The sequence below is a fragment of the Paenarthrobacter sp. NPDC089322 genome (genome assembly GCF_040684895.1).
Lineage (GTDB): Bacteria > Actinomycetota > Actinomycetes > Actinomycetales > Micrococcaceae > Arthrobacter.
Genome location: NZ_JBFBGW010000010.1, coordinates 55,750 through 113,420 on the forward strand (window position 1 = coordinate 55,750; position 57,671 = coordinate 113,420).

Below are 57,671 nucleotides of genomic sequence, written 5' to 3' on the forward strand. Positions count from 1 at the left end.
TCCGTTGCTTCGTTGTCCGCCGAGCCGCCCCGATTCACTTTCAACATGGCCAGGAGCTCCAGTTCCTGGCCTGCGGTAGCGAACGCGAAATACATCGGTGTCCACATGCTCGGCCTGGAAAACCAGGCCCTGGCTGATCGTTTCGCACGGACCCGCGACCGTTTCGAAGGAGACCACTGGGAGCCCGGTCCGCATGACGTCCCCATCCTGAAGGACGTTACGGGCTGGCTGGTCGGGAAGATCCAGATGCGGTTGTCCTTCGAGAACAACGCGGTGGTGGTCGTGGAGGTAGTCGACGGCCAGGTTGGCGGCGAGGGCGCTCCCCTGCTTTATCACAGCGGCGGATACAGCCAGCCTGCACCCCTGGACTACGAGATCTAGCCTCCCTAGTTGTCCAGGCAGGCCGGGCCCAGGAGGACTTTCAGGTCGCCGAAGAGCGAGGGACTCGGATTGACCCGCAGATGCACGGGAAGCGCCATCACCTCGATCTTGGTGTCGCCCATGAGCTTCAGCCGAACCTCGGAGTTGCCACGGTGCGTACGCAGGACATCACGGAGATCCGTGACGACCGCTTCCGTTGCCTTGAACGTCGGAATAGTGATCACCACCGGACCGTTCACGCTTTCGCTCAGGTCCGGAACCGAAAGCTCCATGCAGTTCAACGTCACCGCTCCGTCGTCCCTGCGTTGCAGGCGTCCCTTCACCACGACGATCAGGTCCTCGGCCAGCACTGAGGCGATCGGCCCGTACACCTGGCCGAAGAACATGACCTCCATGGAACCGCCAAGGTCTTCGATCTCGGCGCGGGCGTAGGCATTGCCACTTGCTTTGGCGATCCTACGGCTCAACGAGGTGATCATGCCCGCAATGGTGACGATCGCGCCGTCGTGCGGTCCGTCTTCAGCGATGATCGACGTAATGGACTGTTCGGCGTGCTGGCTCAAGACTCCCTCCAAACCCTGCAGGGGGTGGTCGGAGACGTAGAGTCCCAGCATGTCGCGTTCGAACGACAGCTTGTCTTTCTTCTCCCACTCCGGCAGGTCCGGGATCTCGGTGGTCAGGGAAGCCTCCGGCTCCTGGTCCTCAAAACCGGCAAAAAGGTCGAACTGCCCGATCGCCTCATTCCGCTTAAGCGTGATGACGGAGTCGATGGCCTCTTCATGGATCATGGCCAGCGCGCGCCGGTGGTGTCCCAGCGAGTCGAAGGCACCTGCCTTGATCAGTGACTCAATGGTGCGCTTGTTGCACACGATGGCGGGGACCTTCATCAGGAAGTCCTTGAAGGACGTGTAGCTCCCCTCAGAGGTCCGCGCAGCCACCATGGCCTCCACCGCGTTGACGCCCACGTTGCGGATCGCACCCATGCCGAAGCGGATGTCCTCACCCACCGGGGTGAAGTTCAGGGACGACTCATTTACATCCGGCGGGAGAACCGTGATGCCCATGCGGCGGCACTCGTTGAGGTAGATGGCGGACTTATCCTTGTCATCACCGACGGACGTGAGCAGCGCAGCCATATACTCCGGCGCGTAGTGCGCCTTCAGGTAAGCGGTCCAATAGGAGATGACGCCGTATGCCGCCGAGTGTGCTTTGTTGAAGGCGTAGTCGGAGAAGGGCAGCAGGATGTCCCAGAGCGTCTTCACGGCTTCCATGGAGTACCCGTTGTCCTGCATACCCTGGGAGAAGCCGGCGAACTGCTTATCCAGCTCTGATTTCTTCTTCTTGCCCATGGCGCGGCGGAGGATGTCTGCCTGGCCCAGGGAGTAGCCGGCAAGTTTCTGGGCCACGGCCATAACCTGTTCCTGGTACACGATCAGGCCGAAAGTGCCGCCGAGGATGTCTTCCAAAGGCTCCGCCAGTTCGGGATGGATGGGAATGACTTCCTGTATCCCGTTCTTGCGTAGGGCGTAGTCGGTGTGGGCGTTGGCACCCATCGGCCCCGGACGATACAACGCCAAGACAGCGGAGATGTCTTCGAAGTTGTCGGGTTTCATCAGCTTCAGGAGCGATCGCATGGGACCGCCGTCGAGCTGGAACACGCCCAGGGTGTCCCCGCGGGCCAACAGCTCGTAGGAAGGGGCGTCGTCAAGGGCGAGGTTCTCGAGGTCGAGGTCAACCCCGCGGTTCATTTTGATGTTTTCCAGGGCGTCCGAAATGATCGTCAGGTTTCGAAGGCCCAGGAAGTCCATCTTGATGAGGCCGAGGCCCTCGGACGTCGGATAATCGAACTGGGTGATGACCTGGCCGTCCTGGAAGCGGCGCATGATCGGAATGACATCGATGATGGGGTCCGAGGACATGATGACGCCGGCGGCATGGACACCCCACTGCCGCTTCAGGCCTTCGATGCCCAGTGCTGTTTCGAAGACCTTTGCTGCCTCGGGGTCCGTGGCGATGAGTTGGCGGAAGTCCCCGGCCTCGCTGTAGCGCTTGGACTCGGGGTTCTGGATGTCCGCAAGCGGGATATCCTTCGCCATGACGGCGGGTGGGAGTGCCTTGGTCAGCTGCTCGCCCATGCTGAAGGGGTAGCCGAGCACCCTCGAGGAGTCCTTGAGGGCCTGCTTGGTCTTGATGGTGCCGTACGTCACGATCATCGCCACGCGTTCGTCACCATACTTCCTGGTGACGTAATCAATGACTTCCGAGCGGCGACGATCATCGAAGTCGACGTCGAAGTCGGGCATGGACACACGGTCCGGGTTAAGGAAGCGTTCGAAGATCAGGCCGTGCTGCAAAGGATCGAGATCGGTAATACGCATGGCATAGGCCACCATGGATCCTGCACCGGAACCACGGCCCGGGCCTACCCGGATCCCGTTGTTCTTGGCCCAGTTGATGAAGTCCGCAACCACCAGGAAGTACCCGGGGAAGCCCATGGAGGTGATGACCTCGAGCTCGTAGTCCGCCTGCTTCCGGACTTTGTCCGGCACGCCCTGCGGATAACGGTAGGCCAGGCCCTTGTCCACTTCCTTCACCAGCCAGGAGGTCTCATCCTCACCGGGCGGGCAGGGGAAGCGAGGCATGTAGTTGGCATCCGTGTTGAAGGAAACCTCGCAGCGCTCGGCGATGAGCAGCGTGTTGTCACATGCCTCGGGGTGGTCGCGGAAGAGCTCACGCATCTCCTGCGGAGACTTCAGGTAGTAGCCGCTGCCGGAGAAGGCAAACCGGGAACCGCCGTTGTCGTACGTGGGTTCCAGGAGCGTGGAGCCCGACTGGATGGCCAGCAGGGCCTCGTGCGCCTTCGCATCGTGCTCGTGCGTGTAGTGAAGATCGTTGGTGGCCACCAAGGGAAGATTCAGTTCTTTGGCCAGCCGCAAGAGGTCGCCGGTGACGCGGCGTTCGATGTCCAGCCCGTGGTCCATCAGCTCGCAGAAGTAGTTCTCCGCGCCGAAAATATCCCTGAACTCGGCAGCCGCTTCCAGTGCCTCGCGGTATTGGCCCAGCCGCAGGCGGGTCTGCACTTCCCCGGACGGGCACCCGGTAGTGGCGATAAGCCCTTCGGAGTACGTATTGAGCAACTCCCGATCCAAGCGTGGCCATTTGCCGAACACCGAGTCCAGCGATGCGATCGAGGACGCCCGGAACAGGTTCCGCATGCCAACGTTGTTATAGCTCAGCAACGTCATGTGGGTGTAGGAACCACCACCGGAGACATCGTCCTTGCGCTGGCTCTCGTCGCCCCACCGGACGCGTTCCTTGTCCCCGCGGGCGGTGCCGGGAGTCACATAGGCTTCAACACCGATGATCGGTTTGATGCCTTTGTCCGTGGCCTTGCGCCAGAAATCAAACGCGCCGAAGAGGTAGCCATGGTCAGTGGTCGCCAGGGCCGGCATACCCAGCCGTTCGGTTTCGTCGAACAGTTCGCCCAGGCGGGCCGCTCCATCCAGCATGGAGTACTCGGTATGGGTGTGAAGATGGACGAACGAATCATTGCTGGAAGTCACCCCGATAGTCTACCGTCCGGTTCCGACGGAATTCGGAGCGGCCGGCCGAACCGCGGGACTATGCCGAGCCGCTCGCCAGCAGGTCCAAAGCGTACTGGAGGTCACCCGGATATTGGCTGGTGACCTCCACCCACTCCCCTGTGCGGGGGTGGTGAAAACCGAGCTGGCGGGCATGCAGCCACTGCCGGGTCAGGCCAAGGTTGGCGGCCAGCCGGGGATCAGCACCGTACGTGAGGTCACCTGCGCAAGGGTGGCGCAGCGCCGAGAAATGGACCCTGATTTGATGTGTGCGGCCCGTCTCCAGGTGCACCTCCACCAGCGTGGCCTTGCCGAAGGCTTCCAGAACCTCGTAGTGGGTCACGGAGGGCCGGCCATCCTTGATCACCGCAAAGCGCCAATCGTGGCCGGGGTGGCGGCCGATCGGTGCATCTATGGTGCCTTCCAAGGGGTCAGGGAGGCCTTGGACCACTGCGTGGTAGACCTTGTCCACAGTGCGTTCCTTAAAGGCCCGCTTGAGCGCTGTATAGGCGTTCTCCGTTTTGGCCACGACCATCACACCAGACGTGCCTACGTCGAGCCGGTGGACGATTCCCGCCCGTTCCGGGGCGCCCGACGTCGAAATCCGGTATCCGGCACCGGCGAGGCCACCGACCACGGTGGGACCAACCCAACCAGGAGAAGGATGTGCGGCCACTCCTACCGGTTTGTCGATGACGACGAAGTCCTCGTCATCCAGCAGGATCTTCAGGCCTTCCACAACTTCCTCCACGACTTCCAAGGGATCCGGTCGCTCAGGAACCGTGACATCCAACACTGAATTGGCAACCAGCTTTGCCGACTTGCCAAGGGCCACGCCGCCGCTGGTGACGTTGCCCTCGGCAATCAGCAAAGCAGCGGCCGATCGTGAAATATCCAACAGCTTGGCCAAACCCGCATCCGCACGGGCTCCTGCCAGTTCCTCCGGTACGACAACCGATTTACTCACCTGCAGGCTCCTGCGACGCACCATTGGCAGGCTTGGCAGGCTTCGCTGTACTTGCGTGCCGCGTACCGTCCATTCCGATCCCACGCAGCGTCAGGAGGCATATGATGACCACGCCGGAAACGACTGCCGAGTCTGCGATGTTGAAGATCGCGAAGTTGGGCAATTGGATGAAGTCCACTACATGCCCCATGGCGAAGGAAGGCTCGCGGAAGAGCCGGTCAGTGAGGTTGCCGAGGGCACCTCCGAGGAGCAAGCCCAGCGACAAGGACCACCACGCCGAGCCGAGCCGCCGCAGCTGGAACAGGATGGCCACGGAAACCACAGCCATGACGATCGTGAAAATCCACGTAACGTTCTCGCCGATGGAGAAGGCTGCGCCTGAATTACGGATGTAGTACCAATGCAGGAGGGGAGGCAGCACAGGAATGCGTTCGCCTTCCGTCATGGTACTGGTCACCCAAAGCTTGGTGAGCTGGTCAAAGACGTAGGCAAACACGGCGCAACCGGCAAAAAGCCAGAGCATGGCAGGGCGCCGGATGCGTCGCGGTGAAGGCGCCGGCTGGGATGAATCGCCGGTGAGGTCGTCGGTCATAGTGCTTTCATTCGTGGAGCCTGCTGGACTGAGGCGAAGGTTGTTAACAGCGAAAGCCGGTGGCCGAGGAGTCCTCAGCCACCGGCTTTCAGAATACTTGCTAAACGTCAGCGGTCGCTTCGCCAACCTCAGGGGCGGCAACAGAACCACGGGCGTCAAGATCGCGCAACTGGCCTTCGATGTAGGCCTTCAGGCGTGAACGGTAGTCACGCTCAAAGCCGCGGAGCTGCTCGACCTTGCGCTCAAGGACGGAACGCTGCTGCTCGAGGGCACCCAGGATCTTACGGGACTTCTCCTGGGCGTCGTTGACCAGGCTGGATGCCTCGATCTGCGCCTCGGCGATGATCTTTTCCTTCTGCTGTGCACCGTCGGCCACGTGCTTGTCGTGCATCTGCTGTGCCATGGCCAGCAGGCCCGCGGCAGATTCAGCGGAGGGGGTGAGGCCGTTGCTGGCAGCCGGCGCCTTTGCAGAGGCAGCTGCGGCTGCAGCCTGCTCGGCTTCCTTCTTCTTGGCGGCTTCGGCGGCCTTGGCTTCTGCTTCGGCCTTGGCCTCGGCTTCCTTGTCCACCTTGACCGGGGCCGGCACCTTCTCGACAACAGGAGCGGGAGCAGCGGCCGCAGGCACAGCCGTGCCGGCTTCCCCAAGCTTCTTGCGAAGTTCGTCGTTCTCCTGGTTCAGGCGACGCAGTTCAACCACGATCTCGTCGAGGAAGTCGTCCACCTCGTCCTGGTCGTAGCCTTCGCGGAACTTAGTCGGCTGAAAGCGCTTGTTGACAACGTCTTCTGGCGTCAAAGCCATCTGGTCACCTCGTTGGTCTAGTTAGTCAGTAGGCCTTCCGGCCGTTCAAAACTACGGTACCTGCATATCATCTGGTTCCTCCAATTCAACACCATCGTGTTGATTTGGAGAATTTACGGCCTGGAGGCCTTTCCCGCCCCCGGTTCCGTGCAGCAGCTACGCCAGGCTGTTGGTCACCGCCATAGCGATGCTGACGGCGATAATCAGGATCAGGAACCCCAGATCCAAAGAGATTCCACCAAGCTGCAGCGGCGGTATCAACCTCCGGAGCCTCCTGAGCGGAGGGTCCGTCACGGAGTACACCACATGGGCTGTTACCAGTGCCACACCCCGCGGGCGCCACTGACGGGCGAACATCTGCACCCATTCATAGATCAACCTGATGATCAGGGCAATGAAAAACAGCAACAACACAATATAGATAAGGCCGAAAACAATGCCCACGAGTTAGCTCAGATCTCCCAATTGTTCCGGAATGCCGGTTCGGCCACTACAGCAACGATGGCCGGCCCTGATGTTTTGCAGCGCCGATCCGTTCCTATTATTGCAACACAGATGCCAGGCGGGTTGTCCCGCCTGGCATCTGCGAAGGATCGTATTCAGCTTTGGTTGAAGAAGCTGGCCTGCGTCTCGCTGGCCTTTTTGTCATCGCCGATGACCTCGACATACGACGGCGACAACAGGAAGACTTTGTTCGTCACCCTCTCGATGCTGCCATGCAGGCCGAAGACAAGGCCCGCCGAGAAGTCCACGAGGCGCTTCGCATCGGCCTCACCCATGTCCGTGACGTTCATGATGACCGGGATGCCGTCCCGGAAACTCTCACCGATGAGCTTGGCATCGTTGTATGAACGGGGATGAACAGTGGTGATCTGCCTCAGGCCCGAGGCATCTTCGCGGCTCGACGCCGCACGCTTGATGGGTGTCACGGGTGCGCGGTATTCCTCTTCGGCATCAACAGTGGGCATTTCACGGACAACTTCCCGGACGGGAGCCGGTGCGCGGCGCTCTTCCCGTTCCTGTGCCTGGGGGCGTTCTTCGTCGTGGTGGGCGACAGCCTGCTCAGATTCGTAGTGTTCATCGCCGTCGGCGAGCCCAAGATAGATCATTGTCTTGCGCAGAGCGCCAGCCATGGTGCACTCCTATCGTTTCTGCAGTAGGCGGGCCGCCATGACTTGACTTTGTTGGAACCCCGGCCCGTCATTCCAATACTTTGACGCTACCGCACGGCCGGACGCGAACCGAGAATATCGGAGCCAATTCTCAGGTGTGTCGCTCCGAACTTGATGGCTGCCTCGAGGTCCTGGCTCATCCCGGCGGAAATCGCAGTCGCGTCCGGGTGATCAGCGCGCAGGGCCTCGGAAACAGCCGCCAACTTCTCAAACGCAGGCTCAGGCCGAGCACCAAGCGGCGCCACTGCCATCACACCAGCCAGCCGCAGGCCGGGGGCTGAAGCGATCCGTTCAGCGAGGTCTTGGACCTCCGTGGGGCGGGCACCGCCACGGTGCATTCCGGCGTCGTCATCCAGCCCTACCTGGATGAAGCACTCCAGTTCGCCTCGTCCCGTGGCTTCCTGCTCGCGGAGAAGGGACTTCTGCAGGGCGTCGACCAACGGGGACCGGTCAATGGACTGCACGGAGTGGGCGTACTTGGCAACGGACTTTGCCTTGTTGCTTTGCAACTGCCCCACAAAGTGCCACCTGAGGTGCAGGTCTCCAAGTTCCGTGGACTTCGCAGCAGCCTCCTGGTCGCGGTTCTCGCCCACGTCTTCTATGCCCAGCGACGCCAGCCTGCGGACATCCGCGGCGGGGTGGAACTTGGTGACCACAATCAGGGTGGGCGTGTCCGCACGATCCGCCGCATCCATCGCCGCCGCGATACGCTTCCGAACCATGTCCAGGCGGCCGGCCAGTTCGGCCATGCGGGTATCACCCGCCTGCGCTGCTGGCTGTTCGTCGCGTCCAGGGCTAATCATGCGTCCACACCAAACCTGCGAATCGACCGGTTCGGGAATCCCGCCGGTATGAATAGAGGGAGCCGGTCTCGAGCGTGCACTCACCGAAGTACTTCACCGGGACGTCGAGTTCCTCAAGTTGTGCCCGGACGCCGGCAGGCAAGTCCAGCGCCGGAGTGCCCCACGCGGTGGTGGACCAGGCCGAGGGTACGACTGCGGCAACATCGGCGCGCATCTGGTCAGGAACTTCGTAACAGGATCCGCAGATGGACGGCCCGAGCCACGCGCTGATATTCTCCGCGCCGACCGTCCGCATCTTCCGCACCGTCGCAGGAACAACCGCGGAGGCAACTCCGGGGCGTCCGGCATGCGCCACCGCGATCACAGGCGTGCCGCCCGCGGCCTCACCCACCAGGACCACAGGCACGCAGTCCGCAACCATGACCGCCAAAGGCTGGACAGTCCCCGGGCGGCCCGGTTCGGCCACCATGGCATCCGCAGTAGGTGCAGGTCCGTCAGCCGGGATCATCGCCACATTGTTACCGTGGACCTGATCCATGTAGTTGAAACTGAGGGCCCCAAGCTTGGCCGCCTCATCCAAACGGATGCGGCGGGCCTTCACTTCCCCGGGATCGTCCCCCACATGAAGGGCCAGGTTCCCGGCGCCTGTGTCCGTGAAGGCTACAGATACGCCGGGCCGAACTTCATCGCGCCACCAAAACACCGGGTAATAACTCTCCGGGCTCCGCTTACTTAAGGAAGTCGGGAACGTCGAGATCGTCCGAGCGGCTGCCGGTAAGGTCCGGCTCCACAACGGCCGGGAGGTCGACGTCGAACCCCGAGTCAGCGGGCAATGCGGACGGACGCTGCTGACCCCAGTTGCTCAGGCCGGCGGCGCCGACGCCTGCGGTTGCGTGTTGCGGCGCGGCAGCGCCTGACGGAGCAGCGCTGGGAGCAGCAGGACGATCGGCGGCAGGCACGGGGTTCTGTGCCGGACGGGACTGATCCATCGAGGGCGAGGTGGCCTTGACGTCGTCGAAGCCGGCGGCAATGACGGTGACGCGGGCTTCGTCGCCCAAGGCGTCGTCAATGACAGCACCGAAGATGATGTTCGCCTCGGGGTGGGCCACTTCCTGCACCAGGCGCGCGGCCTCGTTGATTTCGAAGAGGCCAAGGTCCGAACCGCCCTGGATGCTCAGCAGCACGCCATGGGCGCCATCGATGGAAGCCTCAAGGAGCGGAGAGGCGATGGCGAGTTCGGCGGCCTTGACTGCACGGTCCTCGCCACGGGCCGAACCGATGCCCATGAGCGCCGAACCGGCACCCTGCATGACGGACTTGACGTCGGCAAAGTCGAGGTTGATGAGGCCCGGCGTGGTGATGAGGTCGGTGATGCCCTGAACGCCCGACAGGAGTACCTGGTCAGCGGAGCGGAAAGCGTCCAGGACGGAGACGTTGCGGTCGCTGATGGACAAGAGGCGGTCGTTGGGGATGACGATGAGCGTGTCGACTTCGTCGCGAAGGGCATCGATGCCCGCCTCAGCCGAACCTGCGCGGCGGCGACCTTCGAACGTGAAGGGTCGCGTGACAACGCCGATTGTCAGCGCGCCCAGCGAACGTGCGATGCGTGCGACAACGGGTGCTCCGCCGGTACCGGTGCCACCGCCTTCGCCGGCAGTCACAAAGACCATGTCAGCGCCGCGGAGAACTTCTTCGATCTCGTCAGCGTGATCTTCGGCGGCCTGCTTGCCGACCTCCGGGTTGGCCCCTGCGCCGAGGCCACGGGTAAGCTCACGTCCGACGTCGAGCTTGACGTCGGCGTCACTCATGAGCAGCGCCTGCGCGTCAGTGTTGATGGCGATGAACTCGACGCCCCGGAGGCCGACCTCGATCATGCGATTGACTGCGTTCACGCCACCGCCGCCGATGCCGACGACCTTGATGACGGCCAAGTAATTCTGCGGTGCTGCCACGTTTCGTGCCCCTTGCTTGTGTCCTATTGCGAAACTGATCGAGTCCAACTTGAATCCTTGGACCTTAACCCTCTAGTTGAAGGTTATAGTTATGTCAAGTAACTCTACTGCGACGGTATTTCCTCCGCTTCTCACATGCAATGACCGCTTGCGCGTGTCGCTTGATTGTCGCGAAATAAGGCCATCAACCGCAGCAGGTTACCTCCTACTTTGTGAATGGATGCCGGGGCACGCTGACGTCGTAGACGCTCACGGGAACCTTGGGGTCCGGCGGCATCTTCAGCAGGGCTTCAAGGGCTTTCGCTTTCAGTTCCCTATCCTCGGCATTGCCCCACACTACCGTCTTTCCATCCGTGAGTTTTAGTTCAACGGCGTCCGGTGAAGCGGCCGAAGCGGTGGACATCCTGGCAAGGACGTCGGCCGGCAGAGTGTCCAGGACAGCGGCTATCGCTTTGAACAATTCCGTGTTGGTGGCACCGGCTCCGGCATCGATCAGTGGAAGCGCTACGGCCTCTTTGTCTTGCGTGACACCCAGTTGAACGCCGTCGACGTCCACCATGACAAAAGTGTCGCCTTGCTTGAGCAGGGCAACCGGCACACGCTCATTAACGTGAACCAGCAATTCCGACGGCGGCCGGGCCTCCATGGTGGCCGACCTCACCTGGACGAGGGGCTTCAAAAGCTCGTTGATCTCCTGCTCGCTGACTTGCGGGAGCGGTTTACCCTCGAGGTCGCCCAGCGCCTGCTGGACGGCGTCCGGAGTCAACAGCTTGGTGCCGTCCACCGTAATGGTCTTTACCGCCAGCACCGGCGAATAGACGGCCCCCGCGATGATGAGCGCAACCACGGCCGCGACGATGGAGAGGGTCCACACAACAATCCTGCGCTTCCGCCGGCCCTTGGGTTCGGGAAAGACAATGACGTTGTCAGCCTGTCCGGATTTTCCGGACTTCCCGGGCTTGGAACCTTTGTCCTTGCTCTTTGGGGCGGACGGTTTGCCCACATACTTGCCTGCGGTTGCAGGCGATTCCAGGTCCGGCACGATAGGGCGCTGGGCGCTGATAACGGCCTCGGCAGCAGGGCGGCCTCCACCGTTGGCGGGGCGCTTGGCATTCGGCCCGCCTGATGCCGCTCCCGGCTTGAACGTCGGCTTGCGGGTGCTAGCCACCCAAGGCCTCCACAATGACGGGTCCGTAGGCCGTCACGTCCCCCGCACCAACCGTCAGGACGATGTCCCCGTCCGATGCTGCCGTGACGAGCGCATCGACGGCGTCATCGGCGGAGACCAGTCGCCCGTGGGAAAGCTGATCGGATATCAACGCACTCGTTACCCCCGGAATCGGGTCTTCGCGGGCAGGGTAGATGTCCAGGACCAGAGCGGTGTCGGCCGCGTCCAGTGCAGCTGCGAAATCACCGGCGAACTCGCGCGTCCGTGAAAACAAGTGCGGCTGGAACAGTACGTGTACTTTTTTGCCGCCTGCGACCGAACGGGCTGCGGAGAGTGCTGCACGGACTTCCGTGGGGTGGTGCGCGTAATCGTCGTAGACGCGCACCCCCCTCCCCTGTCCCTTGAGTTCAAAACGCCTGGAAGCTCCCGTGAAGTGGGCCAGCGCAGCGGCAGCCTCAGCCGGCGCTACGCCGAGTTCAACCGCGACGCCGAACGCGGCTGCTGCGTTGAGGGCGTTGTGCCGTCCCGGTACTTGCAGATCGAGGGCGTACGGGACTCCGCCGCCCAAAGCGACCGAAACGGCACCGGGCCCGTCGTCCGTGAGCCGGATGTCGGCGTCGTCAACTGTTCCGTAAGTCAGCACCCGGGTGGCGCCCTTCGACAGCGTCCGCTCCGCAAGGGCCCGTGCCCCGGGGTCGTCGGCACACGCGAGCAGGACACCATCCGCCGGCAGAAGGGCGGCATAGTTGTCGAACGATGCGAAGACTGCGTCGGCCGTACCGTAATGGTCCAGGTGGTCGGCTTCCACGTTGGTGACCACGGCAATCAGCGGCCGGTAGTTGAGGAAGGAACCATCCGACTCGTCGGCCTCCGCCACAAAAATGTCCGATGCCCCGTGGGCGGCGTTGACGCCCAGTGCCGGGACGTTCGCGCCAATGGCGAAGGACGGGTCCAGGCCTGCTTCCTTCAGCAGGACGGCGACCATGGACGTCGTGGTCGACTTGCCGTGCGTGCCCGCGATAGTCACCACCCTGTGCCCGGCCATGGTGGCGGCCAAGGCTTCCGACCGGTGCAGCACCGGCAACCCCGCTTCCCGCGCCGCAGCCAGTTCCGGATTGTCTGCCCGGATGGCAGATCCGGCAACCACAGTCTGGGCATCGCCAAGGTTGAGGGCGTCGTAGCCCACCGCGATGCGGGCGCCGGCCGAGGCGAGATCGTGCATGACCGGCAGGTCCTTGGCATCCGTTCCACTGACCGGCACCCCACGCGCCACCATGATCCGGGCAACGGCAGACATGCCGACTCCCCCGATGCCAATGAAATGGACACGGCCAAGTGATTCAAGGGGCGCAATGGTGTGCGTCATGCGGATACCGCTTCCAGGACAAGATCAGCCATTCGCTGATCGGCGTTTCTGATGCCGAGGGCCTCGGACTTCCGGGACATGTCTTCAAGCCTGCGCCGGTCCGACAAGAGTGGGATGAGCTCGGCAGCGATCCACTCCGGACCAAGGGCCTTGTCTTCGACCAGGAGCGCGCCGCCGGCCTTGACCAAGGCGCCTGCGTTCAACGCCTGCTCACCGTTTCCGATCGGCAACGGCACGAACACCGCGGGTACACCCACCGCAGCAACTTCACTGACCGTAGCCGCGCCGGCACGCGCCAGGAGGACGTCGGCGGCTGCATAGACATTTTCCATGCCATCCACGTACTCAACCTGGCGATAGCCGTCAGCAGCGAGGACAGTGCCGTCGTCGTTCATGACGGCTTTACCGGCACCGGTGATGTGCAGCGTCTGGATCCCGGCGGCTTCCAAGGCAGGCAAGGCGGCTGTGATGGAGCGGTTAATGCTCAGGGCACCGGAAGATCCCCCGGTAACGATCAGGGCAGGACGGTCGGGGTCCAGGCCAAGCGACGCCTTCGCCGCAGGCGCCGCAGCGGCCCGGTCCAATCCAGAGATGGCCCGGCGCATGGGCATGCCTACGTGCCTGGCGCCGCGGAGCTGCGTCCCGGCAAAGGCGACGCCTACGTGGCTGCTGAACCGCGCACCTACACGGTTGGCGAGGCCCGGCCTCATGTTTGCCTCATGGATGACGATGGGGATTTTGCGCTTGCGTGCCGCCAAATATGCAGGAGTGCACACATAGCCGCCCACTCCCACCAGGACATCTGCCTTCGCATCGTCCAGAATGCGCCCTGCTTGCTTGACTGCCCCTGCAAGGCGGCCCGGAAGGCGCAGCAGGTCAGGTGAGGGCCTCCGGGGAAAAGGAACGCGGTCGATGGTCGCGAGATCGTAGCCTGCGGCCGGGACAAGCCGGGTTTCCAGGCCCGACGGCGTCCCTACAGCCAGGATGTCGGCCTCCGGACGCTGTGCCTTGATCGCGTCGGCGATGGCCAGCAACGGACTTACGTGGCCGGCCGTCCCGCCTCCGGCGAGAACGACGGACAACGGATTGGACGCTTGGGGGAAATCTGAAGTCATGAAGTGCTATTTACGCTTTCGTGCGGTCTTGGGAAAACGACGCGGCAGAAGCCTGGGGCGTTGCTGAGGCGGCAACTGGCCCCGGGCCAAGGACAACACTACGCCCACGCCGCAGAGCGACATCACCAAGGCCGAACCACCGGCCGAGATGAAGGGTAGTGGCACACCGATCACCGGGAGCAGCTGGGTTACCACAGCCATGTTCATGCTGGCCTGGCCAAGCAGCCACACCATGATGCCGCCCGCAAGCGTGCGCTGGAAGGGGTCTGTCTGCCGGATCACGACGCGGAAGATGGCGATGCCCAGGATCGCGAACAAAACCAACACCACGATGGTGCCAACGAGTCCGAGCTCCTCGCCAATGATGGCAAAAATGAAGTCGTTATGGGCTTCCGGAAGCCAGTTGTACTTTTGCCTGCTCTGGCCCAGCCCCAGGCCGGTCCAGCTGCCCTGCGCCAATCCGTACATACCGTTGGTCGACTGGTAGCTGAAGTCGGAGTCGGCCCTGCAGGAATCGCCGGCCATGCCCAACCAGACCGTGACACGGCACATCCGGTTGGGGCTGATGATGGTCATGGCCGTTGCACCGATTACGCCAATAATCCCGGCGATCGCCAGCATCTTGGTGGGGACGCCGGCAAAGTACAGGCCTGCTGCCACAATGGCCATGACAACGATACCCGTGCCGAGGTCGTTACCCGCCAGGATCAGGGCGAGCACCAGGCCTGCCCCGGGAATCACCGGGATGATGACGTGCATCCAGCGATTAAGGTATTTCTCCTTGCGTGCCAGTACTGCGGCAATCCAGACACAAAGCACCAGTTTGGAGATTTCCGAAGGCTGGATACTGATGCCGCCAATGTCGATCCAGTTCTGGTTGCCCAGAGTGCTGCGCCCAAACACCTGGACAAGCACCAGCAGCACGATGACGGCGCCGAGGCCCCACCACGACAACTTCTTCATCCAGCTGACGTTGGTGCGCGAAATGATGTACATCGCTATCAGCCCGACGACGCCAAACATTGCCTGCTTCAAGGCGTCGGCGTAGGGCGACTTGCCCACGGAGATGGCTTCCACGCTGGAGGCGGAGAGCACCATCATCACACCAATGGCCGTCAGGGCGAGGGCACAACCGAGGATGAGGTAATACGTGGAGCTGTTGGGAGCTTTGCCCTTGCCTTCCAGGCCCTCCCAGAAGCTCCGGACGTGTCCGCGGATACCCGAGGACTGCTTGCCGGCACCAGGCGGGACGCGGGGTTTCCCGTCCCGCGGCTCTTTGCCGCGGGTGCGGGTGGGCGTGCTGACCATTGTTACTCCTCGGTGGTCTTTGCCTGCCCTTCCACGAGCTCGCGAACTGCCTGGACGAATGCGTCGCCACGGTGAGCGTAGGAAGAGAACTGATCCATGGATGCAGCCGCGGGGGCCATGAGGACTGTGTCTCCCGGCCCCGCTACGCCTGCCGCCGCCGCCACGGCCTGGGCCATGATGGTCTCGCCAAAGATCGGCGACGAGGCGGTACCGGCTGCGGTCTGCACACTTTCAGTGTCGCCCTTGGGCTGCGCTATCACGGGGACATCCGGCGCGTGTCGCTGGAGGGAGCCTTCCAAGGCCGCGGTATCCGTGCCGATGAGCACCACCGACTTCAAGCGGCCTGCGTGTTCCTTGACGAGCTCGTCATAGTTGACGCCCTTGGAGAGGCCTCCGGCGATCCAGATGACGTTCTGGAAAGCTGCAAGTGCTGCTGACGCGGCATGCGGATTGGTGGCTTTGGAATCGTTGATCCACAGGACATCGTGGTGCTTGGCAACCACCTGGATGCGGTGCGCACCGGGCAGGTAGTTGACAAGCCCCTGCTTGACGGCTGCGGGTTCAACACCATAGGCCCGCACAAGTGCAGCTGCCGCCAGGGCATTGGCCACCATGTGGCGGGGGGCCACGGGACCGAGGTCCGACATTGCCGCGAGTTCCGCCGCCGAGTCCTTGCGCTCGGCAATGAAGGCCCGGTCTACCAACAGGCCGTCCACTACGCCCAGCATGCTGATGGCGGGCGTGTTGGTGGTGAAGCCGATCGCACGGCAGCCCTCTACGACATCCGCGTTCTCCACCATGCGTTCGGTTTCGATCTGATCGGCGTTGTAGATCGCCGCCTTCCGGGTGTTCTCATACACCTTGGCCTTGTCCGCCAGGTAGGAGGCGTAGGAACCGTGCCAATCCACGTGGTCCTCGGCGACATTCAGGCAAACGCTGGCCACGGGTGACAGGGAGTGGCTCCAGTGCAATTGGAAACTTGACAGTTCCACTGCGAAAGCGTCGTAATCCACGGGATCGCGAAGGGCGTCGAGGATGGGAGTGCCCACATTGCCCACAGCGATCGCTTTGAGCCCGGCCGCCTGCAGCATCGACTCGGTCATGCCCACAGTGGTGGTCTTGCCGTTGGTACCGGTGATCGCCAACCAGTCGGCAGTTTTCCGGCCTTCGCGTACCCTCAGGCGCCAGGCCAGTTCAACGTCGCCCCAGACCGGAATGTGCTTCCGTTTGGCGGCGGCGAGCAGAGCCTGGTCAGGGCGCCATCCTGGTGACGTGACCACGAGTTCCGGCTTTTCGCCGTCCACGAGCGGTAGGGAGTTGACGGCGTCGGCACCGAGCAGGACATCCGCTGCGCCGACGATTTTCAGCGTGTCGGCTTGGGCCTCGGCTTTGGCCGTGGTCGCAGCGTCCACCACAACCACCCTGGCACCGAGTTCAATGAGGGTATCGGCGGCGGCGAAGCCGGACACACCGATTCCGGTCACCACCACGCGGAGGCCGCTCCAGTCGGCGTCCCAGCTGGTGAGGTCCTTGAGCCGATCGTTGCTCGCCGGCGTTGTCTCGGGGCTTACGTTCACAGCAGCACCACCCATTCAGCGTAGAAGATTCCAAGGCCTGCGGCCACGAACAGTCCAGCGAGGATCCAGAAACGGACAACCACGGTGACTTCCGCCCAGCCCTTCAGCTCGAAGTGGTGCTGCAGTGGCGCCATCTTGAAGACCCGCTTGCCGCCGGTCAGCTTGAAATAGCCCACCTGGATGATCACGGAAAGTGTGATCAGGACAAACAGGCCGCCAATGAACGCCAGGAGAAGTTCGGTCCGGGAAAGGATGGCGAAGGCGGCGACGGCGCCACCGATCGCGAGGGATCCGGTGTCCCCCATGAAGATCTTGGCAGGCGAGGTGTTCCACCAGAGGAAACCAACCAAGGCAGCGCTGAGGATTGCGGCCAGCAGTGCGAGGTCCATGGGGTCGCGCACCTGGTAGCAACCGCTGCCGGCCTCGCGGGGTGAGCCGCAGGCCTGGTTGTTCTGCCAGATTCCCATGATGGTGTAGGCACCGAAAACCATGATGGACGCTCCCGCCGCCAGCCCGTCCAAACCGTCGGTCAGGTTAACGCCGTTAGTGGCGGCCGTGATGATCAGGTTCGACCAAACGACGAAAAGGATGGCGCCCAGGACGGTGCCGCCAAAGGCCAGGTCCAGCCAGGGGATATCGCGGACAAGCGAAATCTGCGTCGACGCGGGCCGAAGCCCGTCCTCGTTGGGGAACTGCAGCACGAGCACTGCAAAGATGATGCCCACGGCGGCCTGCAGAATCAGCTTGGCACGGGCGTTCAGGCCCAGGCTGCGCTTGTTCGAAATCTTGATGTAGTCATCCAGGAAGCCCACAAATCCCATGCCCACCATGAGGAACAGCAGGAGCAGGCCCGATGCGGAAGGCCCTGGAGACCGCGGATTCATCATCCACATGATCAAATGCGTCACAAAGTAGCTGATGAGGACGGCGGCAACCACCACAGTGCCACCCATCGTGGGCGTGCCGCGCTTGGTGTGGTGGGATGTCGGTCCGTCATCACGGATGAACTGTCCGTAGCTCTTGGCGACAAGGAGCCGGATGAAGAGCGGCGTCCCGATCAAGGCCACCAGGAGGGCGACACCTGCGCCGATCAAAAGTGCAATCACAGGAGCTCGTTCCCTTCGCCTGCGGCATGGTCAGCCGCTTCTTCCCCGCTGGGACGGGCCCGTGGAGGTAATGCTATCCGATCCCCCAAATGCCTCAGCCCAACCCCGTTGGAGGACTTGAACAAGACGAGGTCGCCGGGCTGCAGCTCCCGTTGCAGGAGCTCGTATGCTTCTTCGGCTGTTTCGGTGAACGAACATTCATCGCCCCAGGAACCTTCCTGGATGGCTGATACGTACAAGGCGCGCGCCTCGCGTCCCACCACCACAAGCCGTGAGATGTTGAGCCGAACCACCTGGGTACCCACCGCGGTGTGCTCGCGGATCGAGTCTTCCCCAAGCTCCAGCATTGCACCCAGGACTGCCCAGGTGCGGCGCCCCTGCCCCAGGTCCGCGAGCGTACGGAGCGCTGCCCGCATCGACTCCGGATTGGCGTTGTAGGCATCGTTGATGATGGTGACGCCGTCCGGCCGTTCAGTACGCTCCATGCGCCAGCGGCTGGCCGGCGACTGCGAACTCAGCGAGGAAGCGATATCGGCGGTGGGGATGCCGGCTGCAAAGGCTGCGGCAGCAGCTGCCAAGAGGTTGGTCACGTGGTGGCCGCCGATCAGGCGGCTCTTCACCTCGACGGCCGGACCGCCGTCGGGCATGACCAATTCGAAGTCCGGGTAGCCCTCGGAGTTGACCACGACGTTCCGGGCCTCTACATCCTCGTTGGTTCCGGGAGATGAGGTGAAACCCAGCACACGTGCAGTGGTCCGGGTCTTCATGGCGGCCACACGGGGGTCGTCCAGGTTAAGGACAGCGGTGCCGTGCTCACCCAGCGCTTCCACCAGCTCGCCCTTGGTTTTCGCAATGTTCTCGATGCCGCCGAATTCGCCGGCATGCGCCGTTCCCACTACGAGCACGACGCCGATATCCGGCTTGACCATGTCCGCGAGGTACTTGATGTGGCCAAGGCCGGTGGCACCCATCTCGATGACCAGGAACCGGGTATCCGTATCGGCAGTAAAGACAGTCAGGGGGACGCCGACCTCGCCGTTGTACGAACCCTGAGGAGCCACCGTCGGGCCTGCCGTGGACAGGACACCGGCGAGGAGGTCCTTGGTGGTGGTTTTGCCGGCTGAACCGGTGATACCTATCACGGTGAAATCCTCACCGCGTTCTCGGCGGGCAGCGCGGATGCGCCGGACCGCTTCGCCGGCCAGAGCACCCATCGCAAGCACGGCGTCATCAACGACGACGGCAGGGAACGGCCGTCCGGCGGCATCGGTGACATCACGCTCGGCCAGGACCAGGACGGCTCCACGTTCGACGGCGGCGTCGACGAAGTCGTGGCCATCGGCGTGCTCGCCGGGCTTGGCCACGTACAACGATCCAGGTACGGCTTCGCGTGAATCAGTGACCACGGAAGTGGGCACGATGCCACCGTCCCCGGTCAGTCGGCCATGGGTGATGTCGGCGATCTCCGCCGCTGTAAATGCAATCATCTCGGTTTAGGACTCTATCCGCTGGTCCGTTGAAACGCTGAATCCCTTGGATGTCAAGGCGGCCCGCAGTTCGACCCTGTCGTCAAGTGCGAGGTTGACGCCCTTGACCTCTTGCCACACTTCATGTCCACGCCCTGCGATGAGGATGGTGTCCTTCGTTGTGGCCATCTCCACGGCCAGCCGGATGGCTGCGTCCCGCGGATAGGACTCGATGATCTCGCTTCCGAGGTTTTCCGCGTCCCGGGCAGCGTAGGCGCCCGCCAGCACCTCGGAACGGATGGTGGCAGCGTCTTCATCGTGGGGGTCGTCATCGCTGATGATCACCACATCGGCGAGGCGGGCGGCGATGGCCCCCATCGTGGGACGTTTGCTTTGGTCACGCTGTCCTGTGGCACCAAAAACCACGATGACGCGGGAGCCTTCTTCCGGCGATCGCACGGCTTCCAGGGCACGGGCAAGGGCATCGGGATTGTGGGCAAAATCAACGACGGAGGCAGGAGCGGTAGAGACCAACTGCATCCGCCCCGGCACGGCAACAGTGAACGGATCATGCTCATCGAGTGCCGACTGCAACATCTCCGGATCAACGCCGGAGGCAAGGACCATGAGGGTGGCCAGGGCGGCATTGGCCACGTTGAAGTCGCCCGGCAAGCCTGTGTGGACGCGCAGGACGCTGCCGTCCCGGTGCCGCAGCTCGAAAGCAGTACCGAGCCCCCGCGCGGAGGTCGACTCGATGCGCCAGTCCGCGTCCGGGTGACCGGACGTGGCGGAAAGCGTTGTCAACGGAATGTCCACAAGGTGCGCAAGCTTCCGGCCCCACTCGTCGTCGACCGTCACCACCGCGTGGCGGGCACGTCCGGCAGTGAACAGTTCCGCTTTGGTGCTGAAGTACTCCTCCATGCTCCCGTGGAGGTCCAGATGGTCCTGTGTGAGGTTGGTGAATCCGGCCACATCGAACATCACGCCATCCACCCGGTGGTAAGAAATGGCATGAGAGGAAACTTCCATCGAGGCTGCGTCCAGCCCGCGCTCCCGCATCAGGGCAAGCAAAGCGTGGACGTCCGTGGACTCGGGCGTTGTGAGAAGGCTGGGGATGGGATCTCCGCCTGCCAGGATCTCGATGGTGCCGATGAGCCCCGTGGTCCGGCCCAGGGCGCGCAGCAGCGAATTGATGAAATAGGTGGTGGTGGTCTTCCCGTTGGTGCCGGTCACGCCGAAAAGCGTCGGGGACCCGCTGTCGTCCGGCTGGCTGCGGTAGATCAGGGCAGCCAAACGCCCGACGGCGGTACGCGGCTCTTCCACGATGAGCACCGGTACCGGCTGGTCACCTGCCAGCGCCAGCTGGCGTGCCCCGGCGTCGTCCGTCACGACGGCGACAGCACCGGCGTCGACGGCCTGCACGACGAAATCGGCACCATGGCGGGAGGCCCCGGGCAGTGCCATGTAGAGATCGCCGGATTCGATGGAACGGGAGTTCAGCGAAATGCCGGTGACTCCCCTGCTTTCCTCGCCAGCAGGCACGGCAACGCCCAGGGCTTCCCCGATGGTCGCCAATGGCACGGCAGCCACTGACCCTGGGCGGAAGCCGGACCTGCCGGCCTCCGGGGTGTGGACATTGGAAACGGCCTCATTGTGCTCTGACACGTGGTTCTCCGTTGGTGCTCGGTGGAACGGCCGGCCCGTGGCCAGCGCCGCCGGGTCGGTAGGGTGGATCGATTCTTTGGCCGAAACAGACGCCCAAGAAGCTTACTTGACGAACTGCGGCAAGCGCGCCGGGGTTCCGGTTGACGGAGCCACGTTGTAGGTCCGGAGGACCTGGGCCATCACGGAGCGGAACACAGGACCGTTGGTGATGCCGTAAATGCTCCCCTTGGGGCGTTGCAGGACGACTTCCACAATGAACCGGGGATCGTCCATGGGAGCCATACCCACCATGGACGCGGTGTAGCCGTCAAAGCCGGGAAGCCCGTCCTCGCGGGGTGCCTGCGAGGTTCCGGTTTTGGCGCCAACCCGGTAACCATCGATCGCGGCGTCCTTGATCTGTCCCTCGGTGACAGCGCTTTCGAGGATGTCCCGCACCTGCTGCGCGGTCTCCTTTGACACCACCTGGCGGGATTCCTTGGCGGGAACCTTTTGTTCTTCGCCTTCCGGGGTGATGTAGCTGTCGATAAGGCGGGGCTGAAGCATGACGCCGTCGTTGGCGATGCTCTGGTAGGCACGCACCGTCTGGAGCGTTGACTGGGACACGCCCTGTCCGAACAGCACCGTGTACTGCTGGCGGTCATCCCACTGCTCGGGTTTGGCGAGGATACCCGTCGCTTCCGCCGGCAGCCCGATATCCGTCTGCTCGCCGATTCCGAATTTCTTCAACCAGTCGTAGCGCTGTTCCTTTGTCAGCCTGCTGCCGGCCATTACGGTTCCGGTGTTCATGGACCAGCCAAGGATTCCGGCAAGAGTGCGTTCCTCGGTGCCGTGTTCAAAGGCGTCCGTGAAGGTTTGCCCGTCAATGGTGTAAGACGACGGAATGGTGAAGTGATCCAAGGGGCTCGACTTACCCTCCTCGATGACCGCTGCAGCCGTGATCATCTTCTCCACCGAGCCGGGCTCATAGGCGGCGGTCACAGCGCGCACCCCACGATCCTTGGCATCCACCTTCCCGGGATCGTTGGGGTCCGGGGCGTTGGTGTCCGCCAAGGCAATCAGGTTGCCTGTCTTGGTATCCATGACGACAATGACGCCCCACTCAGCATTGAGTTTGTTCACCTGGCTTTGGATCGCCTGCTGGGCAAAGTACTGGATGTCCGTGTTGATGGTCAGTTTGACGTCGGTCCCGTCCACAGCCGGCGTCAATTCGTCGGTGGCAACCGGAATTCGGAGGCCATCGGCCCCGATTTCGAACACACGCTTGCCGTCCACTCCCCGCAGGAGTTCGTCTTGGGTCTGTTCTATGCCGGCCTGGCCCGTGGTTCCGTCCTGGAGGAAGCCCACTACTCCACCCCCAACGCTGCCGTTCGGGTACACGCGCTTGCTGACGCCCTCCGCCGCAATGCCTGGGATGTGCAGTTTGGAGATGCGGTCCTCGAGTTCAGGCTTGACGTCCTTGGCCACAACGAAATACTTCTTGTCACCAGTCAGCGATTCACGGATTTTCGCGACGTCCACACCGAGGAGCGTGGCCAACTCGGAGATACCCTGGTCACGGGAGATGGTGTCCACTTCTTCGGTTTTGTCGTTGTACCGCTTGAACTCGGCCGTTCCCGTGTTCAAGACCTGGTCAACCACGATGTTGTACCGGATCACGCTGCTGGCCAGGACCGTGCCATTGGCGTCGACGATCTCGCCCCGTTCCGCGGGCAGGCTCTGCGGCCTCAGCCTGCTCTCCAGCGCCGCCTCTGCCATGCCCCCGACGTCCAGGCCTTGGACCATGAAGAGCTTGCCGCCCACAACAAGGAGCAAGGTCAGCATGATGCCAAGGCCGATCCGCAGCCGTTTCCTTGCCGCCGGCGCCTTCGTCTTTTTCGATTTGCCGGGGTTTTGCGCCACGTTGTTTCCTTGCTGCTGACCTTGTTTCAGTGGACGGTGGGCTACTGCCCTGGTTCCTTTTGCTGGGGACCCGGTACTGAGCCTCCATGCAGTTCCACCACGGGGGCGGCGGGTGTTGCTTCCGGCTTTGCGGCCGGGGCAGCGGGTGTTACCGGCTTACGGGTCTCCAACGGCTCCTTGGTGGTGGCTGGTGGAACGACGTCGAGCTGGCCGGCGACCGCCGGAGGGGCAATCAGCGCTGCAGGATTGTCTCCCTTGACCGCCGGTGTTGCCTTTCCGGTGACCGACATGGTGTCCAGATCGATCTGGCCCTTGACGGTGGACGCTACCATTCCCAATTCTGCGGCCTTTGCAGCCAAATTCTGTGGAGCCTCGAAGTTCTGCTTCTTTTGTGTCAGATCCTGGTTTTCCTTATTGAGCGTGGCAGCCTCAGCCTTGAGTTGCACCAACTGGTACTGGGCTGTGGACACGGAGATATTGAGGACCAACACCGTGAGGAGTGCGGCCGCCAGGACCACAAAGCAGAGCACTACGAAAGGGGTCCGTCGCTTGCCCGGGGCACTGCGGACGAGTGAAAGCGGCGTGCGGACCTTGCGTCCGGCGTCGGGCTTTCCGGCGGGAGCGGGCATCACGCGGGCGGTGTTGCCCACCACGGAGGGCAGTGTCTTCGCTGCGGCGTTACTCATGCGACTCTCCTTGGCTTGATGCGTTCCACGGCCCTGAGGCGGGCAGACGCCGCGCGTGGGTTCTCGGCTATTTCCAGTGCTGTGGGCACTTCCGTGCCCTTGGTCAGTGTTTTCAGTTCGGGCTTGTGTTCCTCGAGTTCCACCGGAAATCCAAGGGGTGCAGACGACTTGGATCCGGCCTGGAAAACGGACTTCACGATCTTGTCCTCCAGCGAGTGATAGGACATCACTACAACCCGCCCGCCCATGGCCGTGGCAGCAACCGCCGCCGGTACTGCCCGCTCCAAGACGTCGAGTTCCTCGTTGACCTCGATGCGTAAAGCCTGAAAGGTCCGTTTGGCAGGGTGCCCACCGCTCTTGGCTGCCGCCGCAGGAACCACTGCCCGGATTTGCTCGACCAACTCTCCCGTGGTGGCAAAGGGTTTTTCGTTCCTTGCGGCAACAATCCTGTTGGCGATCCTTCCGGCAAACTTCTCTTCGCCCCACTTGCGGATGATCCGAACGAGGTCCTCTTCGCTGTACGTGTTCACCACGTCCGCGGCGGTTTGTCCCCGGCTGGTGTCCATCCGCATATCCAGCGGAGCGTCGTAGGAGTAGGCGAAGCCGCGCTCCCTCTCATCCAGTTGCAGGGAAGACACACCCAAATCCATAAGGATGCCGTGAACTTCAGCTATGCCAAGATCCGCCAGGACGTCTTCGATTTCGTCATAGACGGCGTGGACGAGATCAGTCCGTGCAGAGAAGGGTTCCAGCCGCGCCCCGGCAAGAGCAAGGGCCTCTTCGTCACGGTCGATGCCCACCAGGTGGAGATCCGGGAAGCGCTGCAGCATGGCTTCCGAGTGGCCACCCATGCCAAGGGTCGCGTCGATGGCCACGGGAGTTTCACCGCGCTTCCTGGCAGCTTCGAAGCCGGGAGCGAGCAGGTTGATGCAGCGATCCTTGAGAACGGGCACGTGGCGTTCCGATGTGCGCTTTGCCGCGTCCTGCTCGTCCACGCTGCCTCCTCTTTCGTCAATCGCTTGCATGCTGTTCTTGGGTCGGATCCCCATCCGCGCCTATCGTCCTGCCGGCCTGGCTCCGGGGAAGGTGAGCCAGGAAGACAGTTCGATGGGCGGCTGGAGATCCCATCCAAGAACCGGGGCAGTGCCCCACCTGCGCTAGAAAAAACCAGGCAGATTGTCATCGTCGGTTTCCGAAAAGGCGGCTTCCTTCTCGGTGAGGTATTCGTTCCAAGCTTCGGCATCCCAGATCTCTGCACGGGTACCGGCACCAATGACTGCCAACTCCCGACCTAGTCCTGCATAGGCCCGGAGCGCCGGCGGAATGGTGACGCGCCCCTGCTTGTCAGGTACCTCATCAGAGGCTCCGGACAGAAAAACCCGGATGTAGTCACGAGCCTGTTTGGAAGACAGTGGTGCCTCCCGCATCGATTCGTGAATACGTTCGAATTCCTTCTGGCTGAAGACGTAAATACAGCGCTCCTGGCCCCTCGTGAGGACCAATCCCTCGGCAAGCTCCTCGCGGAACTTCGCGGGAAGTATGATCCTGCCCTTTTCATCGAGACGCGGCGAGTGGGTGCCAAGAAACACTGGCCCACCGCCCCTCGCTCAAGGTGCCCGCACATACCCAACGCTGCCATTAACCTCTTATGCGCTCCACTTTACTCCACATCGCCCCACAGTCAACGCACTGTCGCGCGTTTCTCCACCACTTTGAGTTTTAGGATCCCCGCCATTACGCGGATTTGGGCCAGTGGTGGGAAGTGGAGGACGGGGTGGGAAGTGGAGGGCTGGGTGGGAAGTGGAGGACGGGGTGGGAAGTGGAGGGCTGGGTGGGAAGTGGAGGACGGGGTGGGAAGTGGAGGGCTGGGTTGCACCTGTTCGTTGAATGTTCGTTAAATGCAAAAGACCCGCCAGGCGGGTCTATAAGAACATAGGTCGAAAAGGGCCATCCATGAGAGAGCGTCCGCCCCAAAAGGGCCAACCATGAGAGAGCGTCCGCCCCAAAGGGGCCAACCATGAGAGAGCGTCCGCCCCAAAAGGGCCATCCATGAGAGAGCGCCCGCCTGAGGGGGCTCAAGGCGGCATCAGCGACAACTTATAAGCCGGGACACCATCAACGGGAGACGTACAGCAGCACTGCGGCGCGGGGCACGGCCCTGCGCCGGAGGTGCTCAGGTGTGGTCAGTGCTCAGTTGTCGTCGCGGCGACGTTCGTCCCAGCGCTCTTCGAGATTGCTCATGAACGAGCTCTTGGACTTGGTTTTTCCAGGCTTGCCTTTGCGGGACTTACCGAATGACGAGCCGCGCAACGTAGCGAAGTACACGCCCGCCCCCATCACGACGAACCCCAGAACGCCTACGAAGATCTGTTGAAGCGAGACGCCAACGAGCAACAGCAGGATGCCGGCGATGGCGCCGAGCACACCGATTATCACGTGTCGGGTGGACCAACTGCGGATGGGATCCGACCCCATGGTGTTGGCAAACTTCGGATCGTCCTCATGAAGCTGCTTCTCGAGTTGCTCAAGCAGCTTCTGTTCGTGCTCCGAGAGGGGCATCGCGACCTCCTTTAGTCAGCCAGCGCCTGGACAAAACGCGGCGTATGCGTCTGTCTCCAAAACGATCGGGCCCGGAAAAGCGTTCCCGCAATTTCCACTGTTCTTAGTGGTCGTCCCGGGTCCGACTGCTCAGGAAACAACTGTCCAGACGATCTAAATATCTGTACTAATTAGGATAGTTTGTCGGACCCGGTTCTGAAAGACAGATAGAGGCCTCCGGAGGGTGCTACCAATCACTTCTCTCTCGGATGCTATTTCCCTTCTGAAGGCTTTCCGGGTTCAAGCAACCTCGCGGGAAGCAGCGTCTTTGATCCAAAACGTTCGGCGACCCTGTCCAGGGCCTGTTCGGCAGCACGCCAGTTATCGTCCCGGCGGTCGAGGCTGAGCTGCATGGACGTCTGGCCCGCCGGTTCCAATTGTTCCGCGCGGACGCCGACAAGCCTGACGCTCATGGGCCGGGGTCCGAGGGCTTCCACGAGCTGTACGGCGACCTGGTAAATGAGTTGGGCGCTGTCAATCGGCGTATGGAGCGTGCGGCTGCGCGTCACCGTGGAGAAGTCCGAGTAACGCAATTTCAGGGCGATGGTGCGGGTGAGCATCCCCGAGCTGCGCAGCCGGGAAGCCGTGCGGTGTGACAACCTCAGCAGCTCCCGATACACCAGGGCGTCATCAGCTGTGTCGGTAGCAAACGTCTCTTCCGCGCCGATGCTTTTCTCCAGCCGGGTGGGCGTGACAGGCCTGGGATCGATGCCCATGGACAACCGGTGCACGTGCGCTCCGCTCGCTCCGAGGACTTTCTTCAAGGACGCGACCGGAGTGGCAGCCACATCCGCCACCGTACGGATGCCAAGACGGGCGAGCACTTCCGCCGTTTTGCCGCCCACTCCCCACAACGCATTGACGGGAAGGCTGTGCAGATATGGAACGGTATCAGCGGCATCGATCTGCAGGATGCCATCGGGTTTGCAGCGCGTGGATGCGATCTTGGCCACGAACTTGGTGCCCGCGATACCAACCGACGCCGTGATGCCGAGTTCAGCCTGAACACGTCGGCGGATGAGGTGTCCAATGTCAAGAGGTGATCCGAGGCGCCTGATAGCGCCACCCACATCGAGGAAGGCCTCGTCAACGCTGAGGGGCTCCACGAGGTCCGTGACCGAGGCGAAGATCTCCATCAGCTGCCCGGATACTTCGTAGTAGAGCTTATGCCGGGGATGAATGATCACAGCGGCGGGGCACATCCGCATGGCAACAGCCATGGGCATGGCCGACTTGACGCCGGTTGCCCGGGCCTCATAGGAGGCCGACAACACTACCGAACGTTCCGCGGGAAACCCCACGATAACGGGCTTGCCCCGCAATTCGGGCCGCGTGCGCAATTCCACTGACACGAAAAAGGCATCCATGTCCACGTGCAGGATGCTGGTTCGCCTCAAATCCCGCAGGGCATCTTTAGCGCTGCGGGCCGGACCGCTGCCGCCCCCTTGGGCGCCACCAAATGCTTCCTGCCTCACAACGGCAATACTATGCCCGCCCACTGACTAAACTGGGAGCACAGTCCGGCGTCAGCCCAAGGAAGGATACCCCTGTGAAGCTCTTTGGAACTCCCCAAGCGCGAGGGTTTGCCCTGCTCGCAGTAGGTCTCGCTGTTGCGGCCACCGCCTGCACCCCATCATCCGACGGCTCAGCGGCCCCTTCCCCTTCCGTGGATTCCAGTGTTTCCTCCACCGAACCACCTGCGCCTTCGGCTTCCGCCACGTCCACGCCGCCTGCTACCGATGGCTCCCCTGCCTCGCCGGTCCCCGGAGCCACAGCGACCGTTGGCGCCCTTGTTCCGGGATTCCCACAGCAGCTCATTCCGGTGATGCCGAAGACATCCGTACGTTCCAGCAGCTTTGACAAAAACGTTTCCCCGGCCACGGTTGCCCTGGTAGGTACGGTCAAGGCCCCACCGGAAGGCGTGGTGGACTACTACAAAGCCTCCCTTGAAGCCCAAGGCTTCAAAGTGGTCCCGGGGCCCGAAGCCGTGGGCAACGTCACCTCCATAGATTTCGTTCGCGGTGACGGAGAAACCGTGAACCTCTCGGTCCGGCAGAAGGAAGGCGTCTCCACCTTCACCATCGGCGCCAACGTGGCAGCCGGATCCGTCAAGTGACGCCGGCGTCGCAACTCCTCACGGAGCAGGTCCGCTTCATCGACGGCGTGGCGGACAAGCTGCATGAGTTCCTGTCCCACCAACAGCACGTCATGGCGGGCATTTCCCCCGACGTTGATCCGTTAATAACGTCCATTTCGAATCTGGTCACGGGAGGTAAGCGGCTCCGCGCCCTCATGTGTTATTGGGGGTGGAGAGGCGCAGGAGGCTCTGCGTCCGACGCCGAAATCGTGACGGCCGGATGCGCCCTTGAGCTCTTCCAAGCCGCAGCCCTGATCCACGACGACATCATTGACCGATCCGATACCCGCCGCGGGGGTCCCAGCGTACACAGGCGGTTCAGCCAGCTCCATCAGCTGAACGGGTGGGCCTTGGACGATGAACGCTTCGGCCACGCAGCTGCCATCCTCACGGGCGACCTCTGCTTGTCCTTCAGCGAAGAGTCCTTCACACAGATCGGCAGCAGGGCGGGGTCGGGTACCGCAGCCCGCCACATTTTCAATCTCATGCGCGCCGAAGTCATGGCTGGACAGTATTTGGACATCCTTGAAGAAGTGGCAGGGCCTGTCCGCGACGCAGCCGGATCGGTTGAACGCGCAAAATCGATCATTCGCTACAAATCCGCTAAGTATTCCACTGAGCATCCGCTGGCACTGGGCGGGGCCTTGGCAGGGGCACCCGACCACTTATTGCAGGGGTATTCAGCGTTTTCACTGCCCCTCGGGGAGGCATTCCAGTTACGGGATGACGTCCTGGGAGTCTTCGGCGACCCCGGGACCACCGGCAAACCGGCCGGCGACGATCTCAGGGAAGGCAAACGGACTGTCCTGGTCGGATTCGCGATCAACCAGGCGCCGGCCGCGGACGCTGCCTACCTCCACGCCATGCTCGGGAGGCAGGACCTGGGTGAGGATGAGGTGGCTGAAATCCGCCGGATCATTGTTGACTGCGGTGCCCTCGAGGCCACGGAGTCATTGATTGCGGAACTCAGCGATAAAGCCTTTGCCGCATTGGAACGGCTACCCTTGGCTGATTTGCCGCTCACGGCTTTGCGTCAACTGGCCGAAGCGGCAGTCAGCCGCGCCGCTTAGCCAGGAGCCGCCGCTTAGGCAGGAGCAAGCGCCCAACACAAGCAGCATGGTCCACCGAAGAGCAGCAGGCCTCCGGTAACAGGACGACGGCGGTAAAGTACCGCCGTCGTCCGTGTTAATTGCCGCTGCCCGCAGGAGCGGCGCCCTCCCTACCAGGCCAGGGATTGGGCGCGACGACGGATTTCCGTCTTCCGACCTTCGCGCAGGGCATCAATCGGGCGACCCCGCAATGAATCATCGGGGGTGAACAACCACACAATGAGTTCTTCGTCGTTGTACCCGGCGTCGCTGAGGACCGCAATGGTTCCCTTGAGACTGTCGACTACGTGTCCGTCCTGGATAAACAATGCCGGGATTGAACGGATATTTCGTTCTCCCCGCCTGATGGCCACTACCGCGCGTTCGTCCAGCAGTCCATGGACTTTGGTGATGGAAACTCCCAACTGCTCCGCGACATCCGGCAGTGGCAGCCAGTCAGAAACAAGGCTTTCTACATTACTCACGGAACAAGGTTGCCACGCCCCACTGCCGCTCGCCTAGCCGGAGTCCGACGGCGGTTCACACCGCCCAGCCAATACGCCGTGCGCCTCGGACAAATTCCCTGCGCGGATTCCCGAACGGAATGAATTGTTGTGCCGATTGAATAAGTGTGAGAGATTCACACTGATCACACTTGCATCATTGATAACATCAGTAACATTCGCAACACTGGTAACAGCGGCAACAAACTCCATTCCCGCTGCAAAGATGAGGACACACTCCATGACCACGCCCCGCTCGACGAAACGAACCATGAGCATGCCGGTTATCGCGGCAACCACGGCTGCGCTTCCCGCCGTGGTCTTGTCCTCGCTTGCTGTGGCCCAGCCAGCCACCGCTGCACCGGCACCTCAGCCCAGGAAGATCCCGGCCACGCTCGCAGCGGCCATGAAGGCACAGGCAGCAAAGGTCGGATCCGTCATCCCTGCGCAGGCTGTTGCGGCAACTCTTCCTGCGGCATTGCGCCCCATGGCCCCTTCCGTTCCCGACACCTATAAGGTGGTCCGCGGTGACACCATCAGCGCCATCGCCCGCCGCTTCAACCTGGACACGTCAGCGGTCCTCCGGTTGAACAACCTCACGCCAACCACGCTCATCTACCCGGGCCAAACCATCAAGCTGACCGGCACCGCCCCGGCTGCCCCCGAGAAGCCCGCGGCTCCTGCCCCGAGCGCCCCCGTCGATGCCACGACCTACACTGTGGTGTCCGGTGATACGCTCGGAGCCATCGCCGCCCGTCACGGCGTCCCGTTGTCCAGCGTTTTCTCCTGGAATGGCCTGAGTGGGAGCTCCATCATCTACCCGGGCCAAAAAATCAAGGTAAGCGGCGGTTCGGCACCGTCCACTCCTGCGCCCGCCCCCGCACCGGCGCCTGCACCCGCACCCCAAGCCAGCACGGGCTCCTACACCATCAAGGCAGGCGACACCCTCAGTTCGATTGCCTCCCGGAACGGCGTTTCCCTGTCTGCGCTGATGAGTGCGAACAACGTTTCGGCTACAACCGTCATCTACCCGGGCCAGAAGCTCACCATTCCAGGCGGTTCCTCGCTGCAGCCGGCCTCGGAGACCAAGCCGTTGGTACCCAGTTCCTTCCTGGGTTTCACGTACCCGGCGGCCGTCGTGAGCTCGGCCAACGAGAACAAGGCATTGCTGAACGCTTCACCCGTTCCCAGCCGGGCGGAGATGAAAACCATCGTGGCCGACACCGCACGGCGCATGGGTGTGAGTCCTTCCCTGGCCTTGGCCTTTGCCGAACAGGAATCCGGCTTCGATCAGCGGGCTGTGTCACCTGCGAACGCCATCGGCACCATGCAGGTCATTCCCTCCTCCGGGGAGTGGGCATCGGACCTTGTGGGCCGGAAGCTCAACCTCCTGGACCCCTACGACAACGCCACCGCCGGAGTAGCCATCATCAAGGCCCTCATTGCCACAAGCAAGGACCTGGACACCGCCATCGCCGGGTATTACCAAGGCCAGTACTCCGTCAACAAGTACGGCATGTACGACGACACCAAGCGCTACGTCGAGTCGATCAAGGCACGCCAGCGCACCTTCGGCTGAGCCTTCCCGGCACCCTTGGAGGAGGCCCGGATCCCGCGGGGGTTCGGGCCTCTTCCCTGCCTCGTTTAGGATCATAAGGTGCAAGAACCACTGCAGGACCACCTCATAGGGACCACCGTGGACGGGCGCTACCGCGTTCTGTCCCGCCTCGCGAGGGGCGGCATGTCCACTGTCTACCTGGCCACGGACCAGCGCTTGGAGCGCGACGTGGCACTCAAAGTCCTGCACCCGAATTTGGCCAATGACCACACGTTCCTGGAGCGATTGAGCCGCGAGGCCAAGGCGGCGGCGAGCCTCTCCCACCCCCACATAGTCGGAGTGCTGGACCAAGGCGAAGATGGCCACATCGCATACCTGGTGATGGAGTACGTCAAGGGCCATACCCTGCGCGACATCCTCAATGAACAGGGCGCGCTTCCGCCACGCCTTGCCCTGGCCTTGATCGATCCTGTCATCGAGGGCCTGGCGGCTGCCCATGCCTCGGGGCTGATCCATCGCGACGTCAAACCGGAAAACGTTCTCATTGCCGACGACGGGCGCATCAAGGTGGGCGATTTCGGCCTGGCCAGGGCCGTCACAGCGACCACCAGCACAGGGGCCTTGATCGGGACAGTTGCGTACTTGGCTCCGGAACTGGTGCTGGGGCAACCGGCGGATGCCCGCAGCGACATCTACTCGGCCGGCATCATGCTCTACGAAATGCTCACCGGGCAGCAGCCTTACGCCGGTGAATCGCCCATCCAGGTGGCGTACAAGCACGTGAACGCCGTGGTCGGCCGTCCCTCCGACGCAGCTCCCGGACTCGCGGCCGACCTGGACGAACTTGTCCAGTGGTGCACAGCAGTGGACGCGGAAAACCGGCCTGTGGACGGTTCAGCTTTACTCTCTGAACTACGGCATATCCGGACTACCCTAAGCGATGAGCAGTTGGACCTGAGGCAGGCATCTTCCCGGCCGCTCTCCCCCGTAAGCGTGGCTGCCCCGCTGAACAGCAAGGCGCCCAGCCGCCAGGAGAACCCTACGGAGGCAATAGCCACCACCGCTTCTCCGACTGAATTCATTTCGCACCAGAGCAACCCCACCACCGTCATGGCAGCGGCCGGAGCACACCAACAGCATGCCCGATTGGCCGTTCCCGGGGTGGACGAAGACATCCGGCAACCCGGCAAACGGGAGTTGAAGCGGCTCGAACGCCAACGAGCCAAAGACCAGGCACGCGCCGCGGCCACGCCCGTCCGCCCGTTGCGTGAAGGCAATCCCAGGCGCAGGGGTGTCATCTGGACCATTGTGATCGTGATCCTTGCTCTGCTCGCCGGGTCCGCCGGTTGGTTCTTTGGCATGGGGCCCGGTTCCCCGGGCACTGTGCCTGACGTCAAGAACAAAACCGTGGCCGAAGCGCAGCAACTGCTTCGGACCGCGGGCTTCCAGTCAGAACCGCGTGATGTCTTTGACGACGACATCCAGGCAGGGCTCGCGGTAGGCACCGAACCGGCCACGGGCGCGGTGATACGGAAGTTTCAGCCGATCACGCTTTTTGTTTCGAAGGGCGCCCAACTGTTCGCTTTGCCGGACTTGACCGGTGGAACACTGGACCAGGCAAAGAATGCCTTGAATGCCGCCGAGATGGCCCTCGGCAACGTCACCGAAGTCTTCGACGAGAAAGTTCCGGCCGGCGTCGTTCTTTCCCAGGACCCGGCCAAGGGAACTGAAGTCCGCCACGGAACCCCGGTGGCCTTGGCGGTGTCCAAAGGACCTCAGCCCATTCCGGTTCCGGATGTTCGGGGACTTCCGCAGGATGCTGCCGTCCAGGCCCTTCAGGATGCAGGACTCAAAGCCGTGATCGCCCCTGAAACAGTCAATGACAAGAGCGTTCCCAAGGGCGCAGTCGTATCCCAGTCACCTGCCAATGGAACGCTGGTCCGGGGTGAATCCGTGACGCTGACTGTGTCCAAGGGGCCGAAGATGGTCAAGGTTCCAAGCTTTATCGGGAAACAGGCAGACGATGCCGAAAAGGAGCTGAGGAAACTGGGCTTCGACGTCAAAGTCAATGAAATCCTGGGTGGCTTCTTCGGCACTGTGCGCGACCAGAATCCCGTCGATGCGGAAGTGCCCGAAGGCTCGGTCATCACGTTGACCGTCGTATAGGCCCAAATCCTCCAAGCCGTTAAACGGCTGAAGGGGCGGCCCGGACTCAGCCGGGCCGCCCCTTCTGCGGTTCAAGAAACAGCGGTTACCGCCGGACGGTCAGCGCTTGGACAGGGCTCCCGCCACCAGGAAGGCCATCTCGAGTGACTGCATGTGGTTCAAACGCGGGTCGCACACGGATTCGTAGCGGTCCAGGAACGCCTCCTGGTCGATGGGGTCAGCTCCGCCGAGGCACTCTGCGACGTCGTCCCCGGTCATTTCCACATGCAGGCCACCCGGAACCGTGCCCAGCGAATGGTGGACCTCGAAGAAGCCGCGGACTTCGTCGATGACGTCGTCAAAATTGCGGGTCTTGTAGCCGTTGGGGGACGTGACCGTGTTGCCGTGCATCGGGTCGGTTACCCAGAGGACCTGCGCACCGGAAGCCGTGACGCGTTCGACGACGGCCGGCAGCTTCTCGCGGATATTCTTGGCACCCATGCGGGTGATGAACGTCAGGCGGCCGGGTTCGCGGTTTGGGTCCAGCTTGTCGATCAGTCGCAACGCGTCATCACCGCTGGTAGTCGGTCCAAGCTTGACGCCGATCGGGTTGCGGACGCGCGAAAGGAAGTCCACGTGGGCGTGATCGAGTTCGCGTGTCCGCTCGCCGATCCAGAGGAAGTGGGCCGATGTGTCGTACGGCAGGCCCGTGCGCGAGTCGATACGGGTCAGCGCGCGCTCGTAGTCCAGCAGCAGTGCTTCGTGGCTGGCAAAGAACTCAACGCGCTTCAGTGCTTCGAAGTCAGCACCGCAGGAGTCCATGAACGAGATGGCACGATCGATGTCACGGGCAAGTGACTCGTAGCGGGCGTGGGCGGGGTTCTCCGTGAAGCCCTTGTTCCACTGGTGGACCAGCCTCAGATCCGCAAAGCCACCTTGGGTGAAGGCACGAATCAGATTGAGGGTGGACGCGGATGTGCGGTAGGCCTGCAGCATCCTGCCGGCGTCGTGCGCCCGGGACTCAGGGGTGAAATCGTAGCCATTGACGATGTCGCCGCGATACGCAGGGAGTGTCACGCCATCGCGGGTTTCCTCGTTGGACGAGCGCGGCTTGGCGAACTGGCCTGCCATGCGCCCCATCTTGATGACCGGCATCGCCGCACCATAGGTGAGCACCACGGCCATCTGGAGGATGGTCTTGACCCTTGCGCTGATCTTGTCAGCGGTGGCGGCTTCGAAGGTCTCGGCGCAGTCGCCGCCCTGAAGGAGGAATGCCTTGCCCTGGGCAGCTGCAGCGAGGCGTCCCCGGAGTACGTCTACTTCGCCGGCGAATACCAGGGGCGGAACCACTGAGAGCTCCTTGACGGTGGCCTTGAAGACTTCAGCGTCAGACCAGGTGGGCTGCTGTGAGATCGGCATGTCCCGCCAGGCATCGAGCCCGGGGTAGTTGGCAGCGCCGCTTTGGGCGGTGCTGGCGAGGGGGTCTGATTCAGGAAGTGCGGTGTTCGCGGTTAGCTCAGTCACCCTTCAAGAGTAGTAGCCTCCGGCACCGTTGGGGCACTGCAGGCGTAACTGTCCCTGCCTGATGCGTCACAGTCCGCCGGTCCGATGCGTGGCTGTCAGACGGCCTTCGGTTCCTCGCTTCCGGGTTCATCCCGGTCGTCGGCAATGTCCGCTGCCGAGTCTTGGGCCGCTTCGATTTTCTCCACGGGCTCCGGCCCCTTGCCGGCCAACCGGGCCTTGACCACGGCCGCGTACTCGTCCACGTATTCCTGGCCGGACAGGCGCATCAGTTCGTACATGATTTCGTCCGTGACCGCTCGTTGGATCAGCCGGTCCTCTTCCATGCCGTAATAGCGGCTGAAGTCCAGGGGCTGGCCAAAAATGATGCCTATCCTGCGGATGTTCGGGAGCCGCTTGCCAATGGGCTGCACTTTCTCGGTCCCGATCATGGCCACGGGCACCACCGGGACACGGGTTTGGAGTGCGAGCTTGGCCACGCCGACCTTGCCGCGGTAGAGCCTGGCGTCCGGGCTGCGGGTACCCTCCGGATAGATGCCAAGGAGGCCGCCTGAGTTCAGGACGTCCTTTCCGGCTTGCAGTGACAGCTCGGAAGCTGCACCTCCGGAGCGGTCCATGGGCAGTTGGTTGCTGAGCCGGAAGAAGAGCGCCGTCAGCCGTCCCTTGAGGCCCTTGCCCGTAAAGTACTCGGATTTGGCGAGGAAGATCACGGGCCGGTGTACCAGCAAGGGAAGGAAGATCGAGTCCGAGAAGGACAGATGGTTGGATGCCAGGATCGCCGGGCCGGTTTCCGGAACGTTGTCCAGCCCTTTCACCCAAGGCCTGAACAGGAGCTTGAGAACAGGACCGAGAAAGATCCTCTTCATGACCCAATAGAACACGCTTGTCCTCTCACGGCCGGTGGCTGGCGTGCGCCCGGGCTGCCGGGCGGCTCACCAGCAACCCTACTCCAGTGAGAAATGTCCGGAACAGTGACACGATGGAGCCATGACGGAACGCAACGAGGCTGCCCCGCCGCCGCTCGCCTACCACCACCCCGGACACGGAGCCAACGCCTCCACCGGGATCGCCATTTGCCACGGTTTCACCGGCAGTCCGCTGAGCGTGCTGCCTTGGGCGGAGTATTTGGCTGAGCAAGGCTTTGCTGTGTCCGTACCGCTGCTCCCCGGACACGGGACCAGTTGGCATGATCTTGCGACAACCCGCTGGCAGGACTGGTACAGGACGTTCGAGCAGAGCTACCTGGACCTCGCGGGTCGGACAGAAACCTGCTTCGTGGCCGGGCTGTCCATGGGCGGAGCCGTCGCCCTGCGCATTGCGTCGCTGCACGATGTTCCCGGCCTGGTCCTGGTGAATCCGGGGTTGAGCTTTTACGATCGCCGGGTCCGGTATGTGGGTGCGCTTAAGTACGTCATGCGGACCACCACTCCCATAGAGGAAGAAAAGCCTACAGCGGCCCCCACCGAAAACGGGGACTACTCGAAGACGCCGTTGAAGTCGGTCCACGAGCTGAAGAAGCTCTTCCGCCAGGCCAGCCGCGCACTGCCACAGGTCCAAGCGCCTGCACTTGTCTTCAAGTCGGCGGTGGACGGTGTCATCCCACCAAGCTCCCTCGACATGATCACCAAGCACCTGGCCCCGTCCCGGCTTAAGGTGGTCAGCCTTCCGGGCAGCGGGCACGTGGCGACACTTGACGTGGATGCTCCCACGATCTTCGAAGAATCAGCTGCGTTTTTCCGCCAGCATGCCAAGGACAGAGTAGCCTCGGAGTCATCATGAAAATGCTTCCCGATTTCTCGCCCTTCCTGAGCAGCTGGAACGGCACCGGCCCGCGTGTGGGCGTGGTCATGTCCCACGGATTTACGGGAAGCCCCCACAGCGTGCGTCCTTGGGCCGAGCACCTTGCGGCAGCCGGATACGCAGTCCGGCTTCCGCTGCTGCCGGGCCACGGAACCACATGGCAGGACATGGCGACCCGTTCCTGGCGGGAGTGGCACGGCGCCGTGGACCTGGCTTACAGGGAACTGGCTTCAGAGTGCGATTACGTCTTCGCTGCCGGACTCTCCATGGGCGGAACGCTGGCATTGCGCATCGCGGCGACGCGGCCGGTGGCAGGAACCATCGTGGTCAATCCGGGGCTTGTCCTCGATGATCCCCGTGCGGCCATTGTTGCTGCCCTCAAGTACGTGGTGAAGAGTACGCCGGCCATCGCCAACGACATCCTGAAGCCGGACCAGGACGAAGGGGCGTACGCACGGACCCCCGTTGCGGCGGCCCATGAACTGAAAAAGATGTACAGGGATACTGCGGCCATCCTTCCGCGGATCAGTACTCCCGTGCGGGTCTTCCGCTCCACGGTGGATAACGTGGTGTCCAACGCGAGCCTGGAATTCCTGCGATCCCGGGTGCAGGCCCCCGTGGATGTCAGCTACCTGGGCAACAGCCGCCACGTGGCGACGCTCGACAACGATGCCCCGGAGATTTTCGCAGGCACGGTGGAATTCATCCAGAAGACCATGGCCGCCCTGACCGGCAGCGGACCCTCCCCTGAAAAGGAAAAAGCCGATGAACAGGCCTGATCCCAACTCCGCCGACCAAAGCGCCAACAATGAGGACGACGCCATCTGGATGGATCTCGTGGCCCGGCTGGAAGCCACCGAGTCCTCGCCGTTGCATGATGCTGATGAAACTGCCGGCCTGCAGGGGGAAACAGCTCCTCAAGGAGTAGCCCGGGATGAAAGCCCCAAAGGATTCCGGGACTTCGATCCCCTGGGGCTTGCCACTCCTGCTCCGGCGCCGTCAACGGACCCCGACGCCGCGAAGGCGGGGCGGTCCTCGGGCCCGCGGGACTACGACGTCGATGATGACGGAGACGCCTTCGTCCCCGAAGAACCACCCAGCCTGGCTGGCACCGAACCGCTGACCATGCTGGCTTGGCTCGGCGCGGTGGGCGGTCCCGTCGCCCTGCTGTTCACTGCAATGTTCTGGCGGTCGGCACCGTTGTTGGCCATCCTGGGCATTGTGGGAGCGTTTGTTGCCTCCGTTGTCTACCTCATCATGCGGCTTCCGCACGAAAAGAACGAGGACGACGACGGCGCACGCATCTAGGCGTCAATGGCACCTCGCGCAGTCACCCCGGTGAGCGGCAGTTGCCGGGTTCTAGCTGTGGGCACGGCCACTGACCCTCGATAGGTCAGCAGCTCCAATCATGCCGGCACGCGGACCGAGGGCGGCGAGCTCGATCCTGGCCATTGGCCGGAACCCACGACCCGTCAGGTTTTTCGCAAACGCTTCCCTCGCCGGTCCTGCCAGCAGTTCCCCCGCGTCGCACAATCCCCCGCCGATAACAAACATGCCGGGGTCCAGCGCGGCGGCAAGGTTGGCCAGCCCCAAGCCCAGCCACTCGCCTTGGTCGGCAAGCAGCTCGCGGGACGTCGCGTCGCCGGCAAGGGCCAACGCAGTCACCGCAGCCCCCGTAATGCTGTCCGCGACGCCGCCCGCCCTTTCCAGGAGCGCGCGGCCTTCCGGGGAGTTGGTGCGGACCAGTTGTCGCGCTTCACGGCCGAGGGCGTTGCCTGAGGCGTATTGCTCCCAACACCCCCGGTTGCCGCATTCGCAGCGGTGCCCGCCCGGGAAGATGATCTGGTGGCCGAATTCGCCGGCAACACCATAGCGGCCGCGTTCCACCCGCCCGTCCAGCACCATTGCACCGCCGATGCCGGTGCCCAGGGTGATGCACACGAGGCGGCTTTCGCCCTGCCCCGCGCCGAAGCGCCATTCCGCCCAAGCCGCCGCATCGGCGTCGTTGGTCAACAGCACCGGGCGCCGCAACAGATTCTGGAGGCTCTCACGCAGGGGTTCATTACGCCAGGCGAGATGCGGGCTGAACAGCACCGTGCCGCCGTCGAGGTCCATCCACCCCGCCGCGCCGATCCCGACTGAGGCTATCCGGTGTTCGGCACTGAGCTCGTTGACGAGCTCCGCGATGGTGTGCTCGACGGCACGGGGGTCCGAACCGGGAGTGGACCGCCGCGCCTCGGCCAAGACCCGGCCCTCCGCATCAACAACCCCGGCAGCTACTTTGGTGCCGCCGATATCGATCCCGATGGCCAGCCCCCTCCTGCCCAGGTGGCTCCGGCGGGCTGCCCATGGAACATCCTTCCGGGCTGCGACGGGAGGCTTGGGCCGGGCGCGGAAACTGGACCGAAGAGAGGGCATCCCATCATCCTATTCGGAGCATTCACCCCGGGCTTCATCCGCTGACCAACATGGCCCCAAGTTGCCCGAATCACCACCAGATCCGTAAAGTTACCCGCCAGTAGGTGAAATAGGACACACCTCCATGAGTGGGCATACTAGAGTGGAAGCAGCCCCCTCGTGGCCCGTGGATATCAAAGGAGCTACCGTGCGTGAAATCAGTGTTCCTCCCCTCGTCAATGTCGCCCCGGAAACCAACATCACGGACCTTCTGGTCCGGGAGGCTGCCAAGCCTTCCAACCCGGCACTGTTCGCCAAGCTGGATGCCAACGGCCAGTGGCAGGACATCCGTGCCACCGACTTCCTTGCCGACGTCAAAGCCCTCGCCAAGGGCCTCATCGCCAGCGGAGTAGGTGCCGGCGATCGCGTCGGAATCATGTCCAGGACCCGGTATGAATGGTCGCTTGTTGACTTCGCGATCTGGCATGCAGGAGCGGTCTCCGTTCCGATCTATGAGACCTCCTCACCGTCGCAGGTCGCCTGGAACCTGGGCGACTCGGGCGCCGTGGCCGCTTTCGGCGAAGCGGCCCATCATGAGGACGTGATCCGGCAGGCCGTGGCCGCCGAGGACATCTCTTCCGTGACCAACGTGTGGCAACTGGAGGGAGCCGGCCTGGACGCCCTGCGTGCCGCCGGAGCCGGCGTCTCCGACGAAGAACTTGAAGCGCGCAGGTCCGCCGCAGGCCTCGCCGATCTGGCCACCATCATCTACACCTCCGGGACAACCGGCCGCCCCAAGGGCTGCGAACTGACGCACGGCAACTTTGTGGAACTGTCCGAGAACGCCAGGGCTGCCTTGGGCGAAATCATCAACGAGTCCGCAAAGACCATCATGTTCCTCCCGCTGGCCCACGTGTTTGCGCGCTTCATCTCGGTGCTGGCTGTGGCCGGTGGAGTCAAGGTGGCCCATACGCCCGACATCAAGAACCTGCTGGCGGACCTCCAGAGTTTCCAGCCTACGTTCATCCTCGCCGTCCCGCGCGTCTTCGAGAAGGTCTACAACTCGGCACTGACCAAGGCCGAAGACGGCGGCAAGGGCGCCATCTTCCACCGGGCCGTGGACACTGCCATCGCATTCTCCAAGGCCCGCCAGTCCGGCTCCGTGGGGTTGGGCCTCAAACTCAAGCACGCCCTGTTCGACAAATTGGTCTATAGCAAGCTGCGGGCAGCCATGGGCGGCCATGTGGCCCACGCTGTTTCCGGCGGTGGCCCCTTGGGCGAACGCCTGGGCCACTTCTTCCAAGGCATCGGCCTCCAGATCCTGGAAGGTTACGGCCTGACCGAAACCACGGCACCGGTCTCCGTAAACACGCCATCGATGATCCGGATCGGCACTGTCGGGGCTCCCCTGCCGGGCAACGCCGTCAAGATCGCCGATGACGGCGAGATACTCGCCAAGGGCGTCTGCGTCATGCGCGGCTACTACAAACGCGAAGACCTCACGGACGAGACCTTCGCGGACGGCTGGTTCCGGACCGGCGACATTGGAGAGCTCGACAACAACGGCTTCCTCAAGATCACGGGCCGCAAGAAGGAAATCATCGTCACGGCCGGTGGAAAGAACGTGGTTCCCGCCCAACTGGAGGACCAGATCCGGGCGGACGCCTTGGTTTCCCAGGTTCTTGTGGTGGGCGACAACCGCCCGTTCATCGGCGCCCTGGTGACCTTGGACGAGGAAGCCCTGCCGGGCTGGCTGGAACGCCACGGCCTCCCTGCCGGCACAACCCTCGCCGAAGCTGCCGAGCATGCCGTGGTCAAGGCGGCCGTCCAGGAGCTCATCAGCAAGGCAAACCAGTCGGTGTCCCAAGCGGAGGCCATTAAGTCCTTTAGGATTGTTCCTTCAGATTTCACGGAAGCTTCCGGCCACCTTACGCCTTCCCTCAAGGTCAAGCGCGCACAGGTCATGAAGGATTTCGACGCCGTGATCGAGGAGATGTACTCCGCTCCACGCGCTCACTGAGCGACCAAATACAGAAGAACCCCGTCCGGAACATGTGATTCCGGACGGGGTTCTTCTTCGTATGGCGCAGGCGCCGCAGGGCTACCCTAGCCGATCACCAGCAGCAAATCGCCACCTTGGACCTGCTCGACCGACGAGATGGCAAGGCGCGAGACCGTGCCGGCTACCGGCGTCGTGATGGATGCTTCCATCTTCATCGCTTCAATCGTGGCAACCGTGTCCCCTGCCTTGACCTCATCGCCCACCTTGACGGTCACGGTAACTGCCCCGGCGAAGGGAGCGGCAACCTGGCCCGGCTGGGCGGGGTCGGCCTTCTCGGCAGCCTTGACGTTGCTCACGACGGAACGGTCACGGACAACCACAGGGCGGGACTGGCCGTTTAGGGTGCACATGACGGTGCGCATGCCCTTTTCGTCAGCCTCGGAGACGGCCTCAAGCTGGGCGATCAGGCGGACACCCTTCTCAAGCTCGATCACGTGCTCCGCACCGCGCTGCAGTCCGTACAGGTAATCGCGGGTGTCCAGCACCGAGATGTTGCCGTAGGTCTCCACGCTCTTCTGGTAGTCCTTGGTGGGACCGGCGAAGAGCAGGCGGTTAAGCGTCTGCTGCCGGGTCCGGGAATCGGACTTGAGAGCTGCGCTGTCCTCGGCGCTGATTTCAACGTCGCGCACCTTGATGCTGCGGCCTTGCAGGGCCTTGGTGCGGAACGGCTCCGGCCAGCCTCCGGGAGGGTCACCGAGCTCGCCGGACAAGAAGCCAATGACGGAGTCCGGAATGTCGTAGTTCTGCGGGTTCTCGTTGAAGTCGGCAGGGTCGGCGTTCAGGCCCACCAGGTGAAGGGCGAGATCGCCAACCACCTTGGAGGACGGGGTTACCTTGACCAACCGGCCGAGGATCCGGTCAGCAGCCGTGTACATGTCCTCGATGGCTTCGAACTGCTCGCCCAGCCCCAAGGCAATGGCCTGCTGGCGAAGGTTGGACAGCTGTCCGCCCGGGATTTCGTGCTGGTAGACACGACCTGTTGGGCCCGGCAGTCCGGACTCGAAGGGTGCGTAGACACGGCGAACGGCTTCCCAGTACGGTTCAAGGGCGCCGACATTCTCCAGGCTGAGCCCGGTATCGCGCGGCGTATTTGCGAGGGCTGCAACAAGTGCGGAAGCCGCGGGCTGGCTCGTGGTTCCGGCCAAGGACGCTGCCGCAACGTCAACGGCGTCGACACCTGCGTCAACAGCAGCGAGCAACGTGGCGAGCTGGCCGCCGGCGGTGTCGTGCGTGTGCAGGTGCACCGGCAAGTCGAAGCGCTCACGCAGTGCCGTGACCAGCTTGGCAGCAGCGGCCGGACGCAGGAGCCCGGCCATGTCCTTGATGGCGAGGATATGGGCACCGGCATCGACAATCTTCTGGGCAAGGTCCAGGTAGTAGTCGAGGGTGTAGAGGTCCTCGTTGGGGTCCAGGAGGTTGCCTGTGTAGCAAAGTGCCACTTCAGCTATGGCAGTTCCTGTTGCCCGCACCGCCCGGATGGCAGGAGCCATCTGGTTGACGTCGTTCAGGGCATCGAAGATACGGAAGATATCGATGCCGGTAGCCGCGGCCTCGTTGACGAACGCCTCGGTGACCTCTTCCGGGTACGGCGTGTAGCCAACCGTGTTGCGTCCGCGGAGCAGCATCTGGATACACGTGTTCGGGAGGGCCTGACGCAAAGCAGCCAAGCGGTCCCAAGGGTCCTCGCCCAGGAAGCGGAGCGCGACGTCGTACGTTGCACCTCCCCAGGCTTCAACGGAAAGCAGTTCCGGCAGCAACGCGGTGACGGCCGGGCCGGCCGCGACGAGGTCGCGGGTGCGTACGCGCGTAGCCAGCAAGGACTGGTGTGCGTCGCGGAACGTGGTGTCGGTGACGGCGAGGGCCTGCTGCTCACGCAGTGCCTTTGCGAAGCCGTCCGGACCCAACTCCAGCAACTTCTGGCGCGATCCGGAGGTCGGAACCGGACCGTCGACGACAGGCAGCTTGCTTGCGGGGTCGGAGTGGACGGTGAGCTCACCGTTCGGCTTGTTGACCGTGACGTCGGCCAGCCACGTCAGCAGCTTGGTTCCACGGTCGGCGGAGATGTGCGACTTGAGGAGCTCGGGCCGCTTGTCGATGAAGTCGGTGGCCACATTGCCGGCATTGAAGTCAGGGTCGGCCAGGACTGCCTGCAGGAACGGGATGTTCGTGGAAACGCCACGAATACGGAATTCAGCGAGGCCACGGCGCGCGCGGGCCACGGCAGCCGGGTAGTCACGGCCACGGCAGGTCAGCTTAACCAGCATGGAGTCGAAGTGCGGGCTGATCTCGGCACCCGAGTAAACCGTACCGCCGTCGAGACGGACACCGGCACCACCTGCCGAACGGTAACCGGTGATCTTTCCAACGTCCGGGCGGAAGCCGTTCGCGGGATCTTCCGTGGTGATGCGGCACTGGAGAGCGGCGCCCTTGATGGAGACGGTTTCCTGGCTCAGGCCAAGGTCTGCAAGGGTCTCGCCCGACGCGATGCGCATCTGCGCCTGCACGAGGTCCACGTCCGTGATCTCTTCGGTCACGGTGTGCTCAACCTGGATGCGGGGGTTCATCTCGATGAAGACGTGCTGTCCGGCACGGGCGCCTTCGGTGTCCACGAGGAACTCGACGGTTCCGGCGTTGACGTAGTTCAGTGCCTTCGCGAAAGCGACGGCGTCCCGGTAGAGGGCCTGGCGGATGTTGTCGTCCAGATTGGGGGCCGGGGCGATTTCAACGACCTTCTGGTGGCGGCGCTGCAGCGAACAGTCACGCTCAAACAGATGCATGACGTTGCCCTCGGCGTCAGCCAGGATCTGCACCTCGATGTGGCGTGGGCGCAGGACTGCCTGTTCCAGGAACATCGTGGGGTCGCCGAAAGCAGCATCGGCTTCGCGCATTGCGGACTGCAGGGCTTCCGGCAGCGCCTCCCGCGTTTCAACGCGGCGCATGCCACGGCCACCGCCGCCGGCGACGGCCTTGGCGAAAATGGGGAAACCGATCTCATCCGCGGCAGCCAGCAGCTCCTCAAGGTCCTTGGACGGCTTGCTGGACTTCAGTACCGGGACGCCTGCCTTGCGGGCAGCTTCGAGTGCGGCGACTTTGTTGCCGGCAAGTTCAAGGACCTCGGCGGGCGGACCGACGAAAGTGATGCCCTCAGCCTTGGCGGCGCGCGCCAGGTCAGGGTTCTCGGACAGGAAACCATAGCCCGGGTAGATGGCGTCAGCGCCGGCTTCCTTGGCGACGCGGACAACTTCCTCCACGTCCAGGTATGCACGGACGGGGTGACCCACCTCGCCGATCAGGTAAGCTTCGTCGGCCTTCTGCCGATGGATCGAGTTGCGATCCTCGTGCGGAAAGACGGCAACGGTCTTGGCGCCCAGTTCATAACCAGCGCGAAACGCCCTAATCGCGATTTCGCCGCGATTGGCCACCAGAATTTTCGAAAACATACTTCTCCTGCATCATTGCGGGTGGATCGGTCGGTGGTCACAGTGTGTAGTGCCGCCAGCATCAAACACAAATCTTTGTGGCAACCATCACAAAGGGATCGTCATGTGCGTTGTATATGCGTGCGCGCGACGCCCTGCCATGCTATTGGCCGCTCCCCTCGTCCGCACCTTGGGCGCGTAGAAGGCGGGAATCCGCGGTGCTGCCACATATGATGTTGAAGGGGCTTCGGCAAGCCCCGGCTCCGATACTTCCGGAGCTGAACACAGCGCGATACGGCAACCGGCGTTAGGTTTTGGGTTTTCAAGTGCAAGTAGTCAGCATCAGCAGCCTCAAAGGCGGAGTAGGAAAGACGTCCGTGACTACCGGTCTGGCGTCCGCGGCACTCGCAGCAGGAATACCCACTTTGGTGGTGGACCTTGATCCCCACGCCGATGCTACTACCGCACTCGGCGTTCAGCGGGGCGGGCAGCTGGACATCGGCCGAATGCTGAAGAGCCCACGAAAAGCCCGGCTCCCCGAAAACGTTGCCAAGAGCAGCTGGGTCACCAACGGTTCCAGTGCCGGACGACTCGATGTCGCAGTAGGCTCCGCCTTCACCGGGATCTACGACCGCCCGGACCTTGGCCGCCGTGACCTCCGGAGGCTCTCAGCCGTTCTGGCGGGTACCACGAGCTACGAACTTGTCCTGGTGGACTGCCCGCCGTCCCTGAACGGACTGACCCGGATGGCCTGGAACGCGAGCGACCGTGTTGTCCTGGTCGCGGAGCCCGGCCTGTTCTCCGTAGCCGGAACGGAACGCACCATGCGCGCCATCCAGTTGTTCCGCCAAGAATTTGCCCCGAACCTGGCCCCCGCCGGCATCGTCGCCAACCGCGTCCGTACGGGATCAGCCGAGCACACATTCCGCCTGGCCGAAATGGAATCGATGTTTGGCGACCTGCTGTTGACTCCGCACATCCCGGAACAGGCGAACTGGCAGCAGATCCAGGGGGCGGCGCATTCGGTACATCACTGGCCTGGGGACTCGGCCAAGAACTCCGCCAAGCTGTTCGATGAATTGCTCCAGAGCCTCCTCGCCGACAAGCCGGCTGTCCGGGAGCGTCGGCAGCGCTGAAAGGCGTACTGCTCAACCCCCTCCAGCAAAGAAGCCGCCCTCCTGTCCAGGAGGCGGCTTCGTTGTTATTGACTCTGGGTTTGTGTTGTCATGTATGGGGCTGGAGCGCGTCCTGGCCGATGTGACGGAACGTTGGCCGAGGTCCTAGCCGATACGACGCGCGACCCGCCGCTTGCTTAGTTCGTCGTCGGGAAAGGATTGCTCGCCCGCGTGCTCGCTTGGAAGTGCGGCGAGGCTTCCCTCGACTTCCCGCCATACGCGGCCAACGGCAATACCGAAAACGCCCTGTCCGCCCTGCACGAGGTCAATCACCTCATCAGCGGACGTACATTCGTAGACACTGGCACCGTCACTCATGAGGGTTATCTGCGCCAGGTCTTCCACACCACGCTCGCGGAGGTGTTCCACGGCCGTGCGGATTTGCTGGAGTGAGACACCGGTATCGAGCAGACGCTTCACTACCTTGAGGACCAGGATGTCCCGAAATCCGTAGAGTCGCTGCGAACCGGAGCCGGCGGCTCCCCGCACGGCAGGCTCTACCAGGCCCGTGCGCGCCCAGTAGTCCAACTGACGGTACGTGATGCCTGCGGCTTTGCAAGCAGTAGGACCGCGGTAGCCCGCGTCCTCGTCCAGCACAGGCAGGTCCTCCGTGAAGAGCAACCCCTGGGCGCCGGATGCGGGCGCAGCAATGCCGGTCGAGGCCTGCTTCAGCTCGCCTGCTTCGCCTTTCGGACTCACGTGACCTCCTAATTCTCAGTTCCCTTGGGGACGGTGCACATCACTAACACAACGCCGAAATTCAGCGGTGTAATTCCCACAAGTCCGCACCTTCCAGTGTGACTTGCGCGGGCAGTGTATGCAACGGGAACTTGATACTTCGACGTTAGGCCCGGGAAGGCCCAAGGTCAAAGACCCGGGCCCTGAACTGCAGGCGTGTCGAAACTTTCACCCTCAACTTTAGGCTTAAGCGATCCTAGCCTTCGAAATCCTCGGGCTCCACGTCATCCAGGAACTCCCGGAACCGACGCATTTCACGCTCTTCATCCACGCTGGGTCCAGGTTCTGAGTCCTCGCCCTCGTCATGCTCGGTGATCCGGACTCCCGCTTCCTCCATCACGGCATCGGCACACCAAATGCGGCACTTCGCCCTGAGCGCGAGCGCCAGGGCATCTGAAGCACGCGAACTTACCACCGTGCCGTCGTCGAACTGCAACTGTCCATAGAAGATGTTGTCCTCGACAGCCACGATGTTGACGCTGATGATCGAATGGCCCAGCGACTCGACGACGTCCACCAGGAGATCGTGCGTCATGGGGCGCGGCGGAACCACTCCCTGCTGGGCCAAGGCGATTGCGCTGGCCTCCGGCGTACCAATCCAGATAGGCACGTGCCGCTCCCCCTTGATCTCGCGGAGGAGAACCAAGGGTTGGTTGGACGGCAGTTCTATCCGCACGCCGACAATTTCGACTTCGATCATCAGGCGTCCATCCGTGAGATGCGATGGTGCACAAGAGCCCTGTGCAAGGTGAGGCAGAGATCGCTGATTTCCCGGGCGGCCTCGGCGGCCCGCGCCTGGGAGGCGGCGTCCTTCCGGGACGTCAGCGGCGCCACAGCCCTTTCAACCAGGCCGAACTCGCGCTCGGCGGCAGCCTGGAAGGGCCGGAGGTGACGCGGTTCCAAGCCGTGTCCTTCCAACTGAACACAAGCCCGGGCAACCTGCAAAGCGTGCTCATCGAACTTCCCGCCCTCATGACTGATGAGGCCAAAACTGAGGAGGGATTCCAGCAGGGGAACGCTGGCACCCGATTCAGCGCGTAGTTGTTCTTCCGTCAAGGCGCGGGCGCGTCCCTGGATTTCTGCAGCCATCTCGGCAGAAACAATCCTGGGCGATACCGTGACGCCGGGAGGCAGGTTCTCAGGCCGCTCGCCACGATCAATGGCGTCCAGGTAATCCTTGATGACTTTGAGCGGCAGGTATTGGTCGCGCTGCAGCGCGAGCACGAACCGGAGGCGCTCAACGTCGCTCTCCACGTACTGCCGATACCCGGCGGGTGTCCGCTTGGGATTGATGAGTCCCTTTTCCTCAAGAAAGCGGATCTTGGACGCGGTCATTCCGGGGAAGTCGTCGCTCAACTGAGCCAGGACTTCCCCGATGTTCAGGACCTGCGGTCCGCGACGTTCCGGCTGGGCCATTGCCACAGGCAGGACCCCGGGTTCAGCCCCGGCCCGCTGCGCGGCCAGAGTTCAGGTAGTACGTCAAACGGAATTTGCCGATCTGGACTTCATTGCCGGTCTTCAGCTGGATCCGGTCTACACGGTCATGGTTAACGTAGGTCCCGTTAAGGCTGCCCATGTCCACGAGCTCGAAACCGTTCGCGTTCCGGTGGAACTCCACGTGCTTACGGGAAACCGTGACGTCGTCCAGGAAGATGTCGGCGTCGGGGTGCCGACCGGCGGTGGTGGTGTCAGAGTCCAGGAGGAACCGCGCACCGGCATTGGGACCGCTGTGGGCGATGAGCAAAGCAGAGTCCGGCGGCAGCGCATCAACGGACGCGCGCTCCTCCGGAGCCAGCCTGGGTGCCAGGACGGGCTCATCCCACGTTGGCGTGATGCTGATCGAGGTAGTTTCCGACGTGGGCTGTTCTTCCTCGCCGTTTCCGACATTGGCTCGGTTCTTGTCGCGGCCAATCATGGAATTTCCTCCTCATCCGCCGGCAGTTCCAGATCCTGCCGGCACTTCCGCCTCCCGGTACCGCCGGGCAAATCGGTTGCTGGCCCGCCTTACCCGCCTCCCTAACCAGGGAATTGCGGCCGGGCGGGCCAGATAACTTTAGCCTACCTGTTGTTCGTACTCCGATGCACTGAGCAGGGAATCCACTGCGTCAGCTTCTGCGAGTTTCACCTCAAAAAGCCAGCCTTCGCCGTACGGGTCCGAGTTGATGAGAGCCGGATCCTGGTCCAATGCGTCATTCCGGTTGATGACTTCACCGGTGACGGGGGCGTAGATATCGCTGACGCTCTTGGTTGATTCAACCTCGCCGACTACTTCATTCCCGGTAATGCTCGTTCCGGGCTCCGGCATCTGCGCGTAGACGACGTCACCCAAGGCATCCTGGGCGAAATCGGTGATGCCAATACGGACTACGCCTTCTGCATCCGGCGCAGAAACCCATTCATGTTCTGCGGTATAGGAAAGATCGGCTGGAATATTGCTCATGGGTCGCCTTTCATCGGGACGTTTTCGAACCTCGACGGCAGCCCGGGCTTCCGGCCACCGCTGAAAGTATAGGCACAATTTCCCTGCGCCTGACGAGGTCCTTGCCATGATTTACCGATGGCCGGAGAAGCGCAAGTACCGGCACGGAATTGCGCAAATTCCAACCGGGAATATCGCCGTGTGACCGAATGAATACGCGAAAGCCCGCCACGGACAAATCCGTGGCGGGCTGCTTTGGGGGCTGCCGCATTAGGCGACGGTCGCCTCGCGCGGTTCGCGTTCGACGTCGGAAGTCGCCTTGCGCTCCGGACGCTTCGCTGCCGCAGCCGCGGCAAGCATGACAAGCAAAGCAACCACAGTAATTCCGGCCCCTGCCCATATGGGCGACGTGTATCCAAGGCCGGCGGTGATGGTGACACCGCCGAGCCACGCACCCAGAGCATTACCGAGGTTGAAGGCCCCGATGTTGGCGCCGGAGGCCAGTGTGGGCGCGGTGGACGCGAAGTGCATCACCCGCATCTGCAAGCCCGGAACGGTAGCGAAACCAAAGCCGCCCATGAGGGCCAGGGAGACCAAAGTCGCGATGCCGCTTGAAGCCGTGAGGGCGAAAAAGACAAGGACCACCACGAGCCCGGAGAGTATGAGGGCCAACGACTTGTCCAAGGCTTGGTCGGCAGCCTTCCCGCCGAGGAAGTTACCGACGAACAAGCCGCCGCCGAACAGCACCAGGAGCCACGGAACAGCAGAGGACTCGAATCCCGAGACCTCAGTAAGCGTGAAGGCAATGTAAGTGAAGGCGCCGAACATCCCCCCGAAGCCGAGGATTGTCACCACGATGGACAGCCACACCTGACCCGAGCGGAAGGCCCCCAGTTCGCTGCGGAGCCCCTGCGCCTTGGCGGCATCGGTCCTGGGAACCATCAGTGCGATGCCGAGGAGCGCGACGACGCCGATGCCGGTGATTGCCCAGAACGTCGAGCGCCAACCGAAGTTCTGGCCCAGCAGCGTTCCAAAGGGAACTCCAAGCACATTGGCGGCAGTCAGGCCTGTGAACATGACGGCGATGGCTCCGGCCTTCTTGTGGGCAGGGACCAGGCTCGCTGCCACCACTGAGCCGATTCCGAAGAAGGCTCCGTGGCACAGGGCTGCTATGACGCGGCCGATCAGCATGGCGCTGTACGAGCCGGAAACTGCGGAAAGGAAGTTGCCCGCTATGAACAGCACCAGCAATCCTATAAGGACAGGCTTGCGGGGCAGCCTGGTCACGGCCGCTGTCACCAGGAGGGCGCCAACCGTGACGCTGAGGGCGTAGCCGGAGATGAACCAGCCGGCCGAAGCTTCACTGACGTGAAAGTCCGCCGCTACCTCGGGCAAGAGGCCCATGATGACGAACTCGGTCAGTCCAATGCCGAATCCGCCGAGGGCAAGGGCAATCAACCCTGCGGGCATGTAGAACTCCTTTAAGTGGACGGCCCCTCGAAAGTGGAAGTGCGTCAAAGGGAACCGTAGAATAATAGTTGCAGACGCCGTATATATAGTTGCACACGCGCTGTATTTGCACAAGCAACTACTTTGCGGTGCCCGCAATCGGACTTTTCACTCAAGGCAGGAGCGCAGCAGGAATGGGCATCAAGGACGACGCCGTTGAAGTACGGGCCCAGGGATGGCGTACCCTCGCCGCCCTGCACGGAAGCATTGAAGCCGAACTGGAGAAAGCGCTCCAGTCCTCCAGTGAGCTGTCCGTTGTGGAATACACGGTTCTTGACGCGCTCAGCCGCCAGGACGGATGGCACATGCGGATGCAGCAACTGGCCCGCGCCACGGCGCTCTCAAGCAGTGCAACCACACGCCTGGTAAACCGGCTGGAGGATCGCGGGCTGCTAACGCGCATCCTTTGCGCGGATGACCGCCGCGGCATTTACACGGAACTGACACTTGCCGGGCAAAAACTTCTTCTCGACGCCAAGCCCGTTCACGACGAGACCCTTGCCTCCGCGCTTGCCGCCGCCGGGCAGGTCCCCGAACTGGAACCCCTTGTCCGCGCGCTCGGAGCATTGCAACGGGCCTAGCGTACGCTGAGGCTCCCACCGCCGTGAGCCTTTCAGCAGCGGGACGGCCCCGCGCCCGGACCTTAACGACCAAAGGCCGGAATCCCGTGTTTCCACGTGATTCCGGCCTTCATGGTCGGGCTGACAGGATTTGAACCTGCGACCCCTTGACCCCCAGTCAAGTGCGCTACCAAGCTGCGCTACAGCCCGCTGGTTCTACCGTTCTCCGCCTAGGATTTCCCCGAAGAGTCCCACCTAAGCAGTCCGGCCGAACCACCTCCAAAAGCTTACACGAAGTTGGAGGGTGCCAACGCCATCAGAGCCAAAGTCGGCTGTGATGCCCGTCTCATTTAGCGCTTCTTGCCCCGCTTCTCACGCACGCGCATGCTGACTTCGATCGGCGTACCTTCGAAGCCGAACGTTTCGCGCAGGCGGCGGGTGATGAAGCGGCGGTATCCGGGATCCAGGAAACCGGTGGTGAAAAGCACGAACTTCGGCGGACGGCTGGAAGCCTGGGTACCAAACAGGATGCGGGGCTGCTTGCCGCCACGGACGGGGTGCGGATGGGCGGCAACAAGCTCACCCAGGAAAGCGTTGAGGCGTCCGGTTGGAATACGCCTGTCCCAGCTTTCCAGCGCGGTGTCCAATGCCGGAACAAGCCTGTCCTTGTGCCAGCCGGTCTTGGCAGAGATGTTGACGCGCGGTGCCCAATCAACGTGGGCCAGGTCCTGCTCGATCTCACGCTCAAGATAGCGGCGGCGTTCGTCATCCAGGAGGTCCCACTTGTTGAAGGCAAGCACCAGGGCACGGCCGGATTCAATCGCCAACTGCAGGATGCGCACATCCTGCTCGCTAAGGACTTCGTCGACGGCAAGAAGGACGACGGCGACCTCCGCCTTTTCGAGCGCGGCTTGCGTGCGCAGGGACGCATAGAAGTCTGCCCCCTGCGCCATATGCTGGCGGCGACGGATACCTGCGGTGTCCACGAAACGCCACGTGCGGCCGCCGAGTTCAATGAACTCATCCACGGGGTCACGCGTGGTGCCGGCGAGGGGATCCACTACTACTCGTTCGGACCCTGCCAGCTTGTTAAGCAAGGAGGACTTACCCACGTTCGGGCGGCCGATCAGGGCAATCCGGCGCGGTCCGCCTGAACGCTCCACGCCCTCCACCTGCGAGAACTCAGGCAGCGTGTCCATGACGTGGTCGAGGAGGTCCGCAACACCGCGGCCATGAAGGGCGGAAACGGGGTACGGCTGGCCGAATCCGAGGCCCCACAGCGCAGCTGAATCGGCCTCCTGCGCAAAGTCGTCCACTTTGTTGGCCACCATGATGACAGGCTTCTTGCTCTTGCGGAGCATCTTCATGACGCCCTCATCAGTGGCAGTGGCGCCAACGGCCGAATCCACAACGAACAGGACAGCGTCAGCCAGTTCCACGGCCATTTCCGCCTGATCGGCCACACGCGCATGGATGCCCTTGGCATCGTGTTCCCATCCGCCCGTGTCAACCAGCGTGAAGTTCCGGCCGTTCCAGCGGGCCGAATACATGACGCGGTCACGGGTCACGCCCGGAGTGTCCTCCACCACGGCCTCACGACGGCCGAGGATACGGTTGACCAAGGTGGACTTGCCCACGTTGGGTCGTCCAATGATGGCCAGGACGGGATCAAGTTTGAGTGGGCCCTCATCGCCTTCGTCGTCGTAGTCACCGCTGAGCAGCGCTGCGTCGTCGTCGTCGAGGTCGTAGTCCTCCAGGCCTGCCCGAAGCGTGGCCGCCCGAAGTTCGGCTTCCTCATCATTCAGGGCCGCAAGGTTTTCAGCCACCTGGTCGGTGCCGGTGGGCGTGTATTCGTCGTCGCCTGCTCCGTGGAAGCCGGACTTTTGAGTCGTATCGCTCATTGCACTTTCCTTAGTGGTGGTCTGCCGGTATTCCGGCTACTGCTGTTTGGCGGTGCTGCGGCGTGGGCTCCGCAGGCAAGGACCCTGCGGGAAGAGCCTGGCCTGTGATGCGGACGGCATCGCGGACGTGCCCTGCCAGTGCGTCGCGGATCTCCGCAGCCGCCCTGTCCATTGAAGCACGCCCGGATTCGCCCTTCCGGCGCTGCACCGTGAGGGGTTCGCCGAAGCTGACATACAGCCTGCGGCGTGGTGTGGGGATATGGTCGCGATGCTCATCGCCGGTGCGCGTTCCGAGGATCGCAACCGGTATGACGGTCGCCCCGGAGTTGACGGCGAGCCAGGCAACGCCATTGCTGATGCTTTCCGCGGACCCGCTCCCCCGCGTTCCTTCCGGCAGGATCCCTACGCACCGCCCCGTATCGAGGAGTTGCTTGCCGACGTGCAACGCTGTCCGATCGCCGGCACGGTCCACCGGGATCTGGCCGGAGCCTTTCAGGACCTTGCCAAGGAACCCCTTGAACATTTCCTTCTTGACCAGAATGTGCATGGGACGCGGCGACGCACCGAACATCACGGGACCGTCCAGGAAACTGATGTGGTTCCCGGCAAAAATCACCGGCCCGGCCGCGGGAATGTTGCTCTTGCCCGAGACGATCGTGCGGTAAACGACGTGGTCGAGGATCCATCCGATGGGCCGGCTCCAGAACCGTGTCCAACCCGCCGGAACGTTGGGGGCACCTGCGTGCTTCTCAGTCGCCATAGATGACCTTGCTGACAATGGCTAGCGCTGTCTCCACGGTTTCCTCGAAGTTCAAGTCCGAGGAGTCAAGTGTCACGACGCCGTCAGCGGCCTGCGTGAAATTAACGACCGTGGAATCCTTCGCGTCGCGCTGGATCACTTGGGCGGCCAGCTGTTCCTTGCTCTGCGTGCCACCCAGCTGGATGCCACGACGCCGGAGCCTGGCTTCTTCACTGGCGGTCAACAGCATGCGGACCTCGGCGCCGGGAACCACGACTGTGGTGATGTCTCGTCCCTCCACCACCATGCGGTGGTGGTGCTGGTCGATGAGTTGTCGCTGGCGGCGAATCAACTCCGTACGGGCACCCAATGTGGTGGCAACGGCGCTCACGGACGAAGAAATCAGTGGATCGCGGATCTCCTCGGTGATATCCGTGCCGTCCACTGCCACGTACTCCGTGGCGGTGCTGGTACTGATCTCCAAAGGCATGATTTTGGAAGCCTGTTCCACAGCGGCGCCGTCGTGGAGGTCCACGCCCGTCTTCAGGCAGTACCACGTAAGGGCACGGTACATCGCGCCGGTATCCAGGTACGCCAGCTTCAAGCGGCGGGCAACTTCCTTGCTCACACTCGATTTACCGGATCCGGAAGGACCGTCGATGGCAATCACGAGGGGCTTGCCGGGACGCGCAACTGTCTCCGGGCCAAAGAATTCACGCGTCATTACTGAAGTACCCGCCATCCACGATCGGTCAAAGCTTCAACAAGGAGGTCATGCTTGCTGGGCAGCACGGAAATCTCCACCATACCCACGTTCTGCCCCGACGAGTGGTCAAGCCTCAGGTCTTCCAGGTTCACGCCTATCTCTCCGATCTCGGTGAGGAGGTGCGCGATCTGGCCGGGTTTGTCATCCACGAGGATGGTGAGCCAGGAGTAAGCCTGCGGAGGCCCACCGTGCTTGCCCGGGATCCTGGCCTGCCCGGCGTTTCCTTCGCTGATGAGCTGGGCGAGATCAAGTCGGGCTCCCGGCGCCAGCGGGGCTTCCAGTGTTCCGATCAAACGGTTCAGGTCCTCGCGGACGCCATGGAGGATGCTAACGACCTTTTCGGCGTTGCCGCCGAGGATTTGTACCCACAACGTAGGATCGCTCGCGGCGATGCGCGTGGTATCCCGAAGGCCGTTGCCCGCCAACGACAAAGCATGCAGCGGTGTGCCCTGCAGGCGGCTGGCCAGCAGGGAGGACATGATCTGCGGCAGGTGCGACACCAAGGCCACGGCTTCATCGTGTTCATCGGCGGTGAACTGTGACACGATCGCTCCGAGGTCCCCGGCAAGCGAACGTGCCGTATGGAGTGCGTCAGCACTGGTCTCCTCCGAAGGGCAAACCACCCAGGGCATGGAGGTAAAAAGCTCTCCCCTGGCAGCGACCGGTCCCGATTTTTCCCTGCCGGCCATGGGATGGCACCCGACGTAGCGGGACAAGTCCACGCCGCGCTCGCGCAACTGGCGCTGAATCCCAGCTTTGACGCTGGCGATATCCACCACAACGGATGAAGGGTAGTCGACCAGGGCCTTCTCCACGACATCGGCCGTGACGTCGGGTGGTGCAGCGACTACGACCAGTTGCGGCTCCTCCTCCAGCTCTGCCAAAGGCCTGCCTGCGCCAATGTCCACCGCCACTGCCTGATTCGTGGGTGACGGATCGAAAAGGAAGACAGGAACCCCGCGTCCGCGCAGGCCGAGGCCAATGCTCGCTCCCAGCAAGCCCGTACCAAGAATCACCACCGGGCCATCAAGATGACCGCGGCCGTGTGTGCGGAATGCCGACATGCCCTAGAGCCCCACGGACGCCAGGAGGTGACCGATTTCCTGCCTGCCGAGGTTCCGGATGCTGCCTTGGCGCTGGTCGCCCAAGCCGATCGGACCGACCTTGACGCGGACCAACCGCTCAACCGGGAAACCGACGGCGTCGAACACACGCCGTACGATGCGGTTCTTACCGGAGTGGAGCACCACCTCGATCAGGACGTGGCCGGGGGTTGAGTCAACCAGGCGGAAGGAGTCCACCGTGGCCACACCGTCTTCAAGCTCGACGCCGGACTTCAGCTTCGCGCCGACGCCTTGCGGGAAGGGGCCGCGAACCTGGACAAGGTACGTCTTGGGTACCTCAAAGGAAGGGTGCGTCAGGCGGTTGGCGAGTTCGCCGTCGTTGGTCAGCAGCAGCAGCCCCTCGGTGGCGACGTCCAGACGGCCGACGTGGAACAGGCGTTCGCCCTTGTTCTTGTTGTTCTTCAGGAAGTCGCTGATGCAGGGACGGCCCTCGGGATCCTCCATGGTGGACACGACGCCTTTGGGCTTGTTGAAGACCATGTAGACAAGGGTTTCGTCCAGTTGGATGCGGATGCCGTCAACGTGGATCACGGCCGTAGTGGGATCGACGCGCATGCCCAGCTCCGTGGTCACCTGGCCGTCGACCTCCACGCGGCCCTCGAGGATCATTTCCTCGCAGACGCGGCGGGAGGCAACTCCGGCCTGGGCCATGACCTTCTGCAGGCGTACGCCGTCGGCGTCGTGAAGTTCGGACTGGGGCACTTCCTGGCGCGGACCGCGGGCGCGGCCCGGCTTGCGTACAGGGCCGAGGTTCTGGCCGAAACGCTCGCTGCCGAACGCCTTGGACCCGTACTGCTTTGCGTTTCCGGGCTTCGGCTTCGGCTTGAGGGCACCCGGTGTTCCGGGGGCTTTTCCGTAACCGGGCTTGTTGGATCCTGGCTTGCGGAACGGCTTTGCCGGCTTGGCCTGGCGCGCCTCGTAGCCGCCGGCGGTGGTGGGGTTGTCGGGATCGAAGGGGCGTTCTTCCCGGGGCTTCGAGGCCCTGAACGGGCGGCCTTCGCCCTGGTTGAAGCTGCGCTTTCCGGCCCCGGCGTTGCCGCCCCGGCCGGAGAAGCCGCCGGCGTTCGAACGGCCGGTACCGCCCCTTGCCTCATTGCGCCCGGAGCTGTTGCGTCCCGAACCGTTACGTGGTGAACCCTGGCGTCCCGCCTGTGTCATGACCCGTCCTTGTGTAGTATTGGCCGGCAATGCGTGCTGCATTCAACACTAGCCAGCCCGGCAGACATCGTCTGCCCTTTGTTGCCGTGGCGTCCCTTGCGGACCCCGTGAATCTGTATGTGGTTTTTGAAGTGCCGCGGACCAGCGCTACATCCTGCTGGCGTCGTAGTACTCGTCGATCCCTTCCAGGCCCGGAAGGTGCGGCGAAAGCCGGGGCAGTTCTGCCACCGAGCCGATACCCATCCGTTCGAGGAAGTACGAGGTAGTCCTGTACAGGATGGCCCCCGATTCGGGATCGTTTCCGGAATCCTCGATCAAACCCCTTTGGGTCAGAGTCCGGACGACGGAGTCGACGTTAACGCCGCGAATGGCGGACACCCGGGCCCTGGAGACCGGTTGTCGATAAGCTATGACCGCAAGCGTTTCGAGCGCTGCTTGGGTCAGCCTGGTGGTCTGTCCTTCGAGCACGAACCTGCCCACGACGTCGGCGAAATCCGGCCGCGAATAGATCCGCCACCCACCGGCGACATTCCGCAATTCAAAACCCCGGGGTGCAGTGCTGGCAGCGGCAAAGCCGACAGCGTCCACGTCCGGGGCTTTAACAGTATAGCCGCTATACTCCCGCTGAAGGTCCCCCAGCAAATCCTCGACGACGGCGACGGTCACGTTCAGCCCTGCGGCCAACTCCTCCGAGGTGGCGGGCTCGTCAATGACCATGAGTACCGCTTCCAAGGCTGCGCGTGCCCCGCCG

The 57,671-nt window shown here is 62.9% G+C and carries 51 protein-coding genes and 1 tRNA gene (2 of these 52 only partly in view); 11 read left to right on the top strand and 41 right to left on the bottom strand.

The features are described from left to right. A protein-coding gene (locus AB0N65_RS11995) for a flavin reductase family protein (RefSeq protein ID WP_364161435.1) crosses the window boundary here: on the top strand, positions 1–381 show its 3' portion. It extends 120 nt beyond the left edge of the window; the window shows 381 of its 501 coding nt (coding positions 121–501); its start codon lies beyond the left edge, outside the window; its stop codon occupies positions 379–381. 5 nt (positions 382–386) lie between these two features. On the opposite strand, the gene dnaE is transcribed toward AB0N65_RS11995, so the two are convergent. The 23 genes from dnaE to dinB form a co-directional block, all read right to left on the bottom strand. Then, a complete protein-coding gene (gene dnaE, locus AB0N65_RS12000) occupies positions 387–3,944 on the bottom strand; it encodes a DNA polymerase III subunit alpha (RefSeq protein ID WP_364161437.1) in 3,558 nt (1,185 codons plus the stop codon). A 58-nt stretch (positions 3,945–4,002) separates the two neighbouring features. Further along, positions 4,003–4,929, bottom strand: a complete 927-nt coding sequence (locus AB0N65_RS12005) for an RluA family pseudouridine synthase (RefSeq protein WP_364161439.1) — start codon at positions 4,927–4,929, stop codon at positions 4,003–4,005. Then, positions 4,922–5,521 carry a signal peptidase II gene (lspA, locus tag AB0N65_RS12010; RefSeq protein WP_364161441.1) on the bottom strand — a complete coding sequence of 200 codons (600 nt, stop codon included), beginning with the start codon at positions 5,519–5,521 and terminating at the stop codon, positions 4,922–4,924. Before lspA ends, AB0N65_RS12005 begins: the two co-directional genes overlap by 8 nt. A 100-nt stretch (positions 5,522–5,621) precedes the next feature. After that, positions 5,622–6,320 carry a DivIVA domain-containing protein gene (locus tag AB0N65_RS12015; RefSeq protein ID WP_364161443.1) on the bottom strand — a complete coding sequence of 233 codons (699 nt, stop codon included), beginning with the start codon at positions 6,318–6,320 and terminating at the stop codon, positions 5,622–5,624. 156 nt (positions 6,321–6,476) lie between these two features. Then, positions 6,477–6,764, bottom strand: a complete 288-nt coding sequence (locus AB0N65_RS12020; RefSeq protein ID WP_364161445.1) for a YggT family protein — start codon at positions 6,762–6,764, stop codon at positions 6,477–6,479. Between the two features lie 155 nt (positions 6,765–6,919). After that, positions 6,920–7,453, bottom strand: coding sequence for a cell division protein SepF (sepF, locus tag AB0N65_RS12025; RefSeq protein ID WP_364161447.1), 534 nt, complete (start codon positions 7,451–7,453; stop codon positions 6,920–6,922). 86 nt (positions 7,454–7,539) lie between these two features. Then, positions 7,540–8,295: a YggS family pyridoxal phosphate-dependent enzyme gene (locus AB0N65_RS12030; RefSeq protein ID WP_364161449.1), complete on the bottom strand. Its 756-nt coding sequence runs from the start codon at positions 8,293–8,295 to the stop codon at positions 7,540–7,542. After that, positions 8,288–8,998 carry a polyphenol oxidase family protein gene (locus AB0N65_RS12035; protein WP_364161451.1) on the bottom strand — a complete coding sequence of 237 codons (711 nt, stop codon included), beginning with the start codon at positions 8,996–8,998 and terminating at the stop codon, positions 8,288–8,290. Before AB0N65_RS12035 ends, AB0N65_RS12030 begins: the two co-directional genes overlap by 8 nt. A 25-nt stretch (positions 8,999–9,023) precedes the next feature. After that, positions 9,024–10,247 carry a cell division protein FtsZ gene (gene ftsZ / locus AB0N65_RS12040; protein WP_364161453.1) on the bottom strand — a complete coding sequence of 408 codons (1,224 nt, stop codon included), beginning with the start codon at positions 10,245–10,247 and terminating at the stop codon, positions 9,024–9,026. Positions 10,248–10,452: 205 nt separating this feature from the next. Beyond that, positions 10,453–11,415 (bottom strand): FtsQ-type POTRA domain-containing protein, encoded by a 963-nt coding sequence (locus AB0N65_RS12045; RefSeq protein WP_364161455.1) that lies wholly within the window; start codon positions 11,413–11,415, stop codon positions 10,453–10,455. Further along, complete coding sequence (gene murC / locus AB0N65_RS12050; RefSeq protein WP_364161457.1) at positions 11,408–12,781, bottom strand: UDP-N-acetylmuramate--L-alanine ligase; 1,374 nt, start codon at positions 12,779–12,781, stop codon at positions 11,408–11,410. Before murC ends, AB0N65_RS12045 begins: the two co-directional genes overlap by 8 nt. Continuing rightward, complete coding sequence (murG, locus tag AB0N65_RS12055) at positions 12,778–13,896, bottom strand: undecaprenyldiphospho-muramoylpentapeptide beta-N-acetylglucosaminyltransferase (protein WP_364161459.1); 1,119 nt, start codon at positions 13,894–13,896, stop codon at positions 12,778–12,780. The genes murC and murG overlap by 4 nt, the downstream gene beginning before the upstream one ends. A 6-nt stretch (positions 13,897–13,902) precedes the next feature. After that, a complete protein-coding gene (ftsW, locus tag AB0N65_RS12060; protein ID WP_364161461.1) occupies positions 13,903–15,204 on the bottom strand; it encodes a putative lipid II flippase FtsW in 1,302 nt (433 codons plus the stop codon). Between the two features lie 2 nt (positions 15,205–15,206). After that, on the bottom strand, positions 15,207–16,796 hold the full coding sequence (gene murD / locus AB0N65_RS12065; protein WP_364161463.1) for a UDP-N-acetylmuramoyl-L-alanine--D-glutamate ligase: 1,590 nt from the start codon (positions 16,794–16,796) through the stop codon (positions 15,207–15,209). Beyond that, complete coding sequence (gene mraY / locus AB0N65_RS12070) at positions 16,778–17,887, bottom strand: phospho-N-acetylmuramoyl-pentapeptide-transferase (protein ID WP_364161465.1); 1,110 nt, start codon at positions 17,885–17,887, stop codon at positions 16,778–16,780. The genes murD and mraY overlap by 19 nt, the downstream gene beginning before the upstream one ends. Next, positions 17,884–19,374, bottom strand: a complete 1,491-nt coding sequence (murF, locus tag AB0N65_RS12075; protein ID WP_364161467.1) for a UDP-N-acetylmuramoyl-tripeptide--D-alanyl-D-alanine ligase — start codon at positions 19,372–19,374, stop codon at positions 17,884–17,886. The genes mraY and murF overlap by 4 nt, the downstream gene beginning before the upstream one ends. A 6-nt stretch (positions 19,375–19,380) precedes the next feature. Next, on the bottom strand, positions 19,381–21,018 hold the full coding sequence (locus tag AB0N65_RS12080; protein WP_364161469.1) for a UDP-N-acetylmuramoyl-L-alanyl-D-glutamate--2,6-diaminopimelate ligase: 1,638 nt from the start codon (positions 21,016–21,018) through the stop codon (positions 19,381–19,383). Between the two features lie 102 nt (positions 21,019–21,120). Then, positions 21,121–22,917 carry a penicillin-binding protein 2 gene (locus AB0N65_RS12085; protein ID WP_364161471.1) on the bottom strand — a complete coding sequence of 599 codons (1,797 nt, stop codon included), beginning with the start codon at positions 22,915–22,917 and terminating at the stop codon, positions 21,121–21,123. A 41-nt stretch (positions 22,918–22,958) separates the two neighbouring features. Next, the gene (locus AB0N65_RS12090; RefSeq protein ID WP_364161473.1) at positions 22,959–23,603 is read right to left on the bottom strand and encodes a hypothetical protein; all 645 of its coding nucleotides are present in this window, start codon (positions 23,601–23,603) and stop codon (positions 22,959–22,961) included. Continuing rightward, the gene (gene rsmH, locus AB0N65_RS12095) at positions 23,600–24,598 is read right to left on the bottom strand and encodes a 16S rRNA (cytosine(1402)-N(4))-methyltransferase RsmH (protein ID WP_364161475.1); all 999 of its coding nucleotides are present in this window, start codon (positions 24,596–24,598) and stop codon (positions 23,600–23,602) included. Before rsmH ends, AB0N65_RS12090 begins: the two co-directional genes overlap by 4 nt. Positions 24,599–24,760: 162 nt before the next feature. Next, positions 24,761–25,192 (bottom strand): division/cell wall cluster transcriptional repressor MraZ, encoded by a 432-nt coding sequence (gene mraZ, locus AB0N65_RS12100; RefSeq protein WP_364161477.1) that lies wholly within the window; start codon positions 25,190–25,192, stop codon positions 24,761–24,763. 601 nt (positions 25,193–25,793) lie between these two features. Further along, on the bottom strand, positions 25,794–26,162 hold the full coding sequence (locus AB0N65_RS12105) for a DUF3040 domain-containing protein (RefSeq protein ID WP_364161479.1): 369 nt from the start codon (positions 26,160–26,162) through the stop codon (positions 25,794–25,796). Between the two features lie 251 nt (positions 26,163–26,413). Continuing rightward, positions 26,414–27,676: a DNA polymerase IV gene (gene dinB, locus AB0N65_RS12110; RefSeq protein WP_364161481.1), complete on the bottom strand. Its 1,263-nt coding sequence runs from the start codon at positions 27,674–27,676 to the stop codon at positions 26,414–26,416. 74 nt (positions 27,677–27,750) lie between these two features. Between dinB and AB0N65_RS12115 the strand changes: the two genes are divergently transcribed. Beyond that, positions 27,751–28,317, top strand: a complete 567-nt coding sequence (locus AB0N65_RS12115; RefSeq protein WP_364161483.1) for a hypothetical protein — start codon at positions 27,751–27,753, stop codon at positions 28,315–28,317. Then, complete coding sequence (locus tag AB0N65_RS12120) at positions 28,314–29,408, top strand: polyprenyl synthetase family protein (protein ID WP_364161485.1); 1,095 nt, start codon at positions 28,314–28,316, stop codon at positions 29,406–29,408. Before AB0N65_RS12115 ends, AB0N65_RS12120 begins: the two co-directional genes overlap by 4 nt. 149 nt (positions 29,409–29,557) lie before the next feature. Here the strand turns inward: AB0N65_RS12120 and AB0N65_RS12125 are convergent, their stop codons facing one another. Beyond that, positions 29,558–29,911 (bottom strand): Rv2175c family DNA-binding protein, encoded by a 354-nt coding sequence (locus tag AB0N65_RS12125; RefSeq protein ID WP_364161487.1) that lies wholly within the window; start codon positions 29,909–29,911, stop codon positions 29,558–29,560. A gap of 259 nt (positions 29,912–30,170) precedes the next feature. Between AB0N65_RS12125 and AB0N65_RS12130 the strand changes: the two genes are divergently transcribed. Further along, a complete protein-coding gene (locus AB0N65_RS12130; protein WP_364161489.1) occupies positions 30,171–31,508 on the top strand; it encodes a LysM peptidoglycan-binding domain-containing protein in 1,338 nt (445 codons plus the stop codon). Between the two features lie 78 nt (positions 31,509–31,586). Next, on the top strand, positions 31,587–33,653 hold the full coding sequence (pknB, locus tag AB0N65_RS12135; protein WP_364161491.1) for a Stk1 family PASTA domain-containing Ser/Thr kinase: 2,067 nt from the start codon (positions 31,587–31,589) through the stop codon (positions 33,651–33,653). 99 nt (positions 33,654–33,752) lie between these two features. On the opposite strand, the gene AB0N65_RS12140 is transcribed toward pknB, so the two are convergent. Next, positions 33,753–35,156 carry a class II 3-deoxy-7-phosphoheptulonate synthase gene (locus AB0N65_RS12140; RefSeq protein WP_364161493.1) on the bottom strand — a complete coding sequence of 468 codons (1,404 nt, stop codon included), beginning with the start codon at positions 35,154–35,156 and terminating at the stop codon, positions 33,753–33,755. 95 nt (positions 35,157–35,251) lie between these two features. Beyond that, on the bottom strand, positions 35,252–36,034 hold the full coding sequence (locus tag AB0N65_RS12145; protein ID WP_364161495.1) for a lysophospholipid acyltransferase family protein: 783 nt from the start codon (positions 36,032–36,034) through the stop codon (positions 35,252–35,254). A gap of 106 nt (positions 36,035–36,140) precedes the next feature. On the opposite strand from AB0N65_RS12145, the gene AB0N65_RS12150 reads away from it, so the two are divergent. The 3 genes from AB0N65_RS12150 to AB0N65_RS12160 are packed head-to-tail and all read left to right on the top strand — an operon-like array spanning position 36,141 to position 38,261. Beyond that, a complete protein-coding gene (locus tag AB0N65_RS12150; RefSeq protein ID WP_364161497.1) occupies positions 36,141–36,932 on the top strand; it encodes an alpha/beta fold hydrolase in 792 nt (263 codons plus the stop codon). Next, on the top strand, positions 36,929–37,732 hold the full coding sequence (locus AB0N65_RS12155; protein WP_364161499.1) for an alpha/beta fold hydrolase: 804 nt from the start codon (positions 36,929–36,931) through the stop codon (positions 37,730–37,732). The genes AB0N65_RS12150 and AB0N65_RS12155 overlap by 4 nt, the downstream gene beginning before the upstream one ends. Further along, complete coding sequence (locus AB0N65_RS12160; RefSeq protein ID WP_364161501.1) at positions 37,719–38,261, top strand: hypothetical protein; 543 nt, start codon at positions 37,719–37,721, stop codon at positions 38,259–38,261. Before AB0N65_RS12155 ends, AB0N65_RS12160 begins: the two co-directional genes overlap by 14 nt. A 51-nt stretch (positions 38,262–38,312) precedes the next feature. Here AB0N65_RS12160 and AB0N65_RS12165 read toward each other — a convergent pair whose 3' ends face one another. Beyond that, positions 38,313–39,371: an ROK family protein gene (locus tag AB0N65_RS12165; protein ID WP_364161503.1), complete on the bottom strand. Its 1,059-nt coding sequence runs from the start codon at positions 39,369–39,371 to the stop codon at positions 38,313–38,315. A 187-nt stretch (positions 39,372–39,558) separates the two neighbouring features. Between AB0N65_RS12165 and AB0N65_RS12170 the strand changes: the two genes are divergently transcribed. Further along, positions 39,559–41,370, top strand: coding sequence for a long-chain fatty acid--CoA ligase (locus AB0N65_RS12170; protein ID WP_364161505.1), 1,812 nt, complete (start codon positions 39,559–39,561; stop codon positions 41,368–41,370). A gap of 86 nt (positions 41,371–41,456) precedes the next feature. Here the strand turns inward: AB0N65_RS12170 and AB0N65_RS12175 are convergent, their stop codons facing one another. Beyond that, the gene (locus tag AB0N65_RS12175) at positions 41,457–44,852 is read right to left on the bottom strand and encodes a pyruvate carboxylase (RefSeq protein ID WP_364161507.1); all 3,396 of its coding nucleotides are present in this window, start codon (positions 44,850–44,852) and stop codon (positions 41,457–41,459) included. A 305-nt stretch (positions 44,853–45,157) separates the two neighbouring features. Here AB0N65_RS12175 and AB0N65_RS12180 point away from each other — a divergent pair, with 305 nt between their 5' ends. After that, positions 45,158–45,967, top strand: a complete 810-nt coding sequence (locus tag AB0N65_RS12180) for a ParA family protein (protein WP_364161509.1) — start codon at positions 45,158–45,160, stop codon at positions 45,965–45,967. A 144-nt stretch (positions 45,968–46,111) separates the two neighbouring features. On the opposite strand, the gene AB0N65_RS12185 is transcribed toward AB0N65_RS12180, so the two are convergent. The 6 genes from AB0N65_RS12185 to AB0N65_RS12210 form a co-directional block, all read right to left on the bottom strand. Continuing rightward, positions 46,112–46,705: a MerR family transcriptional regulator gene (locus AB0N65_RS12185; protein WP_364161511.1), complete on the bottom strand. Its 594-nt coding sequence runs from the start codon at positions 46,703–46,705 to the stop codon at positions 46,112–46,114. Between the two features lie 235 nt (positions 46,706–46,940). Further along, entirely contained in the window at positions 46,941–47,444 is a 504-nt protein-coding gene (locus AB0N65_RS12190) for a bifunctional nuclease family protein (protein ID WP_364161513.1), read from the bottom strand. Continuing rightward, entirely contained in the window at positions 47,444–48,160 is a 717-nt protein-coding gene (locus AB0N65_RS12195) for a MerR family transcriptional regulator (RefSeq protein WP_364161514.1), read from the bottom strand. The genes AB0N65_RS12190 and AB0N65_RS12195 overlap by 1 nt, the downstream gene beginning before the upstream one ends. Positions 48,161–48,182: 22 nt before the next feature. After that, a complete protein-coding gene (locus tag AB0N65_RS12200) occupies positions 48,183–48,659 on the bottom strand; it encodes an FHA domain-containing protein (RefSeq protein WP_364161515.1) in 477 nt (158 codons plus the stop codon). Between the two features lie 138 nt (positions 48,660–48,797). After that, a complete protein-coding gene (gene gcvH / locus AB0N65_RS12205) occupies positions 48,798–49,184 on the bottom strand; it encodes a glycine cleavage system protein GcvH (protein WP_364161517.1) in 387 nt (128 codons plus the stop codon). Between the two features lie 249 nt (positions 49,185–49,433). After that, a complete protein-coding gene (locus tag AB0N65_RS12210) occupies positions 49,434–50,633 on the bottom strand; it encodes an MFS transporter (protein ID WP_364161519.1) in 1,200 nt (399 codons plus the stop codon). Positions 50,634–50,806: 173 nt separating this feature from the next. On the opposite strand from AB0N65_RS12210, the gene AB0N65_RS12215 reads away from it, so the two are divergent. Continuing rightward, positions 50,807–51,253, top strand: coding sequence for a MarR family transcriptional regulator (locus tag AB0N65_RS12215; protein ID WP_364161521.1), 447 nt, complete (start codon positions 50,807–50,809; stop codon positions 51,251–51,253). Positions 51,254–51,365: 112 nt separating this feature from the next. Here the strand turns inward: AB0N65_RS12215 and AB0N65_RS12220 are convergent. The 7 genes from AB0N65_RS12220 to AB0N65_RS12250 form a co-directional block, all read right to left on the bottom strand. After that, a tRNA-Pro gene (locus AB0N65_RS12220) sits at positions 51,366–51,442 on the bottom strand. Positions 51,443–51,582: 140 nt separating this feature from the next. Continuing rightward, complete coding sequence (gene der / locus AB0N65_RS12225) at positions 51,583–53,133, bottom strand: ribosome biogenesis GTPase Der (protein WP_364161522.1); 1,551 nt, start codon at positions 53,131–53,133, stop codon at positions 51,583–51,585. Between the two features lie 10 nt (positions 53,134–53,143). Then, on the bottom strand, positions 53,144–53,893 hold the full coding sequence (locus AB0N65_RS12230) for a lysophospholipid acyltransferase family protein (RefSeq protein ID WP_364161524.1): 750 nt from the start codon (positions 53,891–53,893) through the stop codon (positions 53,144–53,146). Further along, on the bottom strand, positions 53,883–54,596 hold the full coding sequence (cmk, locus tag AB0N65_RS12235; RefSeq protein WP_364161526.1) for a (d)CMP kinase: 714 nt from the start codon (positions 54,594–54,596) through the stop codon (positions 53,883–53,885). Before cmk ends, AB0N65_RS12230 begins: the two co-directional genes overlap by 11 nt. Beyond that, positions 54,596–55,702: a prephenate dehydrogenase gene (locus AB0N65_RS12240; protein WP_364161528.1), complete on the bottom strand. Its 1,107-nt coding sequence runs from the start codon at positions 55,700–55,702 to the stop codon at positions 54,596–54,598. The genes cmk and AB0N65_RS12240 overlap by 1 nt, the downstream gene beginning before the upstream one ends. A gap of 3 nt (positions 55,703–55,705) precedes the next feature. Then, positions 55,706–56,920, bottom strand: coding sequence for a pseudouridine synthase (locus AB0N65_RS12245; protein WP_364161530.1), 1,215 nt, complete (start codon positions 56,918–56,920; stop codon positions 55,706–55,708). A 147-nt stretch (positions 56,921–57,067) separates the two neighbouring features. After that, positions 57,068–57,671, bottom strand: the 3' portion of a protein-coding gene (locus tag AB0N65_RS12250; protein WP_364161532.1) for an SMC-Scp complex subunit ScpB. The gene runs 53 nt beyond the window's last position; 604 of the gene's 657 nt are visible here — the last part of the coding sequence; the start codon falls outside the window, past its right edge; its stop codon occupies positions 57,068–57,070.

Excerpts from the sequence above, each read along its gene's own strand:
- AB0N65_RS12215 (WP_364161521.1), top strand. The coding sequence starts at position 50,807 with ATGGGCATCAAGGACGACGCCGTTGAAGTACGGGCCCAGGGATGGCGT.
- AB0N65_RS12155 (WP_364161499.1), top strand. The coding sequence starts at position 36,929 with ATGAAAATGCTTCCCGATTTCTCGCCCTTCCTGAGCAGCTGGAACGGC.
- murG (WP_364161459.1), bottom strand. The coding sequence starts at position 13,896 with ATGACTTCAGATTTCCCCCAAGCGTCCAATCCGTTGTCCGTCGTTCTC.
- ftsW (WP_364161461.1), bottom strand. The coding sequence starts at position 15,204 with ATGGTCAGCACGCCCACCCGCACCCGCGGCAAAGAGCCGCGGGACGGG.
- AB0N65_RS12030 (WP_364161449.1), bottom strand. The coding sequence starts at position 8,295 with ATGATTAGCCCTGGACGCGACGAACAGCCAGCAGCGCAGGCGGGTGAT.
- AB0N65_RS12175 (WP_364161507.1), bottom strand. The coding sequence starts at position 44,852 with ATGTTTTCGAAAATTCTGGTGGCCAATCGCGGCGAAATCGCGATTAGG.
- AB0N65_RS12190 (WP_364161513.1), bottom strand. The coding sequence starts at position 47,444 with ATGATCGAAGTCGAAATTGTCGGCGTGCGGATAGAACTGCCGTCCAAC.
- AB0N65_RS12195 (WP_364161514.1), bottom strand. The coding sequence starts at position 48,160 with ATGGCCCAGCCGGAACGTCGCGGACCGCAGGTCCTGAACATCGGGGAA.
- sepF (WP_364161447.1), bottom strand. The coding sequence starts at position 7,453 with ATGGCTGGCGCTCTGCGCAAGACAATGATCTATCTTGGGCTCGCCGAC.
- AB0N65_RS12130 (WP_364161489.1), top strand. The coding sequence starts at position 30,171 with ATGACCACGCCCCGCTCGACGAAACGAACCATGAGCATGCCGGTTATC.
- AB0N65_RS12160 (WP_364161501.1), top strand. The coding sequence starts at position 37,719 with ATGAACAGGCCTGATCCCAACTCCGCCGACCAAAGCGCCAACAATGAG.
- AB0N65_RS12240 (WP_364161528.1), bottom strand. The coding sequence starts at position 55,702 with ATGTCGGCATTCCGCACACACGGCCGCGGTCATCTTGATGGCCCGGTG.
- AB0N65_RS12090 (WP_364161473.1), bottom strand. The coding sequence starts at position 23,603 with ATGAGTAACGCCGCAGCGAAGACACTGCCCTCCGTGGTGGGCAACACC.
- AB0N65_RS12245 (WP_364161530.1), bottom strand. The coding sequence starts at position 56,920 with ATGACACAGGCGGGACGCCAGGGTTCACCACGTAACGGTTCGGGACGC.
- AB0N65_RS12210 (WP_364161519.1), bottom strand. The coding sequence starts at position 50,633 with ATGCCCGCAGGGTTGATTGCCCTTGCCCTCGGCGGATTCGGCATTGGA.
- der (WP_364161522.1), bottom strand. The coding sequence starts at position 53,133 with ATGAGCGATACGACTCAAAAGTCCGGCTTCCACGGAGCAGGCGACGAC.
- murD (WP_364161463.1), bottom strand. The coding sequence starts at position 16,796 with ATGGGTGGTGCTGCTGTGAACGTAAGCCCCGAGACAACGCCGGCGAGC.
- AB0N65_RS12105 (WP_364161479.1), bottom strand. The coding sequence starts at position 26,162 with ATGCCCCTCTCGGAGCACGAACAGAAGCTGCTTGAGCAACTCGAGAAG.
- AB0N65_RS12150 (WP_364161497.1), top strand. The coding sequence starts at position 36,141 with ATGACGGAACGCAACGAGGCTGCCCCGCCGCCGCTCGCCTACCACCAC.
- lspA (WP_364161441.1), bottom strand. The coding sequence starts at position 5,521 with ATGACCGACGACCTCACCGGCGATTCATCCCAGCCGGCGCCTTCACCG.
- AB0N65_RS12200 (WP_364161515.1), bottom strand. The coding sequence starts at position 48,659 with ATGATTGGCCGCGACAAGAACCGAGCCAATGTCGGAAACGGCGAGGAA.
- AB0N65_RS12165 (WP_364161503.1), bottom strand. The coding sequence starts at position 39,371 with ATGCCCTCTCTTCGGTCCAGTTTCCGCGCCCGGCCCAAGCCTCCCGTC.
- cmk (WP_364161526.1), bottom strand. The coding sequence starts at position 54,596 with ATGACGCGTGAATTCTTTGGCCCGGAGACAGTTGCGCGTCCCGGCAAG.
- murF (WP_364161467.1), bottom strand. The coding sequence starts at position 19,374 with ATGATTGCATTTACAGCGGCGGAGATCGCCGACATCACCCATGGCCGA.
- AB0N65_RS12230 (WP_364161524.1), bottom strand. The coding sequence starts at position 53,893 with ATGGCGACTGAGAAGCACGCAGGTGCCCCCAACGTTCCGGCGGGTTGG.
- gcvH (WP_364161517.1), bottom strand. The coding sequence starts at position 49,184 with ATGAGCAATATTCCAGCCGATCTTTCCTATACCGCAGAACATGAATGG.
- AB0N65_RS12015 (WP_364161443.1), bottom strand. The coding sequence starts at position 6,320 with ATGGCTTTGACGCCAGAAGACGTTGTCAACAAGCGCTTTCAGCCGACT.
- murC (WP_364161457.1), bottom strand. The coding sequence starts at position 12,781 with ATGACGCACACCATTGCGCCCCTTGAATCACTTGGCCGTGTCCATTTC.